Genomic DNA, 45,924 nt, shown 5'->3' on the forward strand with positions numbered 1-45,924 from the left:
TATCAAAAGTGTGCTTTAGTTGTTGAGTTGGCTCAGTCATTAAACATCGAGCTTCTTTATTTGACTACTTACTCTCCAAATTTAAACTTGATTGAGCGTCTTTGGAAATTTGTGAAAAAACAGTGTCTCTACTCAGTGTATTACCCTGATTTTGATTCTTTCAAGTTTGCTATTTCTTCTTGCCTTGCACAATCCCCTACTACTCATAAAACAGCTTTGGATTCTTTATTGACTTTACGCTTTCAGTCTTTTAAAAATGTTAAGTCTACTCCCTGTTAAGGTATAACAAAGCCCCTCTATTATCTAAAAGCAAACTAATGTCTGTCTATATCAACAACTTCAGATTCAATCTTATCAACCTGATTGCCAAATTGATAAGTAACAACTGCTTTAACTCCCCCTTGCCCAAAATAGCCAATCTTATTACTTAGATGAATATCGATCATGGCATTTTCTAAAGGCTTAAGCTCAATTTGCCTTGATGTAAATCCAAAAGGTTGTAGCTGATTATCAGCAATACTGTAAATCTCAATATTTTGAATAATTATCGTTTGATGTTTTTCTTGATGATTTTCCAAAGTTAGCAACACAGTGGCAAACCCAATATCTCGATTAGCATCAGGACGAATACCAATGGAAGGGAGCTTTTCTTCTCTAGCTAGTAAAGAGACTTTGATCATAATTTTGATAACGGGAAGTTGAGTTTCCTGTTGACGCAAAGGTTGAGTATTAACAGACATAGGTACAAAGCTACAGCCTGCCATATGAATTTGCCAACTTAAGAACCCTAAAAAAGGTAAAAGGATTTTCATTCATATACCTGATAGAGAGGCGAATATGTCGGTGTCCTGAGGTGTTCCATAGAACACCTCAGAAATTCTTTTAGTCTATGTATTAGACCATTGCACGATGGCACTTAATGACATTAGTTGTGCCCAAGTTACGTCAGCATCGCTACTTCCCCAAGGATTACGCAAGTGGAAAGTTCCATTTGTAGGATTATAGGAAGTAATCGTATAGGCATGACCATTAACCACCCCATAACCAGCACCATAGACAAAACCCGCTGTTAAAATCTGATTAGAATTAACCAAATTAATCAGTTGAGTTTGAGTCATATTGCCGACAGATTGGGAAGTAGCACTTAATCCAGTTACCTGGCGAATTACTGTATCCATCCAACCACCTTCTATAGCTGTATAGGAGCTATTTTGAGTGCCACTGTAAGTACGACTCCAACCAGATTCAGCCAACTGGGCATAGGCTTTTTCTGCTAAAGCTACCCAAAGTTCATTGCTAGTGGAAGTAACAGAGCCTCCACCCCAACCAGCATAAGCGGCATAGTTTCCGCTAGTTGGTAAGTAACGATCTACTGTGACATAATCAGCTACACCATTGTTATAAAAACGTACAGTGAAGGTATTATCACCATTGTCCGTAAACATATTCTGAATGTACTCAGGTTTTTCTTGGGCAATAGAAGCTAAAGTTGCTACATAATAACAGTCTCCCACTGCTCCTTGGACAATGTCATTAGCACTAGTACCATTTTGGAACAGAGAACCACTAGCATATTGATAGGTATAACCTGTGACTGGACGAGCAGTACCTAAGAACCACTTACCAATCAGATTTTCCATTTGGGTACCAGTACTACCGGCCGACAAGTTGCCAATCCCGGAAACAGTGTTAGCAACGTCACTATTAGCAATCTTATTAGATAGAACTTTCACAGAATCAGCCATAGTGAAGCGGGTTGAGTTACTAACAAGAGTCCGTAAGTCAATTAACTCATTGGCATCAATCACACCACTATCTTCAGCATCGCGGAAAATAGAAATCATATCATTGCGACTCAAATTACCATCAGCAGCTAAGGAACGGGTTAAAGTGATAATTTGGGCATCTCGTAGATTTTGACTGTACCAATCTGTCGGAGTTGGAGTTGGAGTCGGAGTTGGTGCAACAGCAGTAGCATTTAAGGACAAACTGTAATTAGTATTACCACTAGACTGATATACCCGCACATAATAAGTACCCGTGCTCAACAGACTGGCAATGGATTCAGAAGTGGTGCCAGTATTTGCAGAAGTGGTAATTACACCTCCAGAACTATTGAGTAATTGAACATCTGCATTAGCTGTCAAGCCTGTTAAACTCAAACTAAAGTTACTTTGTGTTCCCACATTGAAACGATAGTAATCATTGGCATCTGTACTACCTACCCAATCTTGGAAAGTAGTAGTAGATGAACTTAAAGTGACGTTACGTGCTGTTACGAGGGTGTTGCCTGCATTGTCAGGTGGTATAACAGTTGCAGATAAATTAAGGTTATAGGAAGTGGAACCACTGTAAGGTAGTACACGAATGTAATAGGTTCCAGCATTGACTTGGCGCACAATACTTTCGGCACTAGTGCCAGCATTTGCGGAACTTTGAATTAAACTGCCACTACTATTTAGCAGTTGCACATCAGCGTCAGATGTTAATCCATTCAGACTTAAGTTCAAGTTACTAGTACTTGCAACTGTAAAACGATAGTAGTCATTGGTATCTGCACTACCTACCCAATCTTGGAAAGTAGTAGTAGATGAACTTAAAGTGACGTTACGTGCTGTTACGAGGGTGTTGCCTGCATTGTCAGGTATAACAGTTGCAGATAAGTTAAGGTTATAGGAAGTGGAACCACTGTAAGGTAGTACACGAATGTAATAGGTTCCAGCATTGACTTGGTGCACAATACTTTCGGCACTAGTGCCAGCATTTGCGGAACTTTGAATTAAACTGCCACTACTATTTAGCAGTTGCACATTAGCGTCAGATGTTAATCCATTCAGACTTAAGTTCAAGTTACTAGTACTTGCAACTGTGAAACGATAGTAGTCATTGGTATCTGCACTACCTACCCAATCTTGGAAAGTAGTAGTAGATGAACTTAAAGTGACGTTACGTGCTGTTACGAGGGTGTTGCCTGCATTGTCAGGTGGTATAACAGTTGCAGATAAATTAAGGTTATAGGAAGTGGAACCACTGTAAGGTAGTACACGAATGTAATAGATTCCAGCATTGACTTGGCGCACAATACTTTCGGCACTAGTGCCAGCATTTGCGGAACTTTGAATTAAACTGCCACTACTATTTAGCAGTTGCACATCAGCGTCAGATGTTAATCCATTCAGACTTAAGTTCAAGTTACTAGTACTTGCAACTGTGAAACGATAGTAATCATTGGTATCTGTACTACCTACCCAATCTTGGATAGTAGTAGATGAACTTAACGTGATGTTACGTGCTGTTCCTAGGGTGTTGCCTGCATAGTCAGTAGCCATTTCTACTGCGGTCAAGTGACCATTTACATTGATGAAGCCACAGTCATCTTCTGCTCTAATCCGAGTCAACTCAGAAGAACTTAGGGATATGCCAAATAACAAATTTTTTGCCAGTTCGCCCTCATCGCCTTGAGTATCAGTTCCTACACGATCATCTAGCCAATGAAAAGTTTCTTCAACTAAAACTCCTGCTGCACCTAGTACTGAGTTGGTTGGAGCAGCACTAGATTGCAACAGTGCATCCGAAAGATACATTGTTTGTGTAGAACTGGCATATGCCCCAAAAGCACCATTTGTATTAGCCGCCGAAAGAATTTGGATGGAAGGTAATTGACTAAAGTCGCCTACAGACCACTGCGATCGCACAGATTGTAATTCAGATGTATTTGCCTTATTGCCAAAAACTTGAATGAATAGATCGGAATTAGCGGCTGCTTGCTGAAGTTTTTCAGTGACAACACCCAAAACATCTGAAATTTGACTTGCAAAAATTGAAGCATCACCCGCATAGCTCAAACCAAAGGTTGAGACTGCATTTTGATTTACAAACATAATATTTCCTATTCCTGATAATGGTTTACCCCCGACTTTTAGGCTAAAAACATGCAGATAAGAAAATTCATTTCACAAATAACTGCGCTGAATATTCTTAGATTTTGATGCTATAGCTTAATGATTTACATAATATCCTAAACTATTTACCTGTCAAATAAAAAAAGATATACTTTCAGTGATGGCATAAACTTAATTTTCAGCAATACAATGCATTTGTTGAATGCTCGGCACTGGTTAGTTAAAGCGAGATCGACGTATTTGCATCTTTTTTAGCGTCATGAAATGGTCGTTTCAGCCACTATCCCTGATTAGCTGACCAATGCCCAGCTAATTAAGAAAAGGTATTGCTATTTCTCTTGAATCGTATGCTATATTATAAAGCTAAGGGAATAGGAATAAAAGGCTTGGGATATCCTGAAAAACTAGTTATTAGGATGCAAACTTCCAAGCATAAATTCAATTGAAGAAGAGATAAATACATTAGTAAATTAATTTCAGGCATTCGTCAGTATGGCTGGATTTTTCTTAAATAACTGTATGTAAATCTTTTTAGAATACTTTTGCTCTAACTTTTTCTTAGAGTGAGTATCCCTATGGGATTTTTAATATTATATCTAAGGCTTGTGAGCACACAAGATTCATATTGATTCATCTCTTTAGAGTCTTGCTTGGTGATCGCAAAGTCCTAGATTTGATATTCATAGTAAGACCCTAAATTTAACGTTACTTCCGTTAAGTTAAATTTTTTATGCAAGTTCTGAAAACGGCGTTGTCATTTTTAGAACTCAATACTATTGCTGATGAATACGTTCAAATTCATCAGTACTGGAGTAGACATACGAGAAATACTTCAGAAGATTACTCATATGTCTACTCCAGACTTGATTCCGAAACAATTAGATACTACAGGTTAATCAATATGAGACTGTCAAGTCCTAGACAGATTTATGGCGTGATTACATTGAAATTTAAATGCTTATTTATCTTTAGTCTTGTTTTCATGAATATGCGATCGCCAGCTCATGCTCAAGCGATAGCTAATGACATATTTCCCACACAAACCTGTCAGCAACTAGCTAACGGACGCTATGCAGTCATCATAGATAGACCTGTCAATCAATTGCCTCAATTGCCAGAATTTTTGGCGATTTCAGTTTTGCCATGTCGCTATTTCACAGTTTCAATGACATTTCTAGGTAGTTTTGAGAATGTAAATGCATCTATTTATCGCGCTAGTCAAATCAGGCAAATGGGTCTAGATGCGGTTGTACATTCTTTCACAGATAAAAACAACAATAGCGCTCAACATTTTCGAGCTGCTGCTTTGCTGATAGAAGTACCTCTCAATGCAGACCTAGCAATTCAACAAGTGAGGATGCTAACTGGGAAGCCATCTTTTTTGGCAACCTTCAATAATCGTCCTGTGATTTTATCTGCACCACTATCTAGTCAACAGACTGCAAATATTCTTGCCAATAATTTACGCAGTCAAGGATTTGCTGCTCAATCAGTAGGGGCTATCTGGATTTCAGATTCTGATCCAGTTAATAAACCAGCAAATACTAATCAAGTCTTGTCTAATTCCTCAATTTCTCAGACTTCTACAAATGCACGAAAAGTTTATCAACTGCTTATTCCAATGGATAACAATCAAAATCTAAAACAAGCTAGCTATATTACTTCTGATGCTTTTCCAAAAATAGTTAGAGGTCGATCCTATCTTCAGATTCGTTCCTATAAAGATATAGGGAATGCCATTCGTGAGCGCGATCGCCTTAGTACAAAATTTCTAGGAGTAATTCTTGTTTCAAATTAACTCTATTTATTCCTTATGCTAATAAATTTAGAACTTACGCAAAAATACACTGAGATCCTTATTCCATCGTAGGGGAAATTCATAAATTGCTCCTAAATCTCTTTTGTTTGCGTAAGTCCTAAAATTACTAAACAAGGTGGTTAAATCCCTTGTTTAGTAATTCATTATATTGAGTTTGCTATCGGTTTACACACATACAAAATTTAGTTTGTCAAGAGGATTTAATTTTAATGTTAGCTGAGTATAGATTAGGGATAAATTTAATTTTTTTTCATTACTGGCTTGTAATATTAGTCAAAAAAGATAGGACTAGAATAATGAAGTCACTTTTTTCTAAAAATAATACCGCCAATAAGTTTGGCAATCTATTTGGCAAACTTGTAGATATTATGTTGATGTCGATATTGATTATTATAACGAATTTTTCTCTCTGTGTATTTACAATTATAGTTGTAAATTTAACAGTCAATAGCCTTTTTGGGTTTGATTTAATTAGATATTTGGCACGATTCTATTAATCTATTTACAACATCAATCTTCAAGAATATTTCATGATTAAAACCACTATATTTCAATCATAAAATATTCTCTAATTTGAGATTCTAAGAAACTCTCTGGAATCACTAAAGTCTAATTTACTTTGCAATAACTTGGAATTTTTGTAGTCTTAAACTGAAAGAGTTGATGCTGATGTGATCCCGTAATCTGACCTAAAGAAGAGTCATATGAAAGAATATCAAAAAGTTAATCAAGAAACTATTGATGTTTCTGTATACAAAAACCTTGAAGATTTTATAGCTTATGTATCTTTATGTATACGCGATGGTCTTGAACTGAGCAATTTGCTATCAATTATTGTAAAAGGACTACGACCCCTCTTAAATTACGATCGCGTAGTGGTATGTCAATTACAGTCATCGCAGTATGGCAAAATTGTTGCTGAGTCAGTCGGTAACAACTTTATGCCTATAATGAATCAACCAATTGTCGATGTTTGCATTCAAGATGATATTGTCGAACAATATTTATTAGACAAGATAACAACGATTGATGACATTTATTCCGCAGGTCTGTCTGATTTTCAAGTGGAATTACTAGAGGAATATGGGGTTAAATCATGTTTAGTTTCTCCAATTATTATTAGAGGTGATGAAAAGGATGTAGCTTCTTGTTGTAAAGGTACTGTTTCCCATAAAAATATATCCAAAAAATCTCTATGGGGTTTTTTGATTGCTCATCAATGCAGTGAACCTCGCCAATGGCAATCTAAAGATTTAAAAATACTAGATCTGCTAACGGCAGAGGTTGAATTGAGTCTTCAGCAGATGTTATCTAAATTTCAGACTCTTGCCAAAGCAATCGAATTGAAACATGCTAATTCAGCATATAGGGAGAGTGAAGAACGTTTTCAGCATTTTGCAAATAATATTCGACAGGTTATTTGTATATTTGAAATATACAGATCTAGATATGAGACTCTTTATGTTAGCCCTAGCTATGAAAATGTTTGGGGGCGCTCCTGTGAAAGTCTGTATAACGATTCATATTCTTTTATAGAGTCCGTTCACCCAGAAGATCTTGGAATAATTGTGGATACCTATAAACAACTAAGATTAGGCAATCAAACCTCTAATGAGTACCGCATTGTCCGCCCTGACGGAGAAATTCGATGGATTTGTGATCGTGCTTTTCCAATCAAAAATCACATTGGAATAGTTGATCGTGTAAGTAGGATTGCTGAAGATATTAGCGATCGCAAAAGAGCAGAAATTGAATTACTTAGAGTTAAAGAACAACTAGCATTAGTTTTAAAAAGTCCTAGGGATAGTTGATGGGATCTAAAGCTAGTAACTGATGTTGTGTGGATGGAATTATTGCGATCGCATTCGTCTAGTGCTGGCTCGGGGGCGCTTCCCTTACAGAATTAAAATTACCAAATTTAAAACTGATAATTATGAAACGAATTTTAGTTCTTGAGAATGACTTGATCATTTTATCTAATATTAAAGATTTATTGTCTTTAAACAATTTTTATGTGATTGCTCCGAGCGATGCCGTAGAAGGTTTGCAATTAGCTCAACAAGAGCAACCTGACCTAATTCTATTTGATGTGACAATGCAAAACTCGGAAGAAATTGACATTTTGGAAGCGTTACGCCGAAATAGTTTAACTTCCAAGATCCCTTTAATTCTGCTCACCTCTATGCATACAAGTGATTATTATGGCTATTTATCTTTAACTAAGCCTTTTAGATTTTCAGACTTGCTAAAGTTGATCGATATCAGTTTGGAGAAGCAAGAAATAATCAAAAAAGAAAGTACTGAAAAATTAGAAGTACTGCGGCGAAACATAACCAGCTCATTGCCACATGAACTTTTGACTCCGCTAGTTGGGATTTTAGGCACAACAGGATGCTTACTTGATAGTTATGAATATTTATCTTCTGATGAGATTCTAGTTTTAATTCGGAATATTAATGAACATGGCAATCGTATGTATCGATTAGCGCAAAATTTTATTATGTTCTCTGAGCTAGCTACAATTGAGGCTAGTTCTAAAACATGGCAGGAAGAATTTGATCAGACCGCAGTTAAAAACATTATCAGGTTTGCTGCTGAGACCAGTGCAAAAAAGACGAATAGAATCAATGATTTGACAATGAATTTACAAGAAGTGAGTATTAATATTTCACCAAATCATTTGTCGAAAGTTGTTACAGAAATTGTTGACAATGCTTTTAAGTTTTCTAAATCTGGCGATTCTGTCTATTTATCTAGTGTAGAAGACAAACAATTCTTTTATTTATATATTAGCGATCGCGGCAGAGGAATGACTAAAGCGCAAGTAGCTGATATTGGTGCATTTATGCAGTTTGATCGGGAACATTACAATCAGCAAGGTTGTGGACTAGGGTTGACCATTGTCAAACAAATTGTGAAATTGTATGGAGGTGAACTCTCCATTAAAAATGGAGTTTTTAATCAGACAACCGTTTCCATTCAATTACCTAAATGTAATCATATAGCAAAGCTTGCTTTGCTTACAGAATAAAACCCCAAAATGTTGTGGCAGGCTTTGCCTGCCACAACATTTTGGGGTTTTATTCTAGATGGTTTTCACATCCGAAGTATTATAAAAAGCGAATAATATAGCTATATCCACCTGTATCAGGACAAATAAAAACCCAAATAGTGTGAAGTGGCACGAAGCGCCACTTCACACTATTTGGGTTTAAGGATGAATAGAGCTTTGCACCGTTCATCCTTAGAAACCATTTAAGAATTACTTCCTGCGGTCAAAAACTCTAAGAGATCCCCCTCAATCCTCCTTAAAAAGGGGGAAGAATTTGGATTCTCCCCCCTTTTTAAGCACACAAGTCTAGATTTTGTCTGCACACATCGAGAACGCCCTGCACTCAAGTGCGTGCTAAGAGCTAAAACCCGTTAAAACGGGTTGATTTTGTTCAGTCATCTTTAGATGACTTTAGCTTTTAGCCAAGAACTTGAGTTCTTGGTTACTTGTGTGTACAAGGTAGCTTTTTAAGGGGGGCTGGGGGATCTAAAGCAATTCTTAAATAGGTTCTTATATATTATTTGCTGAGAACAGATGCTCTTCTTTTTTCCGCTTGGCTGATTTGTTCAGCCGTGAAAATGGTCTGTCTTTCCTCATTAGCACTCTTATTGATAGCAATGATCCTTTCCCTTTGCCCTCTTGTGAGGTTCATCGCTCTCCAAGCAGCATTGCGATCGCCCTTTTTCAATTCCGCAGCAAACCTAGTCCGTTGTTCAGGTGTCAGTTCAGCTTGAATCAGTTGCGATGTCTCTTCATTCAATTTCCTTAATTGTTGCTTTTGAGCCTCGGTGAGATTAAGAGGATTCTGGAATGACTTGCGATTTTTTTTCGCTTGACTGCGTTGCTCGACAGTCAGAATTGCTAATCTTTTTTCAGCAGTACTCTTATTGATAGCATTGATTTTGTCCTTTTGCTCTTTCGAGAGGTTGATTACTTTCCAATCAGCATTGCGATCGCCCTTTTTCAATTCCGCAGCAAACTTAGCTTGCTGTTCGGGTGTCAGTACCGCTTGAATCAGTTGCGATGTCTTTTCATTCAACGACTTGAATTGTTGCTTTTGAGCCTCGGTGAGATTAAGAGGATTTGGGGCTGGCTTTTCATTTTGGGAGACAATGCTAGGGGATACCTTGCTACTAGAAGAAGATTGAGCAGAAATAACATTAGGGATAATGGCTGCTCCAGAAATGGCTGCTCCAGAAATGGCTGCCGATATAATGGCAATGATAAGAATCTGGTTGCGATTACGAAACATAATATTAAGTTACCTTTAAAAAATTAATATCTGTGAATTCGAGCGAGAGATCCTAATTTCAGTTGAAACAAGGTGCTTTTGAGAGTCTGGGAGTGATCAGTTAATTACGTGGATAGCCCCTCCCTAACTATTCTTTGGGATTTGTGCTATACCTTTAGGGGATATGCTCGAACTTCTAAAGCAATAAAATCATCGACTAGATCTCTCAGTCTCTCTATCTCTTGCTTTACATCTAGATCTTTAGAATAGTTCTGTGATAATTTATCCCGAAGATCGTCTAGTTGGAGTGCAGTTTCAAATTGTTCCTGAGAGATTATGGACTGTTGATAGAGATGATGGATCATCAAGATACTTGACACTCTCTCAGTTGGTATTGATGTTTGTCTTGTTAGTCTTTCCATCAAAAGCTCTGCAAATAACCATAATGATAGAAATGCTGAGCTATATTCACCAGCTGCAACTAATTTAGAAATCTGATCCTGACAAGTCAATACATATGATATGGATAGTTCAAAATCTGCCATATTTCTTTCTTCTGTAGGCGGTTTATCATCCCCAGTAATGAGGAGCAGTTGCAAACCATTAAGTTCAGAAACAGTTTTAATTATTGAGTTGTAGATATCAACCGACAAATTTTCATTGTCATATTCTACCTCTATAGTAAATAAATCTTTTTCAGGTATATTATTCATCAGCAATATAGTAGGTGACTTGAAAATTTATATATTGATATTTGTAATGTTTCTTTCGCTACTTAGTTTTTCTGTATCAATTTTTGTCAAGGACATGAAATATCTTGAGAAAGATTTATATAGAAAAATCAGACTCTAAAAATATTTCCCAATCTAAATTAATTAAAAAAATATTTGTTTCTGATAGCTCATTCTCGAATAAGAAATCATTATAGTTAATCATCAAATCTTCGTTTGAGAGATCATTAGATGTAGCATTGATTTTTACATTTGGATTTCCAGAATCTTCATAGGTAGCTGTTGTTGAGACTAATTTCTTATTTTCTGGCATGGCAAGACCAACAGTATTACTCTGTGCTAGCACCAGTGAAAAAAAATTGAGTTCTCCAATTGTCAATAGAATTGACATCAGAAAAAATTGAAGAATTCTTTCCTTGTGAGACTTTTTGAGCTTTGTAGCTTGTGTGAGATTTTTCATTAAAGCTATAGCCCTTTATCAATTTAAGTAGTTGTAAAAAATTTGATTGTAGGAAAGCTTCCTATAACCATAGCAGTTTATTGATGCCATCGGATAGCATTAATATGTAGATATTTTTTATATTTTAATACTGAAGAAATTCACGACGAAACTTCTCCGTTATTTGAGCTTATTTAAGGCTTCTTCTTAGAAAAGTCAAGCAAAGCAATCTGATATGAATTTAAAGACAGCTTTGCTATGACCTTGGAGAAAAAGTATCGAAAAATTCCAAATCTAGGAGATGGAGACTCAATTGAACTAAACCTATTTCCTATTCCCATAGTATATATACTTCAATTAATCGAATTTGGCAAGAGAGTTGAAAATTTATTCGGATTTTGGAGATAATTATAGCTGAGGAAGAACTAAAGGAACAGATTATTGTCTTTTTGTAGGTATTATTACTAATGTTATGTGAAATGAAGATTTCCCTCACCCCCTCCTCTCCTCTCCCAGAGAGGAGAGGGGGAGCAAAACCCAGAGAATTCTTGTTCCCCTCGCCCTTTGGGAGAAGGGCGAGGGGGTGAGGAGCTTAGAAGCTTCCACATAACATCAGTTAAAATAAAGAACTAGATTTTAGTGGCGCGGCGAAGCCGCGCCACTAAAATCTAGTTCTTTATTAAATCGCAAAAAGCTAAGAAATTCTAATTGCTTTTTTCGAGGATTCTGATTTTAGGCGATCGCTTTTTTAATGCTCCCAAACAATTCTTGTTAATAATTCCAAGCATTTGTTTGGTAAGGCGTTATAAATATTTTTAACATTATCATCACAGTCAATCGTAAAGTCTACTAACTCTCCAGGAACTATTGGCATCAAGCTCCGATAACTCTTGGCATAAAATCTATAAACTTTACCTCCTTTAGCACGAATAAACCCTTGCTGAGATTCAACATTAAACTGAACGATTCTACCTTCTATCTCTAACATTTTCGTATCAAGTTATTATTATCTATCTGGGTTAATAGAAATCGCCAAGTGTATGAGGACATAAAATTCAAAAGATTCAAAAGAGAGTTGAGGTGCAAAGTGCCACAACTCTTCTTTGCTTCTTGATTTTGTCCTAACGAGAATGGCAATATCTATACAAAATCGAGTCCCCCCCGAATTTGCTAATTAATAGAACAAAAATATATTTTATAATGTATCACAAAATATATTATAAAAAATCAGGAAAAGCGTCTAAACATGAATATTTTAATTGTATAGATCCGATAGTTTACGGATGGACAAAGATTCCATGCTGAACAGCTATGGTAGTTGGACAGAGCATCGATATTTTTTAGGCTGGAGTTACTATTATTGCGCGGATTCCCCCCTCGCGATTTGACTAACCATTGCCTTGGCAATTATCTAAATGATTGAAATAAACTAAGTAGTTGCTATTTTCAGAATCTATGATACATTGATAATGGCTTGCTACATAGCAAGTAAAATTTTAACGAGTGGGTATTGGGAAATAAAGATTATAAAGGAGGAGGATCTTATTTATTTAGGCATTTTTGTATATTACATCACAAAATATAAATGTCTTTTTATTTTATTTTCTTTTTAAAAGACAATTAGCCAGAATCAAATAGAATCTTAATTTATTGCTTTGTAATAAATTAAGATTTGTGACCATTTAAAAACGGGTGGGAATACCAAAAAATTCAATCTAGTTTATAGGTTGTTTGATAACTATTTTTATGTATTTTATACATAATTCTTTGTAATATCTTTCTATTCAATTAAAACATCTACAAGCTTTTTAAGCCATTGCATTGCAACGTTTAGAAGGTTTTTAGCTAACGGGTGGGTAAAGAGCTAAGGCGCACTTATTGTAAGTTGTGCCAAGTCTTTGGCTTGATTTAAAAACTGCGAAAATCTGGACAAGTGGATGTTCAGATGATCTACTTCCATGGACAAATAAATGTTAACTAAAAAAGCATCTTTTAGCTACTTGATAGCTATGTATATTTTAGTATCTGCGAGTAGAGTATCGGCTCAAAATATCACTCTGTCGATTGTTAGTAACCTTATTACTAATGTTACCCAAATCAGTAATCAAAATAACATCAGTGGTATAACTCAATCAGAGACAAACTTATTTGATCGGTTGCAGAGACTAGATTTGTCCATAGAAGAAATTGATAAGGAAGTTAGCAATCCTAAGATTCCAAATATTTTTATTCATGTGAAGGGTGGAGAAATATCACCAATTAATAGATTAATCCAACTACCTAGTTATGCTAAAGAGATCCCTGATCTCCAAGCTAATCTCACTATAGAAGAGATGAGTGACCAGATCGAAAAGCCTTCAAAAACTTTGATCCCAGGAGGTCTAGCAGAAAAGGTAATTAAGCCTGCAAAATCTGTGTTCGCTATCGCTGACGAAAAAGACGCGCTTACTAAATCATTCAGGACTTACATGTCTGAAGTCCCCTCTATTAACAGGGTAATCTTAATTGGTAGAGCTAAACTGACTAATGAAGAGCTAGCGACAATTCTTCAATTTCTCGAAGGTAAATCTTTAACGATAGAACAGGTTAATGCGACTGCTAAAGAGATTACCAAGCTAAGAGCAAAATAAATGAGTGAATTTTCTAAACGTAAGATTGCAATTGTGGGCGGTGGGATCTTTGGAGCGGCGATCGCCTATGTACTTACTCGAGATGGGTTTGATGTAACACTATTTGAATCGCTTTCGATAGGCGTACATGCATCCAGTAAAAACGCGGGCAATTTAAATCCCCTCCATGGAACACCATCAGCCCTACTCCCATTTGCATTAGAATCATTTCGTCTGCATCAAGCGATCGCCGAAGGATTAGCGGAGCTAAAAAGTGCTCACTATAACTTGCTCCCTTCGCAGCGCATTCTACTAGAATTAGATAACTCTAAAAGGAAATCATTAAATAAATCTACTGATTTATTTACCAATACTGAGGGCTTTTCTGCTGAAGAGTTAGATTTTGATGATCTTCAGCAATTAGAACCTCGACTGAGTAAGGATTTTCGTTTTGGCATTCTCACTAAAGGTAGTCTCACCGTAGATAGTTATCTGCTTACGATGTCATTAGCTCAAGGAGCGGAACGTCTTGGCGCTAAATATATTTATGACTCAGTTCTAGGAGTTGTCAAGAAAGGTGATCGCATTACAGAGGTCAAAACTTATCAGGATAGTTTCGCCTGTGATGAGATTATCTTCGCAACTGGACCATGGTTAGGTGAGACTGAAGCTTGTCTCGATATTAATATTGATATAGAACCAGTAAAAGGGGAGCTTTTGCTCATGCGATTATCTGGAAAACCATTGGAATATGACTTTACTTGGGGATCGAGTTGTCTTTATAAAAGACGTAAAAATGAAGTATGGGTGGGAGGAACCTTTGAAAGCTGTAGTTTTGATATGACTCCGTCACTCAAAAACAGAGCATTGATGCTTAATCAAGCAGCACAGATTATTCCCGAAATTAGAGAAGCGCGATTGATCGAACATGTGGTTGGATTACGTCCCATGTCGAGTTCAGGATTACCAATCGTGGGTCGTGTCAATAAATGGCAAAATGCCTATCTTGCCAATGGTGGGGGCAGCAAAGGCGTATTACTGAGTGTGGGAATTGCTCAAGTAATTCGGGATTTGCTGATGGAGGGAAAGACTAAGTTGTCTGTTGAATCCTTTTTGCTAGGACAAGAAGGAAGAATAGCGCTTAGCTCCGCTCATCATTACGCTAACAGCTCACTATTTTTAATTTAACTATTTTACAGAGATACGAATGAAACACCTATGTGTTAGTTGTAAAAATGAGATTACTACAGGATTCCATCCATTTTGTGATTGTGGCGGCATGGTCGATGTCAAATATCCTCTAGAAAAAGTACATCTACACGATTCGCCTAATCCTTTTATTCGCTTTGCGGAGCTACTACCGATTGAAAGTTTTCGCGATCGCTTACCTGCCGCTAGGTATACTCCTGTAATTCATGCCACCAGACTTGGACAAAAGCTGGGGATGCCTTCACTTTATTTGAAGAATGAGACGGTATTACCCACCAGATCTACGAAGGATCGAATGGCGGCAGTATCACTTGCCTATCTTTATGAGCGAGGAGTGCGTTCGTTTTGTACATCTTCCACTGGCAATAGCTCGACCGCATACGCCTATGAGATTCAAGCATATCCAGAAATGCATCTTTATCTATTTACAGCCGAAGAATTTGTATCCCGCGTTCAACATGCAGAACATTCACAAGTAACTCATTTTGGGTTGCGTGATGCTAGTTTCGTTGATGCTTTTAAATATGCTGGGGTCTATGCCCGCGAAAACAACTTAGTTGCTGAACGAGGCTTTTTTAATATTGGTCGTCGAGAGGGTTTAAAAATGACGTTTTTAGAGGCAAGTGAACAAATTCCCCAAACTATAGACTGGTATGTGCAAGCGGTATCGAGCGCTATGGGAGTATATGGAAACTATAAAGCTGCTAAAGAACTTTATCAACTCAAACGGATCAAACATCTGCCCAAACTACTGTGCGTACAACAAGACACCTGTGCGCCAATAGTTCGCGCATTTGCCAACAATAGAGAAACGATGGCATCAGAATATGTGGTAAAAAGACCGAAGGGAATTGCCTCTTCAATTTTGCGAGGAGATCCGACGAGGGCTTATCCTCATATCAGACGGATTGTGATGGAAAGTAATGGCGCTTTTGTTGCGGTGAGTGAATTAGAAATACGAGAAGCACGTCAAGCAGTAGAAGAGTATGAAGGTATTTCTCCATGTTTTTCTGCCTCGGCTGCGATCGCGGGAATTATGAAGCTAGCTCGCAATGATAGTTTCCCTAAAAATGATGTGGTGATGATCAATGTAACTGGAGGCGATCGCGCTACAGCAGAATATCCATCGAATATCCAATGGGTAAATAATACAAACAATGGATGGATGCCAGAGGATAGATACCAGTTTCTCCTAGGCAAACGAGTTTGTACAGCGTAGGAACTTATTTTTTATTGAGGACAAATTTATGTTTAACTTCCAAAACTTTAAGACCCATTGCACAACGATATTTTCAAGGTTCCTCGATCAAGTCTTTGCATTGGAACTGTTTAAGTTTATGAACGAAAATCAAGACTTCATGGACTAGGAGTATTGGTAATTAGGTGCTACAGTTTTCTTAGTTCTGACAAAAACGATCAAAAGATTGGAAAGAATTAAAGGAATAGGTAATTCTTAGAGAATTAGTTTATCAGTCTCGTATCGTTACATCTTTAACAAAACCTATGTTTCAAGGATCAGAAATAAATCCAATATTTTGGAATAGTCCACCTCTAGTGGTTACTCCTCATACAACTGTTTTAGAAGCGATCGCCAAAATGCGTGAGGCAGATTCTAGCTACGTCTTGGTTATGGCGAGTGATGAAATTGACTCAAGAAGTGACTTGCTCGGTATTCTCACTGGAGGAGATATTATCCGAATGATCCTAAAGGGTTGTCTCTTTGACCAATTATTGGTCAAAGATGAGATGTGTAGTCCTGTGATTACGATCCAAGAATCAGAACTAACAGATCTGAATTCTGTTTTACAATTGTTATATTCTTACCAAATTAGTCGCTTGCCTGTACTAAATGGCGATCGCTTAGTCGGAGTATTGACTCAAAATGATTTAATCGACCTATTGGCGGAGAATGTTTTAGAAAGCAAGTCCTTCAAGTATAAGACGCAAAATTCTTTAAATCTTCCAGACATCCAAATCCAAGATGAGTCATGTCTTTCTTTGCTATTAGAAACATATGAAGAACTACAGATAAATGTTGAAGAGTTAAAGACTATTGAAGAAGAATTAAGGCTTCGGAATATTGAACTAGAAAACATACAGCGTCAATACCAAGATTTGTTTGATTTTGCCCCTGATGGCTATTTAGTTACCGATTGTGTAGGGTTAGTAGTCCTATCAGCCAATCTGGCGATTTGCAATTTTCTATCGATACCGAAAGAGGATTTGTATCTTAAGAACTTGCATTCGTTAGTCGATCCATCAGATATTCCATTACTTTACAGTAATCTACGTCAAGGCTTTCGTGAAAAGACCAGACTGACTTGGGAAATGTCCCTTAAACTATCTGATGGTAGTTACTGTCCAGTAGAAGTTTCAGTCTCTAAAATTCTCTGCTTACTCGATAACTCTACGACTTTACAATGGTTGTTTCGAGATATTAGCGATCGCAAACAAGCGCAGCAAGCACTTCAGGAACTCAATCAATCCTTGGAAACAAAAATTGAACAACGTACCCGTGAACTTTGGCAAGTCAACAAACTACACCGCACCATCCTCGATAGTACTGATTACTCGATTATTACCACCGATCGCAATGGTATCATTCAGGTTTTTAATCAAGGTGCTGAACAAATGTTTGGGTACAGCATGGGAGAGATAGTCGGACAGGTCACTCCTGTAATTTTTCATGATGCTCAAGAACTAGCAGAACGGGCAATAACTATCTCTGCGGAATTAGGTCAAGATATTAATGGGTTAGCGATATTTACAGCTAAAGCGTCTTTAGGAATTGCTTGTGAAGAAGAATGGACAGGTATCCATAAGGATGGATCTCGCTTTCCCATCTTGCTATCAATGTCGGCTCTTAGGGATGAAAAGGATCAAATTTTTGGGTTTTTAGGCATTAGTAAAGATGTTAGCGATCGCAAAGAATCCGAAGCGACACTCAAACAACAACTTGATGCTATAGAAGCTGCAAGCGATGGCATTGCTATTTTGCAAGACAATAAATATACCTATTTAAACAAATCCCATGTGAAGATATTTGGATATGATCAGCCTGAAGAGTTGATTGGCACAAGTTGGTTAAAGTTATATACCCCAGAAGTGATCGCCAAATTTGAGAATGAAATTTTTCCCGTGATAGATCGAGATCGCACTTGGTCAGGCGAGGCAAAGGCTCTACGTAAAGATGGATCTAGTTTTGATGAGGAATTATCTTTAACCCTCACTGATAAAGGTTCACTAATTTGTGTATGTCGCGACATTAGCGATCGCAAAAAAGCTGAATCTCTACTACAAACTACAAATCAGGAACTATTAAGAGCAACAATGCTCAAAGATGAGTTTCTCGCGAATATGAGTCATGAGCTTCGCACCCCTCTTAACGCCATCCTCGGTATTACAGAAGGTTTATCTGACGAATCCTTCGGACCACTCCAAGAAAAACAGAAGAGTATGTTGAAGGTCGTCGAAAATAGTGGCAAACATCTACTGGAGTTAATTAATGACATCCTCGATCTTGCCAAAATTGAAGCTAATGAAATGACTTTAGACTGTCAATTTTCTAATATTAAGGATATTTGCCAATCTAGTATGATGTTTGTCCGACAGATGGCAATCCAAAAAAATTTGCAGTTAGACTTAAGGGGCGCTCCATCTGAACTAGCAACATCCCTTGATGAGCGTCGTATCCGTCAAGTATTAATTAACCTACTCAGTAATGCTATCAAATTTACCCCATCGGGAGGCAAAATCACCCTAGAATACGCTCTCCATAGAGAGAGTATCTCCAATGAGAATAGTCCCCAAGCTTGGGTATCTTTGACTGTAATAGATACAGGTATCGGTATTACATCTGATAACTTGCACAAGCTATTTCAACCTTTTATCCAAATTGATAGCCCTCTCAATCGCCAATATGATGGTACTGGTTTAGGATTAGCCTTAGTCAAAAAGATAGTCGAATTGCATGGTGGATATGTGAGAGCCACCAGTGAAGTAGGTGTAGGGAGTCAATTTGCGATCGCACTTCCCTACTCAAGCAACATATCTCTACAGCCTCAAAAACCAGCAGATATCTCACCATCTCCCAGCGAAATAATTGAAAGCGATCGCGACCTCCCTCTAGTTCTGTTGGCTGAAGACAACGAAGACAGTATCTTAATGCTTACTAACTATCTAGAAGCCAAAGGTTTTCGACTAAAAATTACTAGAAATGGACAACAGGTGCTCGATCTCGTAAAAGTAGAGCCGCCAGACTTAATCCTAATGGATATCCAAATGCCAGAAGTGGATGGTCTTGAAGCAATTAAATATATCCGCAGCAAAGGTTTTACTATGCCTATTATCGCTACTACTGCCTCAGCGATGATAGCCGGTCGCGAAAAATGTCTCGCCGCAGGAGCAGATGACTACATCAGCAAACCGATTAAATTAAAGCTACTTTTTACAACAATTCAACAGCTTTACTCTAAAAAGAATCAATCAGAAAATGAATCATAATTTGATTTTTATATGTTATTATAAATATTAGGAATAGGATGTATTAAGCAAATAAACTAATAAAAAATAATTAACCAAGTATTTTTTATTGTTAATGATGCCTTTCTATGAAGTAATCTTAATTTCATAGGATATCTTCTTCCTTAATCGCCTTGTAAGTTAAATATTCCATCTTTTTAATACTCCTAGTAAATTGCTTTTCCCTAGGAAGCAATTTACTAAGTTTTTTAGAAGAATATTTCTGGAACTGTAAATAACAATAGATCACAATAATAGATCACAATTTTCCATGTGCATGATTTATCACCACTTGTTTGAGCTTAAGGGACTATAGCAGTCCTAAATCATTTGTAGATTTTTGGGGTTTGTGGAAGCGAACCCCTTCGAGGTGCACTTCCACAAACCATTTAGGATTGCTATATACAAATAAGAAATGTTTGTGTGCAAATAAATAGACATAGTTATTTGCGTAATATCATGATCAAAAACAATTGACAGTTACGCCCATAATTAATGATTTTGCACATTTCAAGAATGTTTCTTGTTTATGCTCCCCCGTAAACAAGAAACAGGTCGTAGGGCATGTTTGCCAATCGCTTCATATTAATAGCATTATGCCCTACTTTTAATTATCTATAGCAACGCAAGAGATAGTTAGGACAAATCAAAACCCAAAAGATGAGTGGCGACACGAAGTGTCGCCACTTATCTTTTGGGTTTTGATTTAAGTAAACCAATTAAGTTAAAGCTACTTTTTACAACAATTCAACAGCTTTACTCTAAAAAGAATCAATCAGGAAATGAATCATAATTTGACTTTTATATGTTATTATAAATGCAGGGAATAGGGTTATTAAGTGAATAAAAAAATACATCTAATTCTAGTAATAGATTGCTGTATTTTTGTTCTCTTAATACTTGTTGGGTAAGTATAAATTCCGTCGTTATTAACACTCCTAGTGGATGGTCATTCATAATTAATGTCATCCACTATTTTTCAGCATCTTAAAATTCTGATATTGCCAAATTTTTAAGTTTATCAATATAAATTCGCTCTGATTGTATTTAATTCAATAGTAGAAGAGCTATTTTGTCATGACATCTAAGCACGAACACTCTCCTAAAACTGCAAGTTCCGTAGCACCTACAACTCTAAATCTTCAAACCAGACCATTTGCTCCTATTGAAGCGGGCTCGACTGAATCTCCTTCAGCAGAAAAAACAGAAAAGAGTGAGTATCAACAAAAATATTCTCCAAATATATTAGAAAAACTAATCAATTCGTCGCCCCCAAAGCCAGCATCCTCAGTGCAAAGGAAGCCTGAAAATCGATTGAAAGCGATCGCGCGAAATCGTTTAATCCAAGCAAAATTAGCGATCGGAGAACCAAACGATAAATACGAAAAAGAAGCTGATGACACCGCTTCAAAAGTCGTTCAACAAATTAATACGCCGATCCAAAATCAATCTATCCAACGAGATGCATTGCCACAGGGCAATAAACTGCGAAAGAAGCCGCTACAAAGGCGCGAAAATGTAGGTGGAGGTGATGCATCAACGGAGTTGGAGTCATCAATTCAAAGAGCAAGAGGTAGTGGGCAATCGCTAGATGCAAATCTGCAAAGGTCTATGGGACAGGCGATGGGAGCAGACTTTAGTGGCGTAAAGGTACATACAGATTCGCAATCTGATCAATTAAATCAATCAATTCAGGCTAAAGCCTTTACGACAGGGCAAGATGTCTTCTTTCGGCAGGGGGCGTATGAGCCGAGTAGTCGAGGTGGGCAAGAGTTGATCGCCCATGAGTTGACCCATGTGGTGCAGCAGAATGGAGGGGCCGTGCAGCGATCGCCCCAGCAAACCACTACATCATCGGTAGGAGATGAAAGAATTCAACGTATGTTTGGATTTGGCAAGAAGAAAAAGCAAGGTTATCAGCAACTAGATGACGATAACGATCAGGAACCCCTGCTAGGTGGTAGTGAATCAGTTGAGGATGAAGAAGATGGAGTTGAAATTCAGGCAGGACCCTTATCGTATCAAGATGGCGTTGTAACTATCCCTATATGGGGCGATCAAGAACTTAAAATAGGAAGATCTGGAGTTGACTTAGAAGGAGCTTTACCATCAAAGGAATTTGCCCTCGATCTCCCTAGTCTTGATGCAAGTATTGACATACCATTTGCGCCAGGCGCATATGCTACTGCTGGTTTAGCAATTACTCCTACAGTCTCATTTACAATTTCAGGTGGTACATATTCGATCAAAACTGGAGACGAAAAGACTTTGAGCATTAGTGATGCTGGTGTAACAGGAACTATGGGCTTAGAGATACAAGCTAAAGCTGGAGTTGGATCTGGAGTTGCCAATGTTGTGGGGTTACAAGGAGGAATATTTGGAGCTTTAGGTGGTACTGCGGCATTGACAGGAACCTTAGGAGGTACTGCCAATTTTAGTACTAGGAGTTACGCTCTAAACTTAGGACTCAATGCTAGTGCAGATATAGTTGGAAAAGCTGGGGTTTTTGTAGAAGCTAAATTAATGATGTTATCAGCCGCGAAGACATATGATTTAGTTGAAAAAACGTTTGCGAATTTCTCATATACAAGAGACATTGAGCTTGGAGGTAGCCAAGGTGCTTGGTGGCCTCAAATTACAGACTTCACTAAGAAGGAATACGGTGACGTAACAACTAAAAAGAGGCTAAAGACGATAAACGGGGAAATATACGAGGAACTAATTGACGAAGACGAACCAAAGAAATTAGTTGAATCTCAGGAATTAGGGGAAGAGGTGTTTAATCCCATGCATGGAAGGACTGATTGACGAAGACGAATTAAGTTGATATTTCCCAAACTTTAGTCATGTCATTTCAAATTTATTTATAGTAGAAGTCAAGACTTCATTACCTTCGTCATCGTTTAAAGTTAATAAATCAAAAGGTACAAAATGAGACTATCAAGCGGTATAAGTTTAACATTTGGTTCAGACTATTTGGGCCCAGCAATCTTAATCGAAGGCGCTCTAAATTCAAGAATATTAACTAAAACAGAGGAATGGGAACTAGGAGAAAATCATAACGCAGCTAGAGACACCTTAAAATGCTGGAGATTATCCAGTGGCAAGTCCATTACGAGGACTACAAACCAATGTCCAGACGAGTTTTTGAATATTTTGATCAGAGAAATAGACAAAGTCCATACTACCCAGCTTCATCCTGCTTTAGTTAAAGGACTAGAGTCTGAAGCAAAGCGCCTGTTACCCAGTATCTCAACAGACGCAAACAAACAATTTCAAGAATTTCTAGCTTTACTAGATGCAGAGTTTGAGTTTAATATCAATTCAACTAAGAACAAAGATATGGCTCCATTTGTAGATGATATAGGACCATATTTATTGACAATTGTTGACGACAAGCCTGTAATTTTACCTGAAATTCCTCCTATATATTTAGCTCCAAAAGAGTGGAGATTATCAATGTGGAGGATAAATAATTATATGATTGGTCCCTTACTTATGGATGAACTAGAAGATAGCGAACGAATACAGTTTAAGGGCTTAAGCATTGCATCAGATGAATTAACCCCAGAACTAAAAGGATTATTCTATTTTCATATGGCTAGGTTTATCTTATTTTTTGAAGCTTGGCAAGGCAATCCTGATGCTCTATATTTACAAGAATTTATAAGACTTTTTAAAAGTGGGATTCGTTTCATAGGTTAAAGTGATTACACAATTTTTCACAACAATTCAACAGCTTTACTTTAAAAAGAATCGATCAGAAAACGATTCATAATTTGACTTTTATATGTTATTATAAATAAGGGAATAGGGAGTATTAAGCGAATAAATCAACAGAGCTAATCTAGTTATAGATTGCTGTAATTTTCTCTCTTAATACTTGTCAAGTATATTGTAAACTCCGTCGTTCTTAATACTCCTAGTGGACGGCTATTCACAAGAAATGCCGTCTACTACTTTCTTTTACATTTAAATCCTAGTAACACTGGAATTTATATTGAAGAAATAAACATTTCCTCTGATTACGTTTAAGTAGCTAAGATTAAATATAAAACTCCAAAAGCCTGTAGCACATGCTGCACATGCACTACAGGCTTTAAATTTGGTTTTTAAGTAATTAATCTTAGCTAATTAGGTGGCTGGGCTTAGTTATTTAGAGGATGCGTTAGTACAACGTAATACATCAATTAGGTAAGGATGATGCTCCATGCGATCGCTAATTCATCCTAAATTTAATTTCCACTATAGCGATCCTAAATGGTTTGTGAAAGTGCACCCTAAGAGGGTGCGCTTTCACAAACTCAAAAATCTACAAATGATTGAATACTGCTATATAAGAATGAGAGATCTTTAGCTGCTTTTATCTGTATTGAGATTCAACAAATATATTTGTTCACACCCTCACCATTATTGAATAGTAGAAGAGCTATCTTGATATGAAATTTAAGCACGAGAAATCTCCTAAAACTACAAGTTCTGTAGCACCTACAACTCTAAATCTTCAAACCAGACCATTTGCTCCTATTGAAGCAGTCTCGACTAAATCTCCTTCAACAGAAAAAACAGAAAAGAGTGAGTATCAACAAAAACATTCTCCAAATATATTAGAAAGACTAATCAATTCGTTGCCCCCAGAGCCAGCATCCTCAGTGCAAAGGAAGCCTGAAAATCGATTGAAAGCGATCGCGCAAAATCGTTTAATCCAAGCAAAATTAGCGATCGGAGAACCAAACGATAAATACGAAAAAGAAGCTGATGACACCGCTTCAAAAGTCGTTCAACAAATTAATACGCCGATCCAAAATCAATCTATCCAACGAGATGCATTGCCACAGGGCAATAAACTGCGAAAGAAGCCGCTACAAAGGCGCGAAAATGTAGGTGGAGGTGATGCATCAACGGAGTTGGAGTCATCAATTCAAAGAGCAAGAGGTAGTGGGCAATCGCTAGATGCAAATCTGCAAAGGTCTATGGGACAGGCGATGGGAGCAGACTTTAGTGGCGTAAAGGTACATACAGATTCGCAATCTGATCAATTAAATCAATCAATTCAGGCTAAAGCCTTTACGACAGGGCAAGATGTCTTCTTTCGGCAGGGGGCGTATGAGCCGAGTAGTCGAGGTGGGCAAGAGTTGATCGCCCATGAGTTGACCCATGTGGTGCAGCAGAATGGAGGGACCGTGCAGCGATCGCCGCAACCGACCGAAATAAGTAATGGCAAATCTCTATCGGCAGAGCCAATACAGCGAAAATTCGATCCAGCCCTACTCGATAAAATGGAAAAACACATTGGCTCAAAAGCCAGTCAGCAAAAGCTCGTATCAGGTGAAGGGCATGGTCAAGAGATGGCAGAGCAACTTGCGCGAGGAGGCGATGGAAAGAATGAAAATGTTAATAACTTTACGGCAGGCGAAGGGCAGTACAACAAGTCTTGGTTCGGATTCGGATCGGATTGGAACAAAAAAAAAGGTGGGGCAGTAGAACAAGAAGCGACACCTGAAGTGATGTCGCAGACTTTGATGAATCTGGTAAGACTGACTAAATACGACGATACTGCTTCAGCGAGCGTACTTGAATTAGCAAATGGTGGGCAAGATCTCCAAGACGAACAGATGTGGAACCTTGTCGTTGTCAACTCAAAGTTTATGTCATACATCCAAAAGGGCATGACAATCAATAAGATTATTCCCGACGAGACAGTCCAAAATGTTTTGAACATTAAGCAGAATCACGCACAATTTGGTACATCAGTGGCTGGCTCCGTTGCCCATGAGAAGAACTACGATCAAGGACTCACTGGAGAAGAGGCTACTGCCAATTTTGGGCTTGATTATGGAGGTTATAAAGATGGCACTTTGAAAGCGGATGGAACAGCGGCGGATAAATATGCTCATAGCTCGTATGTCTACGATACTGCCGCTGATGATAAAGGACGGACACTTAAAGCTGTGCCAAATGTCTTTTATATGAAAATAGCAATTCCTGACGAGAATTTAGATGGCGTTAAAGTACCAGTTCACGGCAACGTCAAGAATTGGGCTGAGAGCAAGCTATTAGATATCCAAACAACTATTGGCGATCCAGTTTTATTGCCAAAACTAGCAGAAGAAACTGGAGCGAAGGATTCAGCCGAGATGCTTACTTCTTTGTCCAAAAAGATTGAGATTCTGACTCAATTTATTGAGAAAGCCAAGGTTGATGACGGCATGTTGACAACACTTACTGCTGACCAGAAGAAAAACAAGGAAGATCCACTAACGAATATGGGTATGACTAAGCCTAGCTCTAGATTACAAACCTCATTTGGTACTGTTAACCAAGAATATCACATAGCACGATTTAATGTTCCTGAAGGTTCGGGGCTATGGCTAAAGGATGCTACTGGCGTAGACACCCTAGTAGGTCAGTTCATCCCGAATCCCGCAAATTCCAATAAACTAGAGTGGGGAAAACTGAAGGAGGTTTTGATTGGGCAGAAGCTTGGAGAGAACGAGGCTTTGCGTAGTGGGAAAGACCCTACTGGAACAGACACTAGCCCTAGTTTTTTGCAAAACCTGATGGCTCGGATGCAGGGGATTGCGGATTGGTTTCAGTAAATGTCGCGATCTGTATACCTTGATCTTCTTACTGCCGAGACTCACCTTATGCAGAGGATAATACCAAAACACAAAATGGTGTAGCCATTTTGTGTTTTTAAAACTCTTACTGGGTTTGGTTTTCAATTCACAAAAGTGTGGCAACACTTTCGTGAATTGGTATAACCCGATCGCAGATATTGTATAGCAAAAAAAGAGTTAGCTAGTACAAACCAAAACCCAAGAATCGAGTGGCGGCGTAAAGCGCCGCCACTCGATTCTTGGGTTTTATGTCCTGAGCAAAACTTGCTTTGCAATAGTAAACTACCACTTACAAATTAGCCCATTAATTTTCTGACTCTTTCTACTTGTTTCGGAGCATTTAATTCTGTAAAAAGCGCGATCGCCTTTTCAAAATTATCATCATAACCATGCTCCCGCATCTCACGGGCAATCAGAGCTTCTTCTACTAATACCTTAGCCAGATCTAACTTTGATTCTATCTTTGTTAATATATCCTTCGCTTGCAAACAGCACTCCTTCGCCTTAGGTAGATCTCCTATATTTCGATATATTACTACAATTCTTCTCATGGTCTTACCTTCTAGAGGTTTGTTACTAGTTGTATGACTAAATTGCAAAGCTGTGTTGTATATTTTCAGAGCTTGATCGAATCTTTTATTCATGACGCTTATACATCCAAAATACAGGCAAGCACAGCATTTTGAACTGTCAGACATATATAATGAGCTATTTGTAATAACCTCATAAGTCTCTTCAATCAATGCTACCGAAGCATCATGCTCAAGATTCATAGCTAGTATGAAAGATCGAGCTAGTTGTGAATAAACAGTGAACCATTGCTGAATGCGTGGGTGATTTGTACACTTGTACCGATCAATATTGTCTATATACGGCCGAATCAGGACTAGCGCTTCGTCAAACTCTCCCAAGTCCAGTTTGCAGGCAAAAGCTTGAAAAACATTCGAGAGCAGAAAAAAGATTAATTGTGGGGAGTTGTTTTGCTCAATAATTTTGATGGCCACTTCCAACTCTATAAGGGCTTTCTGCGGTTCTCCTGAGAAGAAGTATGCGTTTCCGCGAAAACTTTTTACATGAGCTAAAACTGGGATACCTTGTTCTGGAGGTAAAAGTAATGACCTCTGTTCTATTTTATCTAATAACTCAAGCACCAAAGTTGGCGAAAGTCTTCCATAAAAAGCTATGTGAAGATATCCCTCTTTTATGAGATCTGTGTTCAAGAATATTTCTATAATTTTTTTGAGATCGTTAGTTGCTAAGTAGTGATAGCATGGCTCAAACGCCATCAGGAGATCTTTGTCAGTATCTAAAGACTGAACTTGAGCTTTCCAAAAATCAGCAGCGTTGTTATGAGCCTTGGTAAACTCTTCTTCATTTTGCTTGAGAAGATGCACCGCTTCTACCCGCACCAGTGGATGTAGTGAATATTCACCATTTATTACATCCAATAAAGACCGATTTTTGAGAACTTCAATAGTTTTGATATGGCTTTCTTTAGGGGTATCCCATAACTGACAGAACAAAGCCTCAATCGGAATATGGGGAATACTCTGATAACGATAACAACCCATCCGCTTTAGCAAGCCATAGGCTAATGGCTCCAGCTTTTCCAGCCGTTCTAAATGTCCAGCCACCAGATCTTTTAAATCTGCCGAAGCCAGTATATCTGCCCCGCGTTGTTCCCAGAAATTTGTAGCATTGCGATCGAAGTCCATATGGATTTCGCCACATAGACTGGTCATGGCTTTAGCATTTCCACCCAGTTTACTGTGCATTTCTGTCAATGACTTCTCATCAAAAAGAATATTGTTATAGGTGAAGTAATCTTGCCAATCTGTCTGACTTAATGACGGAATCGCATAGTTGTAAACACTGCGTAATCTAGACTCTAGTAAACGGCATCGACTGGTCACAATCGTAATGGATTGGGTTACGTGAACGGATAGCACACTAAATAGCTCTAAATATTGAGTATGCTCTGGAATGAACTTCCCATTCTCATCCAGCAAGCTTTCGATATTGTCAATTAAAATAGCGAGTTTTCGCTCCTTGAGTATCCTTCGTAGTCTGTCTAAGGTAACGGGAAACTGTGCGGAAAGCATTTCATGAAAGTCTCGGTTAAACCACTCGTCTAAGACGCTTTTAGCTGAAGGAATATTGGTAACATTGATGGACATATATAGCTCAATAACCTGATACCCGTCATTCTCTAGATCTTGCAAATATTTTTGAGCCACAGTTGTCTTGCCCTGACCGCCCACACCGTGGATCACAATTACTCGGTTAGCCTTTGCTAGAGCATTCAGACTTTCTATGGCGCTATCCCTTCCCAAAAAGCTGAAGTTTGGCTGTCCAAATGGCTGTTCTACTGTTTGTTTTTTTACCTCATTGTGTTTTTTTACCTCATTGTGTTTTTTTACCTCGTTGGGATCAATATCCAATACTTTGCAGCAGGAAATAAAGCTATTATCACTAATCCTTACTTTGCCAGTCCGAAACCGATTCCATGTTTCTGGAGACACCATCGCCTTTTCCGCCCAATAGCGATCGGTTTTATTACGACCACTGTTTTTAATAGCGACATTGACTTTCTCCACCCCAGTGCTCGACAGTCTAGACATAGCGAAAATCTTATACCCAATCAAGCCCTAGAGTAAATTTTACACGAACACAGTCAAGGAATTAGTCTTTTTTGTCTTTTTTGTCAGTAGATTTCAGTAAAACACTGAGACAAAAAAAACTGACAATAATTTCTCTCATTTTGCTGCTTTAATTGCATTTGTAACATCAGTAAATAAATCAATCACGTATTTACTGATGTTATAGCTGTCGCCATTCTTGTTAGGACATAAACCCCTAATAGTGAGAGGCGGCGCGAAGCGCCGCCTCTCACTATTAGGGGTTTGATTTGTCCTGATACAGGTGGCTATAGCTATAACGTCGAAGGAATTCCTGCAATGTTGAAGGATCGGGGCTGGCACGGGGGCACAGCCCCTACGCCAAATTTAAATTATTCAGGTATAGTCAATTCCCCCGTGGTTGCCCTGCATTGTTGCGATCGCTTTGTCTGTTGCGACAGTATAGGCTCTGATTCCTCTTTTAAACTAGTTCTAACTTATGATTTCCCAGCCAGCCTTAAGGATATTGACCCATGATCCATCAATTGCCAGAAATCTATCCTTTGCCAGAAATCTATCCTTTATGTTGTCTTAATCCTCAATGGTGGAACACTTGTCAGGTTTCAAAAGAGGGAAGCGTAATCTCTAATGATAACTGATGTTACGTGGAACCCTCATCCCCCAACCCCTTCTCTCGCAGGAGAAGGGGAGTAAAATCCATATTATTTTCTTGTTCCCCTCTCCTGCGGGAGAGGGGTGAGGGGTGAGGGCTTTACAGGCTTCTACCTAACACCAGTGATAAAGCGATTGTCACTTTATTGCATCCGCTTTATCAACTGCACTTAATGTTTATAGAAAATTAGGTTGTATAGCAGTTGAAGAATTCAGATTCTGTAGAGCTACATTCCATTACCAGTCCAACGTAATCTGACATCGCAAAAATTCTTTCCACGTAATATCGTCACCAAAACATGAATAATAACGACTATCCAAATGACTTTCCAGAATTCCGAATTATTAATTCATTCACTCTAGAAGTAACCCCAACTGCTCAGTTCGACACTTCAGGCTCCGCGTCAAATTCCGCAGCATCGCCACTGACCGTAAATCCTGAAAGCGAGATCGAACCTCTTATCCTGCTCGCTGAAGACAACGAAGCAAATATCCAAACCTTCAGCTCTTATCTAACCGCAGTCAATTACCGTGTTATCCTCGCCAGAGATGGAGAAGAAGCAGTTGCGATGACTAAGACTTCTTCTCCAGATATCATCCTCATGGATATTCAAATGCCGAAAATGGATGGTCTAGAAGCGATCAGGCTGATTCGTACTGACGAAACAATTGCCAAAATTCCGATTATTGCCTTAACTGCTCTGACAGAGGAACACGCTCGCGAAGGATGTCTAAAGGCGGGAGCAAATGCATATCTGGCTAAACCAGTTAAGTTAAGAACCCTCATTGCCACAATTCAGCAATTTTTATAGAGCATTTGCTATAGCACCCCAATGAAATGTAACGCATCCTTGGTAAACTACCGCTTACAAATTAGCCTATTAAATTAGCCCATTAATTTTCTGACTCTTTCTACTTGTTTGGGAGCATTTAATTCTGTAAAAAGCGCGATCGCCATTTCAAAATTATCATCATAACCATGCTCCCGCATCTCACGGGCAATCAGAGCTTCTTCTACTAATACCTTAGCCAGATCTAACTTTGATTCTATCTTTATCAATATATCCTTCGCTTGCAAACAGAACTCCTTCGCCTTAGGTAGATCTCCTATATTTCGATATATTTCTGCAATTCCATGCATTGCCTTACCCTCTAGCAGTTTGTGACTAGTTGCATGACTAAATTGCAAAGCTGTGTTGTATATTTTCAGAGCTTGATCGAATCTTTTATTCATGATGCATACAAATCCAAGATACAGGCAAGCAAAGCCTCTTGAAGTGTCAGACATAGATAATGAGCTATTTGTAATAGCCTCATAGGTCTCTTCAGCCAATGCTATCGAAGCATCATGCTCTAGTTCCATAGCAAGCATGAAAGATTGAACTATTTGTGGATAAACTGTGAAGAATTGCTTAATGAGTGGGTGAATGGATGAGGACTTGTACCGATCAATATCGTCTATATATGGTTTAGTCAGTACAATCGCTTCGTCAAACTCGCCCAATTCCAGTTTGCAGGCAAAAGCTTGAAAAACATTCGAGAGCAGAAAAAACATTAATTGTCGGGAGTTGATTTGCTCAATAATTTTGATGGCTGCTTCCAACTCTATAACTGATTTCTGCGGTTCTCCTGAGATGAAGTATGAGCTTCCGCGAAAACTTTTTACATGGGCTAAAACTGGTCTTCCTTGTTCTGGAGGTAAAAGCAATGCTCTCTCTTCTACTTTATCTAATAACTCAAGTACCAAAGTTGGCGAAAGTCTTCCATGAAAAACCATGTGAAGATGTTCGTCTTTCAGGAGATCTGGGTTCAAGAATATTTCTATAATTTTTTTGAGATCGTTAGTTGCTAAGTAGTGATAGCATGGCTCAAACGCCATGAGCAGATCTTTGTCAGTATCTAAAGACTGAACCTTGTCTTTCCAAAAATCAGCAGCACTGCTATGTGCTTTCGCGAACTCTTCTTCATTTTGCTTGAGAAGATGCACCGCTTCTGCACGCACCAGTGGATGTAGTGAATATTCACCATTTATTACATCCAATAAAGACCGATTTTTGAGAACTTCAATAGTTTTGATATGGCTTTCTTTAGGGATATCCCATAACTGATAGAACAAAGCCTCAATCGGAATATGGGGAATACTCTGATAACGATAACAACCTATCCTTCTTAGCAAGCCATAGGCCAATGGCTCCAGCTTTTCCAGCCGTTCTAAATGTCCAGCCACCAGATCTTTTAAATCTGCTGAAGCCAGTATGTCCGCCCCGCGTTGTTCCCAGAAATTTGTAGCATTGCGATCGAAGTCCATATGGATTTCGCCACATAGACTAGTCATCGCTTTGGCATTTCCACCCAGCTTACTATGCATTTCTGCCAATGAATTCTCATCAAAAAGCATATTGTTATAGGTAAAGTAATCTTGCCAATCTGTCTGACTTAATGACGGAATCGCATAGTTGTAAACACTACGCAATCTAGACTCTAGCAAACGGCATCGACTGGTCACAATCGCAATGGATTGGGTGGCGTGATCGGATAGCACGCTAAATAGCTCTAAATATTGAGAGTGCTCTGGGATGAACTTCCCATTCTCATCCAGCAAGCTTTCGATATTGTCAATTAAAATAGCGAGTTTTTGCTCCTTGAGTATCCTTCGTAGTCTGTCTAAGGTAACTGTAAACTGTGAGGAAGACATTTCATGAAAGTCTCGATTAAACCACTCGTCTAAAACGCTTTTAGCTGAAGGAATGCTTGTGACATCAATGGGCATATATAGCTCAATAACTTTATACCCGTTACTCTCTAGCTCTTGTAAATATTTTTGAGCCAGAGTGGTTTTGCCCTGACCACCCACACCGTGGATCGCAATTACGCGGTTAGCCTTTGCTAGAGCATTCAGACTTTCTATGGCGCTATCCCTTCCCAAAAAGCTGAAGTTAGTCTCTTCAAGTGTTTGTTCTTTTAGCTTATTGGGATCAAGCTCTAATACTTTGCAGCAAGCCACAAAGTTAGCAAAACTAATCTTTACTTTGCCAGACCGAAACCGATTCCAAGTTTCTGGAGACACAAGTGCTTTTTCCGCCCAATAGTGATTGGTTTTATTACGACCACTGTTTTTTATGGCGACATTGACTTTCTCCAACCCAGCACTCGACAGTCTAGACATAGCGAGAACCTTATACCTAATCAAGCCCTAGAGTATATTTTACATGAATATGCTCAAGTGAATTGTCATTAGCATACAATTAGCATTTTATTTTGTCAGTTTTCAGAAAAACATTTAGACAATAATTTTCCTGATTTTGTTGCTTTAATTAAATTTGTAACGTAAATACGTTAATCATTTATTTGATGACCAGTACCACCAACTGGAGGGCGGGGGGATATATCGCTGTAGAGACTAATAATCTCTACAGCGATATACCAAACTTCTAATCTAAGGTACTTCGCAAAGGGATAGATTAAGCTATCTATTCCAAATCAAAAAATTATCCGAGACAGTTAAAATTATGCAATTCAATACACTTCGTCGATTGGGTTCCATTTCTGGACGCACAATTGCCGCGATCGCTTTGTCTTCTGCTACAGTATTGGCTCTGGCTCCTTCTGCAAAGGCTGGTAGTACTGCTCTTGGTGCTTTTGGCGCAACTGTAGATGCTATTAATGATATTAGCTATGCTGCTAATTCGACGCCCGCTACTATTGCAAATCTTGAATCGACTTCGGGCTATTTATCTGGCCAATTAACTGCCCGTAATAATTCTGGTACTAGCTGGACAATAAAAGCGTATTCTACTAATGGCAGCTTGTTGAAAGGTAATACATCAACACCAGCTACTCTTAATTATACATCTGTGCCTTATACAGTTACCGCAACCAATTCTATTTCTGCCGAAGGCGTTCTTGCTAGTAAAGTAACATTAGGTTCATCACCATCTGCACCCACTTTGCTTTATACAGGTGTTCCTTCATATCTGTCTCCTGTATATATTAATATAAAGATTAATGCTACGCAATCTTTCACTACTGTTAAAGCTGATGCTTACACTGACACGATCACTTATATTATTGCAAATGAATCTTGATTAGATATTGGCTGACAGTACTAACTCGAAACCAAGTTGTAGTCAATGAAATTTGATTGATAGGGGACGCAATGCGTCCCCTATCCTGTTGATAATGGACTATTAATTCGGTGTGGGGTTTAAGACGGTCATTTTACTCGGATAAAAACAACGTAAACACGTCAATCACTAATTTAAAGACCTGTACCAAATAATCCGAATATAAGCGCCATAAAGGGCTACTTATATATTTAGGACTTACGCAAAAATGCCCTGAAAGCCTCATTTTGCCGTAGGGGCAATTCATGAATTGCCCCTACAGCTCGTTCTTTTGCGTAAGTCCTAATATTCAAAGAAATAAAACCATAGAGGGGACATTATTATGAATATGCGATCGCTAGTAGTCATCGTGCAATTGGTCATTGGGGCAAATTTGCTTGCTGTACTTCCATTATCTTCTCAATCAACTTTCCAACTTTCGCCAATGTTGGTAAATTTTCTTCCTTCTGGACAAAAAGCAACTCAATCTTTTTTGGTCAAAAATTCAAGCAAGAATTCGACCGCTATTCAAATTAGGATGGTGAAACGAGAAATGGATCTCGATGGCAAAGAAATTAATACTAATGCCGATGATGACTTCATTTTCTATCCGCCGCAAATGCTGCTCAAGGCTGGCGAAAGCCAAGCCGTGCGAGTCACTTGGGTGGGTGATGCTAGCCCCTCTAAAGAGCTTTCCTATCGCATCATCGCTGAGCAACTGCCCATCGACTTACCAGAAACAATTCAAACACAAGGTAAAACAACAGTTGCGATTAAAGTTTTATTTCAATTCATGGGATCTGTCTATATCGTGCCGCCCAATGTTGCCGCTAATGTCTCTCTAGAAAATGCAGTTTGTCAGGTGGAAACCAGTATCGATGGAAAAAAAGAAAATAAATTACAGTTAATCTTTGTCAACCAAGGCACAGCCCGCGCCCTACTCAACAATCTCCGCCTCACTCTCGCCCCTGTTGGCAAAGAAGCTAATTCCATCAAGTTAGACGAAAAACAACTCGCAGGTGTCAATGGCGAAAACCTGCTCGCAGGTAGCAAACGGCGCTTCTCTTTACCTTGTCCCGCAGGCTTATCCAATGAAAAGCTTTCAGGCTCATTCGAGTACGATCGCAATAATTAGATATTACAAAATATCCCCGAAATCATGATGTGTTGAGAGCAGTCAAACTTAGTTATCTATCTATTGCTGTTTGTTTTCCGATCCTGCTCACAGCAGACTATACGATTGCTCAAAATACAACCACAACAAATACTTCTAGCGATGACGCAACCTTCCAGCGCGTGTTTGGTCGTCCTCGCACCAATAATGGCAAACAGTCACTAACTGTCCCCCTCGTCATCGACAATCGCGAACAAGCCACCATCCGTATCACTTTTGTTTCCAATCAACCAGAACAGACGCGCCTCCAGTCCAGAGCCACATTGCAAGAACTCAAACCGATTTTGCGTCCCGAAGTTTTCAATATAATTGAAACAGCGATCGGCAATGCCGAAGACTTTTCGGTAGATGTCTTACAAAAAAATAGGATTGAAGTAGTCTTTGACGAACGCCGCCTTGCTATATTTTTGCAAATCAGCCCTGCGGTACGTCCTGTTAATGTCTTAGGCGATCGCGCTAATCTTCCACCCGAAGCCAAAGACGCAATCCCAGTCAGTAACTTGAGTGGTTATGTGAATATCTTTGCCAGCGATCGTTTTACATGGGCAAGTAACCAAATCGAGGGAATTCAGCGACAACCATTCTTTATCGGTTTGGATGGCGCGATTAATTTCCAGAATTGGGTTTTGGAAGGGAACTGGTCATTTGCGGAAAAGGGAAAACCTGAATTAACGCGAGGGGATATCAGGCTTGTTCGCGATGATCCTAACAATGCCGTGCGTTATATTGCAGGCGACTTCAGCTTTCCGACTACGGGCTTTCAAAGTGCGATCGCTGTTGGTGGTATCGCTGCCGCTCGTAACTTCTCATTACAACCCTATACAATTATTCGACCCATCAACAATTTTGAGTTTTTTCTAGAACGTCCCTCCAAAGTCGAAATCTATACTAATGGTCGTCTCGCTCAAACTTTAACGCTCCCCGCAGGACAACAGGACTTACGCCAGTTACCCCTCACCACTGGTATTAATGACATTCAACTCTTTGTCACCGACGATCGCGGACAAGAGCAAAGAATTAACTTCGCGTTGGCAGTTGACTCAAATCTGCTGGCTCCCAATGTGCAGCAGTTTGCCTATAGTCTGGGGTTTCCCTCAAAGACTCTGAATGGTGGACGTAACTATGACTTGTCAGCACCAATTCTATCCTTAGCACACCGTTGGGGGATCAGTAATGTGTTGACCTTGGGCGGCTATGCTCAAGCCAGTAGTCGTCAGCAACTCTTGGGGATTGAAGGGATTTTTGCCACTGTTTTTGGTAACTTTGCATGGAATGCTGCTCTCAGTAATGATCAAAATGTTGGACTGGATTACGCATGGCGACTGCGTTATGATTTTTTTAATGCCAAGGATACCGATCGCTCCTTCGGTTTTAGTGCTGCACAACGTGGCGCAAGATTTATTACCTTTGGCAATCAAGAAATACCGCGCAATAATACGGCTCTAGATTTATCTGCTTTCTATCGCCAAAAACTATTTGATGATATTGGTGCAGCCTTGAGTATTCAATACCGTTTTGGACGTGATGTTCCTAATACCTACCAAGTAGGACTAGATTTATCAAAATCCTTTAGCAATGGTCTATCTCTCGGTCTATCTCTATCTCAAAGCCTTGATACCAGTGGCGTAAAAGACCAACGCGCTCTATTGAGATTGAGTATGCCAATAAAGCTGGGATCGCAAACCGCCCAAGCTAGTACTGAGATTCGCAATACCGATAGCCCCACCCAGCAAGTGTCATGGAATTTCCGTACAACAGCGGTGAGTGAGTCCCTGAATGGCTCTCTCGATCTAAGTCGTAGCCGTGGTCGCGATCGCCTCACGAGCAACTTCACCTACACAGGTTATCGCGCCATTTGGAACCTTACCTCTGACATTTCCCTTACGCCCAATAACACCCAAGCTAATGCTCTAGTGAGTGTCAGGACAGCGATCGCTTTTGCTGATGGCAAAGTCGCTTTATCCCGTCCGATCAGTGATAGCTTTGCGCTAGTTGTGCCTGAAAAAGCTTTAGCTTCGCTAATAGTCGGAGTCAATCCCGATGGACAAGGGGCTTATCTCAGTCGTGCTGATAATTTCGGTGCAGCCGTAGTTCCCAGTTTGTCTTCCTATAATGTTTCCAGTTTTCTACTCGAAGTTCCTGATGCTCCCACAGGTGTAGAAACTGGTAAAGCTGTTTATTACACTTTACCAAGCTATAAAAGTGCTACGGTGATTCGCGTTGGTACAGATGCAACTGTCTATATAAGAGGGATTTTGACTGATGCCCAAGGAACAGCGATCGCCCTCCAAGCAGGAGAAGTGCGATCGCTCTCCGATCCTCAATGGCAATCGATCACGCTCTTTACCAATGGGGCTGGTAAGTTTGCGCTGACAGGTTTCAAAGTCGGACGTTATGAATTAAAAATTGGTTCGCAAATCCTCCAATTTGAAGTTCCTGAAGGGAAAGTTGGTTTGTACGATATTGGCAAATTAAAGTTTCCCGTCAAGAAATAATTCAATCGTTCTCGTAAGTAAGTAGCTAGGCATAATTAATTAAAAACCAAAACCCGTCTGATTTTTTGTAGCCTCACTCCCTTCCCAGTGAATAATTCAATTAAATTAGCCCATTAATTTTCTGACTCTTTCTACTTGTTTGGGAGCATTTAATTCTGTAAAAAGCGCGATCGCCTTTTCAAAATTATCATCATAACCATGCTCCCGCATCTCACGGGCAATCAAAGCTTCTTCTACTAATACCTTAGCCAGATCTAACTTTGATTCTATCTTTATCAAGATATCTTTTGCTTGCAAACAGCACTCTTTCGCATTGGTTAGATCTCCTATGTTTCGATAGGCTTCTGCAAGTCCATACATGGCTTTGCTTTCAAGCTGTCTGTATCTAGCTTTACGACTAAATTGTAAAGCTGTGTTGTATATTTTCAGAGCTTGATCGAATCTTTTATTCATAACGCATACAAATCCAAGATACAGGCAAGCAAGGCTTCTTGAAGTGTCATACATAGATAATGAGCCATTTGTAATAACCTCGTAAGTCTCTTCAGTCAATGCTACCGAAGCATCATGCTCAAGTTTCATAGCCAGCATGAAAGATTGAACTATTTGTGGATAAACAGCGAATAATTGCCGCATTAGTGGGTGATCTGTATATTTGTACCGATCAATATTGTCTACATAGGGCTTAGTTAGTACAATCGCTTCCTCACACTCATCCAATTTCAGTTGGCAGGTAAAAGCTTGAAAAACGAATAATTGCCCCATGAGTGGGCGATCTGTATATTTGTACCGATCAATATTGTCTACATAGGGCTGAATCAGGACAAGCGCTTCGTCAAACTCGCCCAATTCCAGTTTGCAGGCAAAAGCTTGAAAAACACACGAAAGCAGAAGAGGTATTAATTGTTTGGAGTTGATTTGCTCAATAATTTTGATTGTCGCTTCCAAGTCTATAACTGATTTCTGCGGTTCTCCTGAGAAGAAGTATGCGCTTCCGCGAAACCTTTTTACCTGAGCTAAAATTAGCACACCTTGTTCTGGAGGTAAAAGTAAAGCTCTCTGTTCTATTTTATCTAATAACTCAAGCACCAAAGTTGGCGAAAGTCTTCCATAAAAAGCCATGTGAAGATTTCCATCTTTCAGGAGATCTGGGTTCAAGAATATTTCTATAATTTTATGGAGATCGTTAATTTCTAAGTAGTGATAGCATGGCTCAAACGCCATCAGGAGATCTTTGTCAGTATCTAAAGACTGAACCTTAGCTTTCCAAAAATCAGCAGCACTGCTATGTGCTTTCGCGAATTCTTCTTCATTTTGCTTGAGAAGATGCACCGCTTCCGCACGCACAAGAGGATGTAGTGAATATTCACCATTCGCTAACTCCAATAATGACCGATTTTTGAGAACATCAATAATTTCGATATGGCTTGCTTTAGGGCTATCCCATAACTGATAGAACAAAGCCTCAATCGGAATATGGGGAATACTCTGATAACGATAACAACCCATCCGCTTTAGCAAGCCATAGGCTAATGGCTCCAGCTTTTCCAGCCGTTCTAAATGTCCTGCCACCAGATCTTTTAATTCTGCCGAAGCCAGTATATTTGCCCCGCGCTGTTCCCAGAAATTTGTAGCATTGCGATCGAAGTCCATATGGATTTCGCCACATAGACTGGTCATAGCTTTAGCATTTCCACCCAGTTTACTGTGCATTTCTGTCAATGACTTCTCATCAAAAAGCATATTGCTATAGGTAAAGTAATCACGCCAATCGGACTGACTTAATGACGGAATCGCATAGTTGTAAACACTGCGTAATCTAGATTCTAGTAAACGGCATCGACTGGTCACAATCGTAATGGATTGGGTGGCGTGATCGGATAGCACGCTAAATAGCTCTAAATATTGAGTATGCTCTGGAATAAACTTGCCATTCTCATCCAGCAAGCCCTCGATATTGTCAACTAAAATAGCGATTTTCTGCTCCTTGAGTATCCTTCGCAGTCTGTCTAAGGTAACTGTAAACTGTGAGGAAGACATTTCATGAAAGTCTCGATTAAACCACTCGTCTAAGACGCTTTTAGCTGAAGGAATATTGGTGGCATCAATGGGCATATATAGCTCAATAACCTGATACTCATTGCTTTCGAGCTCTTGCAAATATTTTTGAGCCAGAGTCGTCTTGCCCTGACCACCCACACCATGGATCGCAATTACTCTATTAGTATTTACTAGAGCCTTAAGACTTTCTATGGCTCTAGCTCTTCCTAAAAAGCTAAGGTTTGGCTGTTCAACTGTTTGTTCTTTTAGCTCATTGGGATCGAGATCCAATGCTTTGCAGCAGGCCGCAAAGTTAGCAAAACTAATCCTTATTTTGCCATTCCGAAAACGATTCCAAGTTTCTTGAGATACAAGCGCCTTTTTTGTCCAATAGCGATCGGTTTTATTACGACCACTATTTTTAATGACTAAATTGACTTTTTCCACCCCAGCACTCGACAGTCTAGACATAGCGAAAACCTTATACCTAATCAAGCCCTTGACTATACTTTACACAAATATAGTCAAGAAACTAGTCGATAGCAGACAATTGTCATTTTATTTTGTCTTTTTTTTGTCAGTTTTTAGGCAAACACTTAGACAAAAAGCTGACAATAATTTTTCTGATTTTGTTGCTTTAATGGAAATGGTTTTTTATATCGGGGTGGGGTTTGGGCGAACTGTTTTACTTGGGTAAAGCCAATGTAAATACTTTAATCACTAGGTTGATGATTGCCCTTGCAAAATGAAGTATCCCTGCTACTTCGACCGATATTTGACTGAACATCCGAGACATCAACTGGTAATCATGAACAAATTTAATCGCATTCTTCTGGCTTCTGGCTTGGCTGCAACCGCTTCTCTAGTGGCGAATTCACCTGCATTTGCTGGCACTACTGGCAAAGTTGACTTGCGTGGTACTGTTCCTTCTCTTCTAACAATTACAGTAACTGCAAATCCTTCTACTAATAATCTTTTATTATCATCTGGAAGCTATACTAATGTTAAAGTTGGTTATGTAACTGGAGCCTCAACCAACAGTGCTAATGGACTTAAAGTTGTGTTAAGTAGTACTTGGGCGTTAACATCGGGCAGTAATTCTATACCCATCACCTATATAGGTGATGCTCTTGGTACTACCGCTACATCAGCTACGGGTGGTCAACCTTCCCCAACTAGCGATTATACTCTCGTGAACACAAAGACTACTGCATCTGGGGCTGCACCTGATTCAAGTATTTTCATTGGTTATACTGTACCAAGTAGTCAAGCTGCGGGGATTTACGCGGGAAGCATTACTTTCACTGCTAGTGATAACTAACTAAACATCTACAGGACAAAAAACAAAAAATAGTTGTCCAAACATTCTTTTTGAGCACGAGTGTTTGGACAACTATTTTGCATCCTTTCCGAGATGGCTTTTTGAGTTTTTCTTGTTGAGTTATACATCACTGGTAATTATGAACAAATTTAATCGCATTCTTCTGGCTTCTGGCTTGGCTGCAACCGCATCTCTAGTGGCGAATTCACCTGCATTTGCTGGCACTACTGGCAAAGTTGACTTGAGTGGTAATGTTCCTTCTAATTTAGGAATTACAGTAACTCCTACGAGTAGTGCTACTTCTATGGTTTTTGTCCCTGGCAATAATACTGCTGATCTGATGATCGCCCAAATAACTGGTGCGGCAACCAACAGTTCTAGCGGACTTAAAGTTACTGTATCTAGTAGTTGGAAGTTGCAATCGACAGTAAAGTCTTCTGATTATGTATACATTACAGCTTTTGCTGAATCTAGCGGTATTGTGTATCAAGGGAGTGCTAGCATTTCGAATAAGAGAAGGCTACAAGACAATAACCTCCAGTCCAATGTTCCTTTTGACCTCGCTATCACAAATACCAATGCGGCAGGGGCTGCACCAGATTCAAGCCTGTACATTAGTTTTTCAGCCCCAGGCACTACCTCAGCCGCAGGTCTGTACACGGGAAGTATTACTTTCACGGCCACCGATAAATAACTAAACATCCTAACTACAGGACAAAAATCAAAAATAGAACGCCCAAAAGGACAAAAACTGTTATTCAGAAAGGATGTAAGGCAATTACCTAAAATCCTGTCTGAGTAAAAATTTCGAGTTTTTATCCTGTAGTTAACATCACTAGTAATCATGATCAAAGTTCATCGTATTCTTTTGGCTTCTAGTTTGGCGGCAATCGCATCTCTCATGACGAATGCGGCTGCATTTGCTGGCCCTACCGCCACGATTAACTTGAGTGGTACTGTTCCTGCTGCTTTACCAATTACATTATCTCCTGCGCCTGATGCTGGTTCTCTTACTTTGTCCCCTGGTAATGCCTATAATGGTATTAAGATTGCCGCTATATCTGGTTTATTAACCAACAGTAGTAATGGACTTAAAGTTACCGTAACTAGTGCTAGTAATTGGAGATTAGTATCGGGTTCTAATTTTATAGAATTTGGCGGATTGGGTGAAGCTCTAGGTACTAATGCTACATCGCCCACGTCCATGCGATCGCCCAGCCATTATGATTCTAATCCCCTGCAATTAACTAGAAGCTCTAGTGCTGGGAATGCATCTGATTCAAGTATTTTCATTAGTTATACTATCCCCCCCGATCAAGCTCCGGGGACTTATACAGGTAGCATTACTTTCACTGTCACCGATAATTAGAGCATGTTTGAGAAGTTTTTTACCCTCCCTAGCTCCTCCTTTCAAGGGGCTACGGTGTACACACAAGTCTAACTGTCTACGTTGCGATTTATTTAAGTCCCCTAAATCCCCCAATTCTGGAGGACTTTGAAAGAATTTTATTTTCTTGTTCCCCCAGAATTGGGGGCTAGGGGGCGGATAAATGTTGACTTAGCTAACTCTTTCTTTGACTACACAAATACACAAATATGAAATTACAAATTTCTAAACTCTGGCTGACATTATTTCTATTACTGGTAAATATTCAACCCAGCTTCGCCTTTAAAATTCTGCCCATTTCGCGGACATTTACTCCCATTGGTACAGAGGCAAGCCAATCCTACGATCTGATTAGCGATAGCAACGAACCAGAGGCCGTCCAATTGTCAGTGGTTACTCGTGAAATGGATATAGATGGGAACGAACGCTATACACCCGCCGATGATAACTTTTTGATCTATCCGCCGCAGGTAATTCTCCAACCCAATACCAAGCAAACCGTACTCGTGACATGGGTGGGCGACTCAAACCCAACTAAGGAGCTTTACTATCGCCTAGTGTCCGAACAAGTACCGATTAATCTCACCAAGCCTGAAGCTGGCAAACCAACCAAAGTAACGGCTAAGGTCGAGATTTTGCTGAAATATATGGGTTCTCTCTATGTCCGTCCTGAGAATGTCGAGCCTAAACTAGTTTTAGATAATGTCACTGTCCAAAAAGAAAAAGATAAACCCGTAATTGCGATTACCTTTAACAATCAAGGCGCAGCTAGAGCAACCTTGGCTGATTTTAAGTTAAGCCTTGCTAGTGGCGGTAAAACCGTAGCTCTCACAACTGAACAACTTAAGGAAATTACTGGTCAAAATATTTTGGCAAATCATAAGCGCCGCTTTGTGATTCCCTATCCTGCGGATTTACCACAGGGAACTGTGACCGCGACATTTGACTATAAGCAATAGATTTCATGAGTTTTGCCAGCCAGACTTTCCTTGCTGTCATCAGTCTTATTTTATTGATTCCCAGAGCCGCGCTAGCCCAAAAAATCGCACCCGATCCCCCCGAAGATGCGCTTTTTGAACAGGTATTTAAGCGTCCTCAGTCGCCACAGGGCAATCAGAGGCTAACCGTTTCTTGGTCAATCGATGGTCAATTTAAGGGGCGGATTCCTATTCTATTGGAGGCTAATAATCGCTCAAAAATTAGGATCAATTCCACAATTCTGCTTGACAACTTGAAGGAAGTGGCGCGTCCTGAAGTCCTCGACAAGTTGCAAGCTGGGCTTGATAAAGAAAAGAACATTGCGATCGATTTATTGCGCGAAAATGGCTTAAAAGCTATCTTTGACGATCGGAAATTGCAACTATTCATCGAAGTCCCTCCAGCGCAGCGCAAAGTCAATGTTTTGAGTTCGCAATCAGGAGATCCCGACGCAGCTAATGCGATTTTGCCGAGTCGATTTAGTGGTTATTTGACAGTTCGCGGTGGTGAGAAGTTTGTCTTCGCTAATACGGGTAACTCCAGTAATTCGGGTCGGCAACCGCTAAATCTCAACTTTGATACAGCTATTAATTGGAATGGTTGGGTTTTAGAAGGTAATCTCTCCTTTGTCGAACGGGCTAGTCCAGAATGGAAGCGGGGTAATTTTCGGATCGTTCATGATGATATCGATCGCGCTGTCACCTATGCGATCGGCGATCTGGGAGTTCCTACTGTTGGCTATCAACTCAGCAAACCCTTATTAGGATTGTCGATCGCCCGAAATTACAGCTTGCAGCCCTATCTGATCACCCGTCCTGTCAGTCAATACGAATTTTTTTTAGAAAATCCCTCCACCGTAGAAGTATTTGTCAATGGTAAACTGTTGCAAACTCTAGAGCTAAAGGCAGGTCAGCAAGATATTCGGAATCTGACCCTTAGTTCTGGGGTGAATGATGTGCAGTTAGAGATCACCGATAATGTGGGACGAGTGCAGCGTTTGGACTTTAGCAATGCGATCGCTTCAAGTCTACTTGCTCCCAATGCCCAGCAATTCGCCTATATCTTTGGTTTTCCCAGCATAACTAGCAGTAATGGCACTAGTTATGATTTCACATCACCGACTATTTTTGCCGCCTATCGTCAAGGAATTAATAACACCCTCTCAATGGGCGGCTATCTCCAAGCCGATCTCCGTCAGCAAATCATCGGAATAGAGGGGGCTTTGGCGACAACCTTAGGTAATATTTCTTGGGATATGGCTCTTAGTAATGCCGAACAATTAGGGATAGGGCTAGCGGCTCGTTTGGGTTACGAATTTATCAAATCAGGGGAAACCAATCCTTTAGATCAGTCCTTTGGCTTCACACTCGAACATCGCAGTGCTAACTTTTTATCTTCTAATTTGTCTTCCAATTCGTCTTCTAACTCATCGAATAATCTATCTAGCAATTCATCTTCTAGCATGAAGATGACTAATCCATCTCGGCTAGATTTCACCGCCAATTATCGCCAAAAACTATTCTGGGAAATCACGAGTGGGCTAAATTTTCGTTGTCAATTGGGACGCGATCGCCCTGACAGCTATCAAATAGGCTTAAACCTCAATAAATCCCTCGGCAATGGCTTCTCGATTTCGTTGAATCTCAGTGAATTGGGAGATGGGATCAAGCCTAAAGAACAAAAAATTTTAATCGGCGTAACTTGGTCAGGGACAGTTCCCCAAACTCAGCAAACGCTCCAAGCTGCAATGGATATAACGAATAAAGATGCTCCCACCACAAGGGCAAGTTGGACTAATTCATCCCCAAATTTAGAAGGTATTGGTATGGCTGTGGATATCGCCCGCAACCCTTCAAATGACAGTCTCACAGGTAAACTCAACTATCGCGGTTATCGAGGAGAATTCTCGTTATCCCAAAATGCTTTGCTTAATCGCAATGGTCAAACTACAAATACCACTCAGTTGGATTTCGGAACATCTTTGGTATTTGCCGATGGCTATTGGGGTATCTCCCGCCCCGTTACGGGTAGCTTCGTGTTAGTCACGTCGCACCCCACTCTGCAAGGTCGTGTAATTGGGCTTAACCCCAATGCGATCGGTGGTAATGCCGCACAGATAGAAGAAATTAGTCCAGCCGTTTTACCAGATTTGTCACCCTATCAAGTTTCCAAAATCCGCATTGCCGCCCAAAATTTGCCTGTGGGTTATGATTTAGGTCAAACCAACTATGCGATTTTACCCACTTACAAAAGTGGCACGGCGATCCGTATCGGTACTGATGCCACCATCTTTTTACGCGGTACATTACGCAACAACAAAGATGAGCCTCTATCTCAACTGTCTGGAGAATTTATTTCTCTATCCGATCCCAAGTGGACTCCCTTACAAATATTCACGAATAAAGCAGGAAAGTTTGTCTTAAAAGGAATTAAACCAGGTCGCTATGAGTTAAAAATGTTCAACGATCCCCCCGCCATCTTCTCCATTGACATTCCTGAAGGGAAAACTGGTGTTTATGACTTGGGTGCGGTGCGATCATTAAGCGATCGCGCTCCGATCCTCAATGGCAAATGATCACGCTCTTCAGTAATAGGGCGGTAAGTTTGCCCTGACGTTAAGTAAAGCCCTAAAAGCTGTGGCGCACGCTGCGCGTGCGTCACAGCTTTTTTCTGGTTTTATATTTAATTAAGCCCACTTACTTACAAATTAAAACCTGTCTTTTTTGTCAGTTTACAGAAAAAAATTGACTATAAACTGACAATAATTAGTCTGATTTTGATGCTTAGATTAAAGGTGTGTTCCTCGTTAAGTAAAATCCCTAAAAGCTGTGGCGTAAGCTATGGCGTATGCTGTGGCATACGCCGTAGCTTTTTTATGTTTATATTTAATTAAGCCCACTTATATAGCAATCCTAAATGAGTTGTGAGAAAGTAGAAATCAGGAAAATAATTTTAGAAGAGAAAAACATGACCGAAGAACTGCAAGAATTTATCGAGGCAAAT

29 protein-coding genes are annotated in these 45,924 nt (G+C 39.4%); 20 read left to right on the forward strand and 9 right to left on the reverse strand.

Annotated elements, in window-relative coordinates; all coding sequences use genetic code 11:
- Positions 1–279: transposase (locus H6G05_RS20515; protein ID WP_190580960.1), on the forward strand; the 279-nt coding region annotated here is incomplete at its 5' end.
- A gap of 35 nt (positions 280–314) precedes the next feature.
- Here the strand turns inward: H6G05_RS20515 and H6G05_RS20520 are convergent.
- A complete protein-coding gene (locus tag H6G05_RS20520; RefSeq protein ID WP_190580962.1) occupies positions 315–740 on the reverse strand; it encodes a hypothetical protein in 426 nt (141 codons plus the stop codon).
- Positions 741–887: 147 nt separating this feature from the next.
- On the reverse strand, positions 888–3,881 hold the full coding sequence (locus tag H6G05_RS20525) for a pre-peptidase C-terminal domain-containing protein (RefSeq protein ID WP_190580964.1): 2,994 nt from the start codon (positions 3,879–3,881) through the stop codon (positions 888–890).
- Positions 3,882–4,632: 751 nt separating this feature from the next.
- Here H6G05_RS20525 and H6G05_RS20530 point away from each other — a divergent pair.
- The 3 genes from H6G05_RS20530 (at position 4,633) to H6G05_RS20540 (ending at position 8,752) form a co-directional block, all read left to right on the forward strand.
- Complete coding sequence (locus tag H6G05_RS20530) at positions 4,633–5,700, forward strand: hypothetical protein (protein ID WP_190580966.1); 1,068 nt, start codon at positions 4,633–4,635, stop codon at positions 5,698–5,700.
- Between the two features lie 725 nt (positions 5,701–6,425).
- Complete coding sequence (locus tag H6G05_RS20535) at positions 6,426–7,532, forward strand: PAS domain-containing protein (RefSeq protein WP_190580974.1); 1,107 nt, start codon at positions 6,426–6,428, stop codon at positions 7,530–7,532.
- Positions 7,533–7,654: 122 nt separating this feature from the next.
- On the forward strand, positions 7,655–8,752 hold the full coding sequence (locus H6G05_RS20540; protein WP_190580976.1) for a hybrid sensor histidine kinase/response regulator: 1,098 nt from the start codon (positions 7,655–7,657) through the stop codon (positions 8,750–8,752).
- Positions 8,753–9,290: 538 nt separating this feature from the next.
- Here the strand turns inward: H6G05_RS20540 and H6G05_RS20545 are convergent.
- The 4 genes from H6G05_RS20545 to H6G05_RS20560 all read right to left on the reverse strand — a co-directional run bounded on the left by H6G05_RS20545 (position 9,291) and on the right by H6G05_RS20560 (position 12,162).
- Positions 9,291–10,025, reverse strand: a complete 735-nt coding sequence (locus H6G05_RS20545) for a hypothetical protein (protein WP_190580978.1) — start codon at positions 10,023–10,025, stop codon at positions 9,291–9,293.
- A gap of 146 nt (positions 10,026–10,171) precedes the next feature.
- A complete protein-coding gene (locus H6G05_RS20550) occupies positions 10,172–10,717 on the reverse strand; it encodes a hypothetical protein (RefSeq protein ID WP_190580980.1) in 546 nt (181 codons plus the stop codon).
- Between the two features lie 115 nt (positions 10,718–10,832).
- On the reverse strand, positions 10,833–11,195 hold the full coding sequence (locus tag H6G05_RS20555) for a hypothetical protein (RefSeq protein WP_190580981.1): 363 nt from the start codon (positions 11,193–11,195) through the stop codon (positions 10,833–10,835).
- A 727-nt stretch (positions 11,196–11,922) separates the two neighbouring features.
- Positions 11,923–12,162, reverse strand: coding sequence for a hypothetical protein (locus tag H6G05_RS20560; RefSeq protein WP_190580983.1), 240 nt, complete (start codon positions 12,160–12,162; stop codon positions 11,923–11,925).
- A 1,021-nt stretch (positions 12,163–13,183) separates the two neighbouring features.
- On the opposite strand from H6G05_RS20560, the gene H6G05_RS20565 reads away from it, so the two are divergent.
- From H6G05_RS20565 to H6G05_RS20595, 7 genes are all read left to right on the forward strand, one after another.
- The gene (locus tag H6G05_RS20565; RefSeq protein ID WP_190580985.1) at positions 13,184–13,804 is read left to right on the forward strand and encodes a POTRA domain-containing protein; all 621 of its coding nucleotides are present in this window, start codon (positions 13,184–13,186) and stop codon (positions 13,802–13,804) included.
- Complete coding sequence (locus tag H6G05_RS20570) at positions 13,805–14,971, forward strand: NAD(P)/FAD-dependent oxidoreductase (RefSeq protein WP_190580987.1); 1,167 nt, start codon at positions 13,805–13,807, stop codon at positions 14,969–14,971.
- Between the two features lie 19 nt (positions 14,972–14,990).
- Entirely contained in the window at positions 14,991–16,211 is a 1,221-nt protein-coding gene (locus H6G05_RS20575) for a threonine synthase (RefSeq protein ID WP_190580989.1), read from the forward strand.
- 284 nt (positions 16,212–16,495) lie between these two features.
- A complete protein-coding gene (locus H6G05_RS20580) occupies positions 16,496–19,495 on the forward strand; it encodes a PAS domain S-box protein (RefSeq protein ID WP_190580991.1) in 3,000 nt (999 codons plus the stop codon).
- A gap of 1,095 nt (positions 19,496–20,590) precedes the next feature.
- Positions 20,591–22,321 (forward strand): eCIS core domain-containing protein, encoded by a 1,731-nt coding sequence (locus H6G05_RS20585; protein WP_190580993.1) that lies wholly within the window; start codon positions 20,591–20,593, stop codon positions 22,319–22,321.
- Between the two features lie 123 nt (positions 22,322–22,444).
- On the forward strand, positions 22,445–23,218 hold the full coding sequence (locus tag H6G05_RS20590) for a hypothetical protein (RefSeq protein WP_190580994.1): 774 nt from the start codon (positions 22,445–22,447) through the stop codon (positions 23,216–23,218).
- Positions 23,219–23,952: 734 nt separating this feature from the next.
- Positions 23,953–26,112: an eCIS core domain-containing protein gene (locus H6G05_RS20595; protein ID WP_190580996.1), complete on the forward strand. Its 2,160-nt coding sequence runs from the start codon at positions 23,953–23,955 to the stop codon at positions 26,110–26,112.
- Positions 26,113–26,429: 317 nt separating this feature from the next.
- Here H6G05_RS20595 and H6G05_RS20600 read toward each other — a convergent pair whose 3' ends face one another.
- A complete protein-coding gene (locus H6G05_RS20600; protein WP_190580998.1) occupies positions 26,430–28,754 on the reverse strand; it encodes a tetratricopeptide repeat protein in 2,325 nt (774 codons plus the stop codon).
- 968 nt (positions 28,755–29,722) lie between these two features.
- On the opposite strand from H6G05_RS20600, the gene H6G05_RS20605 reads away from it, so the two are divergent.
- Entirely contained in the window at positions 29,723–30,235 is a 513-nt protein-coding gene (locus tag H6G05_RS20605) for a response regulator (RefSeq protein WP_190581000.1), read from the forward strand.
- A 74-nt stretch (positions 30,236–30,309) separates the two neighbouring features.
- Here H6G05_RS20605 and H6G05_RS20610 read toward each other — a convergent pair whose 3' ends face one another.
- Positions 30,310–32,589, reverse strand: a complete 2,280-nt coding sequence (locus H6G05_RS20610) for a tetratricopeptide repeat protein (RefSeq protein WP_190581002.1) — start codon at positions 32,587–32,589, stop codon at positions 30,310–30,312.
- A gap of 343 nt (positions 32,590–32,932) precedes the next feature.
- On the opposite strand from H6G05_RS20610, the gene H6G05_RS20615 reads away from it, so the two are divergent.
- The 3 genes from H6G05_RS20615 to H6G05_RS20625 all read left to right on the forward strand — a co-directional run bounded on the left by H6G05_RS20615 (position 32,933) and on the right by H6G05_RS20625 (position 37,195).
- A complete protein-coding gene (locus H6G05_RS20615; RefSeq protein ID WP_190581004.1) occupies positions 32,933–33,508 on the forward strand; it encodes a hypothetical protein in 576 nt (191 codons plus the stop codon).
- 361 nt (positions 33,509–33,869) lie between these two features.
- Positions 33,870–34,661: a fimbrial biogenesis chaperone gene (locus H6G05_RS20620; RefSeq protein WP_190581006.1), complete on the forward strand. Its 792-nt coding sequence runs from the start codon at positions 33,870–33,872 to the stop codon at positions 34,659–34,661.
- A 29-nt stretch (positions 34,662–34,690) separates the two neighbouring features.
- A complete protein-coding gene (locus H6G05_RS20625) occupies positions 34,691–37,195 on the forward strand; it encodes a fimbria/pilus outer membrane usher protein (protein ID WP_190581008.1) in 2,505 nt (834 codons plus the stop codon).
- A gap of 105 nt (positions 37,196–37,300) precedes the next feature.
- Here the strand turns inward: H6G05_RS20625 and H6G05_RS20630 are convergent, their stop codons facing one another.
- Complete coding sequence (locus tag H6G05_RS20630) at positions 37,301–39,706, reverse strand: AAA family ATPase (RefSeq protein ID WP_190581010.1); 2,406 nt, start codon at positions 39,704–39,706, stop codon at positions 37,301–37,303.
- A gap of 337 nt (positions 39,707–40,043) precedes the next feature.
- Between H6G05_RS20630 and H6G05_RS20635 the strand changes: the two genes are divergently transcribed.
- From H6G05_RS20635 to H6G05_RS20655, 5 genes are all read left to right on the forward strand, one after another.
- Positions 40,044–40,556: a hypothetical protein gene (locus H6G05_RS20635; RefSeq protein ID WP_190581012.1), complete on the forward strand. Its 513-nt coding sequence runs from the start codon at positions 40,044–40,046 to the stop codon at positions 40,554–40,556.
- A gap of 139 nt (positions 40,557–40,695) precedes the next feature.
- Positions 40,696–41,250 (forward strand): hypothetical protein, encoded by a 555-nt coding sequence (locus H6G05_RS20640; protein WP_190581014.1) that lies wholly within the window; start codon positions 40,696–40,698, stop codon positions 41,248–41,250.
- Between the two features lie 150 nt (positions 41,251–41,400).
- Entirely contained in the window at positions 41,401–41,925 is a 525-nt protein-coding gene (locus tag H6G05_RS20645; RefSeq protein WP_190581016.1) for a hypothetical protein, read from the forward strand.
- Positions 41,926–42,152: 227 nt separating this feature from the next.
- Positions 42,153–42,902, forward strand: coding sequence for a fimbrial biogenesis chaperone (locus H6G05_RS20650; protein ID WP_190581018.1), 750 nt, complete (start codon positions 42,153–42,155; stop codon positions 42,900–42,902).
- Positions 42,903–42,907: 5 nt separating this feature from the next.
- Positions 42,908–45,496 (forward strand): fimbria/pilus outer membrane usher protein, encoded by a 2,589-nt coding sequence (locus H6G05_RS20655; RefSeq protein ID WP_190581020.1) that lies wholly within the window; start codon positions 42,908–42,910, stop codon positions 45,494–45,496.
- Positions 45,497–45,924: the final 428 nt, after the last annotated feature.

Origin of the sequence: Phormidium tenue FACHB-1050, assembly GCF_014696925.1 — a bacterium.
In the GTDB taxonomy this organism is placed as follows: Bacteria; Cyanobacteriota; Cyanobacteriia; order Pseudanabaenales; family Pseudanabaenaceae; genus Pseudanabaena.

What these genes read in the sequence shown, in the direction of transcription:
- H6G05_RS20590 (WP_190580994.1), top strand. Translation starts at nt 22,445, where the DNA reads ATGAGACTATCAAGCGGTATAAGTTTAACATTTGGTTCAGACTATTTG.
- H6G05_RS20530 (WP_190580966.1), top strand. Translation starts at nt 4,633, where the DNA reads ATGCAAGTTCTGAAAACGGCGTTGTCATTTTTAGAACTCAATACTATT.
- H6G05_RS20595 (WP_190580996.1), top strand. Translation starts at nt 23,953, where the DNA reads ATGAAATTTAAGCACGAGAAATCTCCTAAAACTACAAGTTCTGTAGCA.
- H6G05_RS20555 (WP_190580981.1), bottom strand. Translation starts at nt 11,195, where the DNA reads ATGAAAAATCTCACACAAGCTACAAAGCTCAAAAAGTCTCACAAGGAA.
- H6G05_RS20630 (WP_190581010.1), bottom strand. Translation starts at nt 39,706, where the DNA reads ATGTCTAGACTGTCGAGTGCTGGGGTGGAAAAAGTCAATTTAGTCATT.
- H6G05_RS20615 (WP_190581004.1), top strand. Translation starts at nt 32,933, where the DNA reads ATGCAATTCAATACACTTCGTCGATTGGGTTCCATTTCTGGACGCACA.
- H6G05_RS20635 (WP_190581012.1), top strand. Translation starts at nt 40,044, where the DNA reads ATGAACAAATTTAATCGCATTCTTCTGGCTTCTGGCTTGGCTGCAACC.
- H6G05_RS20535 (WP_190580974.1), top strand. Translation starts at nt 6,426, where the DNA reads ATGAAAGAATATCAAAAAGTTAATCAAGAAACTATTGATGTTTCTGTA.
- H6G05_RS20575 (WP_190580989.1), top strand. Translation starts at nt 14,991, where the DNA reads ATGAAACACCTATGTGTTAGTTGTAAAAATGAGATTACTACAGGATTC.
- H6G05_RS20605 (WP_190581000.1), top strand. Translation starts at nt 29,723, where the DNA reads ATGAATAATAACGACTATCCAAATGACTTTCCAGAATTCCGAATTATT.
- H6G05_RS20520 (WP_190580962.1), bottom strand. Translation starts at nt 740, where the DNA reads ATGTCTGTTAATACTCAACCTTTGCGTCAACAGGAAACTCAACTTCCC.
- H6G05_RS20650 (WP_190581018.1), top strand. Translation starts at nt 42,153, where the DNA reads ATGAAATTACAAATTTCTAAACTCTGGCTGACATTATTTCTATTACTG.
- H6G05_RS20655 (WP_190581020.1), top strand. Translation starts at nt 42,908, where the DNA reads ATGAGTTTTGCCAGCCAGACTTTCCTTGCTGTCATCAGTCTTATTTTA.
- H6G05_RS20550 (WP_190580980.1), bottom strand. Translation starts at nt 10,717, where the DNA reads ATGAATAATATACCTGAAAAAGATTTATTTACTATAGAGGTAGAATAT.
- H6G05_RS20645 (WP_190581016.1), top strand. Translation starts at nt 41,401, where the DNA reads ATGATCAAAGTTCATCGTATTCTTTTGGCTTCTAGTTTGGCGGCAATC.
- H6G05_RS20570 (WP_190580987.1), top strand. Translation starts at nt 13,805, where the DNA reads ATGAGTGAATTTTCTAAACGTAAGATTGCAATTGTGGGCGGTGGGATC.
- H6G05_RS20640 (WP_190581014.1), top strand. Translation starts at nt 40,696, where the DNA reads ATGAACAAATTTAATCGCATTCTTCTGGCTTCTGGCTTGGCTGCAACC.
- H6G05_RS20580 (WP_190580991.1), top strand. Translation starts at nt 16,496, where the DNA reads ATGTTTCAAGGATCAGAAATAAATCCAATATTTTGGAATAGTCCACCT.
- H6G05_RS20525 (WP_190580964.1), bottom strand. Translation starts at nt 3,881, where the DNA reads ATGTTTGTAAATCAAAATGCAGTCTCAACCTTTGGTTTGAGCTATGCG.
- H6G05_RS20560 (WP_190580983.1), bottom strand. Translation starts at nt 12,162, where the DNA reads ATGTTAGAGATAGAAGGTAGAATCGTTCAGTTTAATGTTGAATCTCAG.
- H6G05_RS20545 (WP_190580978.1), bottom strand. Translation starts at nt 10,025, where the DNA reads ATGTTTCGTAATCGCAACCAGATTCTTATCATTGCCATTATATCGGCA.
- H6G05_RS20540 (WP_190580976.1), top strand. Translation starts at nt 7,655, where the DNA reads ATGAAACGAATTTTAGTTCTTGAGAATGACTTGATCATTTTATCTAAT.
- H6G05_RS20565 (WP_190580985.1), top strand. Translation starts at nt 13,184, where the DNA reads ATGTATATTTTAGTATCTGCGAGTAGAGTATCGGCTCAAAATATCACT.
- H6G05_RS20610 (WP_190581002.1), bottom strand. Translation starts at nt 32,589, where the DNA reads ATGTCTAGACTGTCGAGTGCTGGGTTGGAGAAAGTCAATGTCGCCATA.
- H6G05_RS20600 (WP_190580998.1), bottom strand. Translation starts at nt 28,754, where the DNA reads ATGTCTAGACTGTCGAGCACTGGGGTGGAGAAAGTCAATGTCGCTATT.
- H6G05_RS20585 (WP_190580993.1), top strand. Translation starts at nt 20,591, where the DNA reads ATGACATCTAAGCACGAACACTCTCCTAAAACTGCAAGTTCCGTAGCA.
- H6G05_RS20620 (WP_190581006.1), top strand. Translation starts at nt 33,870, where the DNA reads ATGAATATGCGATCGCTAGTAGTCATCGTGCAATTGGTCATTGGGGCA.